57 protein-coding genes and 1 pseudogene (2 of these 58 only partly in view) are annotated in these 57,671 nt (G+C 40.4%); 20 read left to right on the forward strand and 38 right to left on the reverse strand.

The annotated features are described in order from the left end of the window. From RR876_RS06575 to RR876_RS06590, 4 genes are all read right to left on the reverse strand, one after another. Window positions 1-258: the 5' end (the start) of a M48 family metallopeptidase gene (locus RR876_RS06575; protein ID WP_004982314.1), read on the reverse strand. It extends 516 nt beyond the left edge of the window; 258 of the gene's 774 nt are visible here — the first part of the coding sequence; it begins with the start codon at window positions 256-258; its stop codon lies off the left edge, out of view. 186 nt (window positions 259-444) lie between these two features. Further along, window positions 445-750 (reverse strand): hypothetical protein, encoded by a 306-nt coding sequence (locus RR876_RS06580; RefSeq protein ID WP_332476901.1) that lies wholly within the window; start codon window positions 748-750, stop codon window positions 445-447. Between the two features lie 201 nt (window positions 751-951). Continuing rightward, on the reverse strand, window positions 952-2,271 hold the full coding sequence (locus RR876_RS06585; protein ID WP_004696178.1) for an adenylosuccinate synthase: 1,320 nt from the start codon (window positions 2,269-2,271) through the stop codon (window positions 952-954). A 69-nt stretch (window positions 2,272-2,340) separates the two neighbouring features. Beyond that, on the reverse strand, window positions 2,341-3,507 hold the full coding sequence (locus tag RR876_RS06590) for an ATP phosphoribosyltransferase regulatory subunit (RefSeq protein ID WP_078388960.1): 1,167 nt from the start codon (window positions 3,505-3,507) through the stop codon (window positions 2,341-2,343). A gap of 429 nt (window positions 3,508-3,936) precedes the next feature. On the opposite strand from RR876_RS06590, the gene RR876_RS06595 reads away from it, so the two are divergent. Then, window positions 3,937-4,449 (forward strand): hypothetical protein, encoded by a 513-nt coding sequence (locus tag RR876_RS06595; protein WP_332476902.1) that lies wholly within the window; start codon window positions 3,937-3,939, stop codon window positions 4,447-4,449. 88 nt (window positions 4,450-4,537) lie between these two features. Here RR876_RS06595 and RR876_RS06600 read toward each other — a convergent pair whose 3' ends face one another. After that, window positions 4,538-4,993, reverse strand: a complete 456-nt coding sequence (locus RR876_RS06600; RefSeq protein ID WP_005400579.1) for an Lrp/AsnC family transcriptional regulator — start codon at window positions 4,991-4,993, stop codon at window positions 4,538-4,540. A gap of 164 nt (window positions 4,994-5,157) precedes the next feature. Between RR876_RS06600 and RR876_RS06605 the strand changes: the two genes are divergently transcribed. Together RR876_RS06605 and RR876_RS06610 are read left to right on the forward strand one after the other, a co-directional pair. After that, on the forward strand, window positions 5,158-5,904 hold the full coding sequence (locus tag RR876_RS06605; RefSeq protein ID WP_332476903.1) for an AzlC family ABC transporter permease: 747 nt from the start codon (window positions 5,158-5,160) through the stop codon (window positions 5,902-5,904). Next, window positions 5,901-6,200, forward strand: coding sequence for an AzlD family protein (locus RR876_RS06610; protein WP_004696169.1), 300 nt, complete (start codon window positions 5,901-5,903; stop codon window positions 6,198-6,200). The genes RR876_RS06605 and RR876_RS06610 overlap by 4 nt, the downstream gene beginning before the upstream one ends. A gap of 9 nt (window positions 6,201-6,209) precedes the next feature. Here RR876_RS06610 and RR876_RS06615 read toward each other — a convergent pair whose 3' ends face one another. Both RR876_RS06615 and RR876_RS06620 read right to left on the reverse strand, forming a co-directional pair. After that, window positions 6,210-6,515 (reverse strand): hypothetical protein, encoded by a 306-nt coding sequence (locus RR876_RS06615; RefSeq protein WP_004696167.1) that lies wholly within the window; start codon window positions 6,513-6,515, stop codon window positions 6,210-6,212. Window positions 6,516-6,629: 114 nt separating this feature from the next. Next, a complete protein-coding gene (locus RR876_RS06620) occupies window positions 6,630-7,664 on the reverse strand; it encodes a type I glyceraldehyde-3-phosphate dehydrogenase (protein WP_176537984.1) in 1,035 nt (344 codons plus the stop codon). A 392-nt stretch (window positions 7,665-8,056) separates the two neighbouring features. Here RR876_RS06620 and alaS point away from each other — a divergent pair, with 392 nt between their 5' ends. The 3 genes from alaS to csrA all read left to right on the forward strand — a co-directional run bounded on the left by alaS (window position 8,057) and on the right by csrA (window position 12,625). Continuing rightward, window positions 8,057-10,750, forward strand: a complete 2,694-nt coding sequence (gene alaS, locus RR876_RS06625; protein WP_332476906.1) for an alanine--tRNA ligase — start codon at window positions 8,057-8,059, stop codon at window positions 10,748-10,750. Between the two features lie 66 nt (window positions 10,751-10,816). After that, window positions 10,817-12,097, forward strand: a complete 1,281-nt coding sequence (locus RR876_RS06630; RefSeq protein ID WP_005400573.1) for an aspartate kinase — start codon at window positions 10,817-10,819, stop codon at window positions 12,095-12,097. Between the two features lie 273 nt (window positions 12,098-12,370). Then, window positions 12,371-12,625, forward strand: a complete 255-nt coding sequence (gene csrA, locus RR876_RS06635; protein ID WP_004982340.1) for a carbon storage regulator CsrA — start codon at window positions 12,371-12,373, stop codon at window positions 12,623-12,625. 48 nt (window positions 12,626-12,673) lie between these two features. Here the strand turns inward: csrA and rnhB are convergent, their stop codons facing one another. From rnhB to RR876_RS06650, 3 genes are all read right to left on the reverse strand, one after another. Beyond that, window positions 12,674-13,261, reverse strand: coding sequence for a ribonuclease HII (rnhB, locus tag RR876_RS06640; RefSeq protein WP_332481866.1), 588 nt, complete (start codon window positions 13,259-13,261; stop codon window positions 12,674-12,676). A gap of 66 nt (window positions 13,262-13,327) precedes the next feature. Then, entirely contained in the window at window positions 13,328-13,690 is a 363-nt protein-coding gene (locus tag RR876_RS06645; RefSeq protein WP_332476907.1) for a hypothetical protein, read from the reverse strand. Window positions 13,691-13,827: 137 nt separating this feature from the next. Continuing rightward, a complete protein-coding gene (locus RR876_RS06650) occupies window positions 13,828-14,205 on the reverse strand; it encodes a hypothetical protein (protein WP_332476908.1) in 378 nt (125 codons plus the stop codon). Window positions 14,206-14,426: 221 nt separating this feature from the next. On the opposite strand from RR876_RS06650, the gene RR876_RS06655 reads away from it, so the two are divergent. Then, window positions 14,427-14,996, forward strand: coding sequence for a cytochrome b (locus RR876_RS06655; RefSeq protein ID WP_332476909.1), 570 nt, complete (start codon window positions 14,427-14,429; stop codon window positions 14,994-14,996). A gap of 26 nt (window positions 14,997-15,022) precedes the next feature. On the opposite strand, the gene RR876_RS06660 is transcribed toward RR876_RS06655, so the two are convergent. From RR876_RS06660 to RR876_RS06675, 4 genes are all read right to left on the reverse strand, one after another. Further along, on the reverse strand, window positions 15,023-15,385 hold the full coding sequence (locus tag RR876_RS06660; RefSeq protein ID WP_242759379.1) for a hypothetical protein: 363 nt from the start codon (window positions 15,383-15,385) through the stop codon (window positions 15,023-15,025). 54 nt (window positions 15,386-15,439) lie between these two features. Next, the gene (locus RR876_RS06665; protein ID WP_332476910.1) at window positions 15,440-16,441 is read right to left on the reverse strand and encodes an adenosine deaminase; all 1,002 of its coding nucleotides are present in this window, start codon (window positions 16,439-16,441) and stop codon (window positions 15,440-15,442) included. Between the two features lie 67 nt (window positions 16,442-16,508). Further along, window positions 16,509-17,831: an NCS2 family permease gene (locus RR876_RS06670; protein WP_004696144.1), complete on the reverse strand. Its 1,323-nt coding sequence runs from the start codon at window positions 17,829-17,831 to the stop codon at window positions 16,509-16,511. Between the two features lie 369 nt (window positions 17,832-18,200). Further along, the gene (locus RR876_RS06675; RefSeq protein WP_332476911.1) at window positions 18,201-18,440 is read right to left on the reverse strand and encodes a hypothetical protein; all 240 of its coding nucleotides are present in this window, start codon (window positions 18,438-18,440) and stop codon (window positions 18,201-18,203) included. 228 nt (window positions 18,441-18,668) lie between these two features. On the opposite strand from RR876_RS06675, the gene RR876_RS06680 reads away from it, so the two are divergent. Next, on the forward strand, window positions 18,669-20,096 hold the full coding sequence (locus tag RR876_RS06680; protein WP_332476912.1) for a deoxyribodipyrimidine photo-lyase: 1,428 nt from the start codon (window positions 18,669-18,671) through the stop codon (window positions 20,094-20,096). On the opposite strand, the gene RR876_RS06685 is transcribed toward RR876_RS06680, so the two are convergent. Both RR876_RS06685 and yaaA read right to left on the reverse strand, forming a co-directional pair. Beyond that, a complete protein-coding gene (locus RR876_RS06685; protein ID WP_332476913.1) occupies window positions 20,093-20,719 on the reverse strand; it encodes a metal-dependent hydrolase in 627 nt (208 codons plus the stop codon). The two genes, RR876_RS06680 and RR876_RS06685, sit on opposite strands and share 4 nt — an antisense overlap. Before the next feature lie 15 nt (window positions 20,720-20,734). Continuing rightward, window positions 20,735-21,514, reverse strand: coding sequence for a peroxide stress protein YaaA (gene yaaA / locus RR876_RS06690; protein ID WP_332476914.1), 780 nt, complete (start codon window positions 21,512-21,514; stop codon window positions 20,735-20,737). Window positions 21,515-21,640: 126 nt separating this feature from the next. Between yaaA and RR876_RS06695 the strand changes: the two genes are divergently transcribed. Together RR876_RS06695 and RR876_RS06700 are read left to right on the forward strand one after the other, a co-directional pair. Beyond that, complete coding sequence (locus RR876_RS06695) at window positions 21,641-22,270, forward strand: hydrolase (protein ID WP_010327145.1); 630 nt, start codon at window positions 21,641-21,643, stop codon at window positions 22,268-22,270. A 383-nt stretch (window positions 22,271-22,653) separates the two neighbouring features. Continuing rightward, window positions 22,654-23,094: a DUF2147 domain-containing protein gene (locus RR876_RS06700; RefSeq protein WP_279678604.1), complete on the forward strand. Its 441-nt coding sequence runs from the start codon at window positions 22,654-22,656 to the stop codon at window positions 23,092-23,094. 113 nt (window positions 23,095-23,207) lie between these two features. On the opposite strand, the gene RR876_RS06705 is transcribed toward RR876_RS06700, so the two are convergent. The 4 genes from RR876_RS06705 to pheA all read right to left on the reverse strand — a co-directional run bounded on the left by RR876_RS06705 (window position 23,208) and on the right by pheA (window position 28,203). After that, complete coding sequence (locus RR876_RS06705) at window positions 23,208-23,573, reverse strand: hypothetical protein (protein ID WP_279687332.1); 366 nt, start codon at window positions 23,571-23,573, stop codon at window positions 23,208-23,210. 108 nt (window positions 23,574-23,681) lie between these two features. Next, window positions 23,682-25,931, reverse strand: coding sequence for a bifunctional prephenate dehydrogenase/3-phosphoshikimate 1-carboxyvinyltransferase (locus tag RR876_RS06710; RefSeq protein WP_332476915.1), 2,250 nt, complete (start codon window positions 25,929-25,931; stop codon window positions 23,682-23,684). A 3-nt stretch (window positions 25,932-25,934) separates the two neighbouring features. Beyond that, window positions 25,935-27,026: a histidinol-phosphate transaminase gene (hisC, locus tag RR876_RS06715; RefSeq protein ID WP_332476916.1), complete on the reverse strand. Its 1,092-nt coding sequence runs from the start codon at window positions 27,024-27,026 to the stop codon at window positions 25,935-25,937. A gap of 67 nt (window positions 27,027-27,093) precedes the next feature. Continuing rightward, window positions 27,094-28,203 carry a prephenate dehydratase gene (pheA, locus tag RR876_RS06720; protein ID WP_004696123.1) on the reverse strand — a complete coding sequence of 370 codons (1,110 nt, stop codon included), beginning with the start codon at window positions 28,201-28,203 and terminating at the stop codon, window positions 27,094-27,096. Between the two features lie 456 nt (window positions 28,204-28,659). Between pheA and RR876_RS06725 the strand changes: the two genes are divergently transcribed. Beyond that, complete coding sequence (locus tag RR876_RS06725) at window positions 28,660-29,178, forward strand: DJ-1/PfpI family protein (RefSeq protein ID WP_062033700.1); 519 nt, start codon at window positions 28,660-28,662, stop codon at window positions 29,176-29,178. A 55-nt stretch (window positions 29,179-29,233) separates the two neighbouring features. Here RR876_RS06725 and RR876_RS06730 read toward each other — a convergent pair whose 3' ends face one another. Next, window positions 29,234-30,376, reverse strand: coding sequence for an acyl-CoA dehydrogenase family protein (locus RR876_RS06730; RefSeq protein ID WP_332476917.1), 1,143 nt, complete (start codon window positions 30,374-30,376; stop codon window positions 29,234-29,236). 142 nt (window positions 30,377-30,518) lie between these two features. Beyond that, window positions 30,519-31,862, reverse strand: a complete 1,344-nt coding sequence (locus tag RR876_RS06735) for a dicarboxylate/amino acid:cation symporter (protein WP_004696118.1) — start codon at window positions 31,860-31,862, stop codon at window positions 30,519-30,521. Window positions 31,863-32,272: 410 nt separating this feature from the next. On the opposite strand from RR876_RS06735, the gene RR876_RS06740 reads away from it, so the two are divergent. Then, window positions 32,273-33,268, forward strand: coding sequence for a glycosyl transferase family protein (locus RR876_RS06740; protein WP_332476918.1), 996 nt, complete (start codon window positions 32,273-32,275; stop codon window positions 33,266-33,268). 28 nt (window positions 33,269-33,296) lie between these two features. On the opposite strand, the gene RR876_RS06745 is transcribed toward RR876_RS06740, so the two are convergent. The 3 genes from RR876_RS06745 to RR876_RS06755 all read right to left on the reverse strand — a co-directional run bounded on the left by RR876_RS06745 (window position 33,297) and on the right by RR876_RS06755 (window position 35,038). Beyond that, window positions 33,297-33,737: a hypothetical protein gene (locus RR876_RS06745; protein WP_332476919.1), complete on the reverse strand. Its 441-nt coding sequence runs from the start codon at window positions 33,735-33,737 to the stop codon at window positions 33,297-33,299. A 92-nt stretch (window positions 33,738-33,829) separates the two neighbouring features. Further along, the gene (locus RR876_RS06750; RefSeq protein WP_004696113.1) at window positions 33,830-34,096 is read right to left on the reverse strand and encodes a DUF1315 family protein; all 267 of its coding nucleotides are present in this window, start codon (window positions 34,094-34,096) and stop codon (window positions 33,830-33,832) included. Between the two features lie 3 nt (window positions 34,097-34,099). Further along, window positions 34,100-35,038, reverse strand: coding sequence for an NAD(+) kinase (locus RR876_RS06755; RefSeq protein WP_004696112.1), 939 nt, complete (start codon window positions 35,036-35,038; stop codon window positions 34,100-34,102). 153 nt (window positions 35,039-35,191) lie between these two features. Between RR876_RS06755 and mrcB the strand changes: the two genes are divergently transcribed. Continuing rightward, window positions 35,192-37,588 (forward strand): penicillin-binding protein 1B, encoded by a 2,397-nt coding sequence (gene mrcB, locus RR876_RS06760; protein WP_332476920.1) that lies wholly within the window; start codon window positions 35,192-35,194, stop codon window positions 37,586-37,588. 21 nt (window positions 37,589-37,609) lie between these two features. Then, entirely contained in the window at window positions 37,610-38,158 is a 549-nt protein-coding gene (locus RR876_RS06765; protein WP_114392842.1) for a tetratricopeptide repeat protein, read from the forward strand. Between the two features lie 12 nt (window positions 38,159-38,170). Here the strand turns inward: RR876_RS06765 and RR876_RS06770 are convergent, their stop codons facing one another. Further along, entirely contained in the window at window positions 38,171-39,070 is a 900-nt protein-coding gene (locus tag RR876_RS06770) for an NUDIX domain-containing protein (RefSeq protein ID WP_332476921.1), read from the reverse strand. Window positions 39,071-39,220: 150 nt separating this feature from the next. On the opposite strand from RR876_RS06770, the gene RR876_RS06775 reads away from it, so the two are divergent. Beyond that, complete coding sequence (locus RR876_RS06775) at window positions 39,221-39,388, forward strand: hemin uptake protein HemP (protein WP_004696105.1); 168 nt, start codon at window positions 39,221-39,223, stop codon at window positions 39,386-39,388. Window positions 39,389-39,510: 122 nt separating this feature from the next. Here RR876_RS06775 and RR876_RS06780 read toward each other — a convergent pair whose 3' ends face one another. The 4 genes from RR876_RS06780 to RR876_RS06795 form a co-directional block, all read right to left on the reverse strand. Then, a complete protein-coding gene (locus RR876_RS06780; RefSeq protein WP_332476922.1) occupies window positions 39,511-40,848 on the reverse strand; it encodes a HAMP domain-containing sensor histidine kinase in 1,338 nt (445 codons plus the stop codon). Further along, the gene (locus RR876_RS06785) at window positions 40,848-41,507 is read right to left on the reverse strand and encodes a response regulator transcription factor (RefSeq protein ID WP_078389485.1); all 660 of its coding nucleotides are present in this window, start codon (window positions 41,505-41,507) and stop codon (window positions 40,848-40,850) included. The genes RR876_RS06780 and RR876_RS06785 overlap by 1 nt, the downstream gene beginning before the upstream one ends. 143 nt (window positions 41,508-41,650) lie before the next feature. Further along, window positions 41,651-42,013 carry a NirD/YgiW/YdeI family stress tolerance protein gene (locus tag RR876_RS06790; RefSeq protein WP_004696098.1) on the reverse strand — a complete coding sequence of 121 codons (363 nt, stop codon included), beginning with the start codon at window positions 42,011-42,013 and terminating at the stop codon, window positions 41,651-41,653. 101 nt (window positions 42,014-42,114) lie between these two features. Continuing rightward, on the reverse strand, window positions 42,115-43,872 hold the full coding sequence (locus RR876_RS06795) for a GspE/PulE family protein (protein ID WP_126037276.1): 1,758 nt from the start codon (window positions 43,870-43,872) through the stop codon (window positions 42,115-42,117). A gap of 208 nt (window positions 43,873-44,080) precedes the next feature. Between RR876_RS06795 and RR876_RS06800 the strand changes: the two genes are divergently transcribed. Both RR876_RS06800 and RR876_RS06805 read left to right on the forward strand, forming a co-directional pair. Further along, window positions 44,081-45,334, forward strand: coding sequence for an MgtC/SapB family protein (locus RR876_RS06800; RefSeq protein WP_332476923.1), 1,254 nt, complete (start codon window positions 44,081-44,083; stop codon window positions 45,332-45,334). A 126-nt stretch (window positions 45,335-45,460) separates the two neighbouring features. Further along, a complete protein-coding gene (locus RR876_RS06805; protein WP_332476924.1) occupies window positions 45,461-46,495 on the forward strand; it encodes a hypothetical protein in 1,035 nt (344 codons plus the stop codon). A gap of 49 nt (window positions 46,496-46,544) precedes the next feature. Here RR876_RS06805 and tsaA read toward each other — a convergent pair whose 3' ends face one another. Then, window positions 46,545-47,252, reverse strand: a complete 708-nt coding sequence (tsaA, locus tag RR876_RS06810; protein WP_332476925.1) for a tRNA (N6-threonylcarbamoyladenosine(37)-N6)-methyltransferase TrmO — start codon at window positions 47,250-47,252, stop codon at window positions 46,545-46,547. A gap of 102 nt (window positions 47,253-47,354) precedes the next feature. Between tsaA and RR876_RS06815 the strand changes: the two genes are divergently transcribed. Further along, window positions 47,355-48,134 carry a ferredoxin--NADP reductase gene (locus tag RR876_RS06815; RefSeq protein ID WP_004982408.1) on the forward strand — a complete coding sequence of 260 codons (780 nt, stop codon included), beginning with the start codon at window positions 47,355-47,357 and terminating at the stop codon, window positions 48,132-48,134. Between the two features lie 109 nt (window positions 48,135-48,243). After that, the gene (locus tag RR876_RS06820) at window positions 48,244-49,044 is read left to right on the forward strand and encodes a DUF2071 domain-containing protein (protein ID WP_332476926.1); all 801 of its coding nucleotides are present in this window, start codon (window positions 48,244-48,246) and stop codon (window positions 49,042-49,044) included. A 381-nt stretch (window positions 49,045-49,425) separates the two neighbouring features. Here RR876_RS06820 and RR876_RS06825 read toward each other — a convergent pair whose 3' ends face one another. Next, window positions 49,426-49,992: a TetR/AcrR family transcriptional regulator gene (locus RR876_RS06825; protein ID WP_332476927.1), complete on the reverse strand. Its 567-nt coding sequence runs from the start codon at window positions 49,990-49,992 to the stop codon at window positions 49,426-49,428. A gap of 251 nt (window positions 49,993-50,243) precedes the next feature. On the opposite strand from RR876_RS06825, the gene RR876_RS06830 reads away from it, so the two are divergent. After that, complete coding sequence (locus tag RR876_RS06830; protein WP_332476928.1) at window positions 50,244-51,086, forward strand: hypothetical protein; 843 nt, start codon at window positions 50,244-50,246, stop codon at window positions 51,084-51,086. 140 nt (window positions 51,087-51,226) lie between these two features. Here RR876_RS06830 and RR876_RS06835 read toward each other — a convergent pair whose 3' ends face one another. From RR876_RS06835 to RR876_RS06860, 6 genes and pseudogenes are all read right to left on the reverse strand, one after another. Then, complete coding sequence (locus RR876_RS06835) at window positions 51,227-52,006, reverse strand: putative type VI secretion system effector (protein ID WP_332476929.1); 780 nt, start codon at window positions 52,004-52,006, stop codon at window positions 51,227-51,229. Window positions 52,007-52,103: 97 nt separating this feature from the next. Continuing rightward, window positions 52,104-52,789, reverse strand: a pseudogene (locus RR876_RS06840) (putative type VI secretion system effector). Further along, on the reverse strand, window positions 52,782-53,537 hold the full coding sequence (locus RR876_RS06845; protein ID WP_332476930.1) for a putative type VI secretion system effector: 756 nt from the start codon (window positions 53,535-53,537) through the stop codon (window positions 52,782-52,784). The pseudogene RR876_RS06840 and the gene RR876_RS06845 overlap by 8 nt, the downstream one beginning before the upstream one ends. 2 nt (window positions 53,538-53,539) lie before the next feature. Continuing rightward, window positions 53,540-56,218, reverse strand: a complete 2,679-nt coding sequence (locus RR876_RS06850; protein ID WP_332476931.1) for a T6SS effector BTH_I2691 family protein — start codon at window positions 56,216-56,218, stop codon at window positions 53,540-53,542. 1 nt (window position 56,219) lies between these two features. Then, on the reverse strand, window positions 56,220-57,128 hold the full coding sequence (locus RR876_RS06855) for a hypothetical protein (RefSeq protein ID WP_332476932.1): 909 nt from the start codon (window positions 57,126-57,128) through the stop codon (window positions 56,220-56,222). 1 nt (window position 57,129) lies between these two features. Next, a protein-coding gene (locus RR876_RS06860) for a type VI secretion system Vgr family protein (protein WP_332637066.1) crosses the window boundary here: on the reverse strand, window positions 57,130-57,671 show its end. The gene runs 2,080 nt beyond the window's last position; 542 of the gene's 2,622 nt are visible here — the last part of the coding sequence; its start codon lies beyond the right edge, outside the window; its stop codon occupies window positions 57,130-57,132.

The following is a 57,671-nucleotide window of genomic DNA, read 5'->3' on the forward strand; positions in this document are numbered from 1 at the left end:
AAATTTCGTTCCAGTTTGGTTCATTTGATCAGCATATGGTTTCAAGCGATTGAATACACCATAAATACGCTTATACGTTGTTGATGAAGTATCTAGGGTCTTTGTGCTTCGTGCTTCATTCACTGTTTTGTTGAAGCCTTGGGTTGCTGCTGCATTTAATGTTGCAGTATCTGCACCTGCCACTTCCGCAAAAGTTGCACAACCTGAAATTGTAACCACACTCGCTGCACACAAACTCATTAATATTTTATTTTTCATTATTGCTTAACTCCATCCATCTCAAAGCATTTTACATAATGTGCTGAATTATATTGAATAGATTTAAAGTGTTAAATATCATCATCGCGTTTTATCATAGCAATTATGTAAAAATATCTTCACAATTAAGCACAATAAGCCAAATTTCCGCGCTAGAGCGATATCTACACACCACCTTAAACCTACTTACATAAACTGAATCAAAAGCCAATAAACCAAACACAGGATATTTAAACCTAAATACAGATGGCTTAAGGGTTCAATTTTTTCCTCAAGGGCCAAACTTTTACGCTTTGCAAACAGAAATGCATTTTGGAGCAATATGATCGGCACCAAGACACAAGCAATAATCACAGACAATCCAATGAGTGCACTATAAATCACGGCTGGATCGGTGGTTTGCCCTTGAATAATCATCATCGCGATTGTTGGCGCACCACCCATAGCAAAAAGTAGTGAGTAAAAAATAGTTCCCGCGATATTCTTCTGCATCCTGCCTGCTCATCTGTTTATTGTGCATTTTATTCTAACAAGCACTTATGCATTATGTCGTGCTTATTCATGCAACTTTAGTCGGGAAAATCATTCCAGCTCAGTAGCTTAAATCAATACCTGTAACGCTCATGTACAGATGTACCGCACAAATAAAAAAACCCTGTAGTAGACAGGGTTTTTTACTCAATGCTTTATCGCTTAAGCGTCAAATGGATGACGTAAAACAATCGTTTCTTCACGGTCTGGACCTGTAGAAATGATATCGATTGGACATTCGATTAATTGTTCAATGCGTTTTACATAGTTGATCGCTGCTTGTGGCAATTGATCCATTGATTTCGCACCAAAGGTAGACTCAGACCAACCTGGCATCGTTTCGTAAATTGGTTTTAAAGTTTCAAATGCAAGCGCATCAGAAGAACCAACACAACCAGAATCAGCAGCTTCGTAACCTACACAGATTTTCACTTCTTCTAAACCATCAAGAACGTCAAGTTTAGTTAAGCAAATACCTGAAAGTGAGTTTACGTCTACAGAACGACGAAGGATTTCAGCATCGAACCAACCACAACGACGTTGACGACCTGTAGAAGCGCCAAATTCAGAACCGACAGTCCCTAAGTGCTTACCAATAGCATCACCTACGTCATTTGCAGCATCATAAACCAACTCAGTTGGGAACGGACCTGCACCTACACGCGTGGTGTATGCTTTGGTAATACCCAATACATAGTCAAGATGTAATGGCCCCAAACCAGAACCTGAGCTTACGCCACCAGCAGTCGTGTTTGAAGACGTTACATACGGATATGTACCATGGTCAACATCTAGAAGTGAACCTTGAGCACCTTCAAACATGATGTTATCACCGTTTTTACGGTAATTATGCAGCTCTGTAGTGACATCAATCACAAGTGGTGCAACCACTTCACGCCATTGATCACACAGCGCAAGTACATCTTCTAATTTAACTGCTTCTACGCCGTAGAATTGCGTTAATTGGAAGTTATGGTACTCAAGAAGTTCAGTTAACTGAGCTTTAAGATGCTCGCCACCACGAACCAAGTCTGCAACACGAATTGCACGGCGTGCAACTTTGTCTTCATACGCAGGACCAATACCACGACCAGTGGTACCAATTTTCGCATTACCACGCTTGATTTCACGCGCTTGGTCAAGTGCAATATGGTTTGGCAAAATCAGTGGACAGTTCGGAGAAATACGTAGACGCTCTTTAACTGGCACGCCTTCTTTTTCAAGAATGTCCATCTCTTTGATGAGCGCTTCAGGAGAAAGCACCACACCATTACCAATTAAGCACAGTACGTTTTCACGTAAAATACCAGATGGAATGAGGTGTAATACAGTTTTCTTACCACCAACGACAAGTGTATGACCTGCGTTATGTCCGCCTTGATAACGAACGACCGCAGCCGCTTGATCTGTGAGCAGGTCGACGATTTTACCTTTACCTTCGTCGCCCCATTGGGTACCGAGTACCACAACATTCTTGCCCATAATAGCCTCATTGCATCATGCTGTTAAAATTGAAGAACTTCTCAGGTTTTAGCTTACCTGAAGAAGTGATTAAATCTGTTCTACAGTCCATTGACCTGCAACATTCACCAACTGGTGCGTTGCATATGGAAGCGTAGTTAAATCATCCTGCCCCAAAAGTTGAATCACGCTCATGCCTTGAGCACGTGTGTGTTCAATCGCTTGGATCAAATCTGTTTGAGTACCTTTGGGTGCAACCACAAGACTGTTTTGCTGAAAACGACCTGCACTGAGTGCATATAGGTCACAACTAAAGCCTGTTGCTGGGCGTGCACGCCCAAAGTGCTCACCAATTCCGTCATAGCGTCCACCTTGTGCCAATGGCGCAGCACGGTTTGGTGCATAAACGGCATACATTAAGCCCGTATGGTAGTGATACGAACGTAGCTCAACCACATCAATACCCATCTGAAGATTTGGCCAACGTGCTTGAATCTCAGATTGTGTGGTTTTTAATGCATCAAAAGCGTGCTTAAATTCAGCATCGGCAATGACTTCTGCACTTAAATGCGTTTGCAAGGCAGCTAAGTCACTCGCATAACGACCTAAAGTATAAAAGTCTGCACCAAAGTTTAAATCTTGAGTAAATTCAGCCAATTCTGGCAGAGCTTTACGTTGGTATAAATCAGAGAGTTGACGTTCAGTCGCTTTATTTAAGCCTGCAACCTTCACCATACTACGGAATAAGCCCACATGGCCTAAATCCAAATGGATGCCGTCTGCAAAACCTGTTTTTTCAAGCAGGCTGATCATCACATCAATCAGTTCCACATCGGCATCGATGCTGTCTGAACCGAATAGCTCAGCACCTAACTGCAAAGGTGTACGCGTGGTATTAAAGCCCTGTGGTTTGGTATGTAGGACTGTTCCTGCATAGCAATAGCGAGCAACGCCTTCAACTGGATGTACATGCGCATCAATACGAGCCACTTGTGGTGTCATATCGGCACGCACACCAAGCAAACGACCAGAAAGCTGATCAATCACTTTAAAAGTGGCTAAGTCTAAATCTTGATTCGATTCTGAAAGAGAAGATAACGATTCGATGTATTCAATGAATGGCGTGTACACCAACTGATAACCTCGAGTTGCGAGGAAATCTAATGCTTGACGACGCAAAGTTTCAATCACTTGCGCCTGTTCTGGTAGTACATCAGCTACACCATCAGGTAATAACCATGTCTCTGAAATGGGCATGTTGTAAACCTAAAATCTTGTCTGCGCGGAACAAATCCGCATAAAAAAATCGGGGCACACCCGATTTCTCTTAGTCTATCACGATACAATGTGCTGTGCATTAGACAATTTCGGAAAATTTAATTTATCGTTTCGATGTCATCGTTAACAACCTTATAAATTCTTACCGATTTTGAGCGAACCATTCCAAACATGGCTTTAGACAATGCCCAAGTATCAGAATAAATAATATTAACTCATCCTAGTGCTCTGCACAGATTGGAAAAATTCATATAAGACTTTGTTTTATATTTTATTTCCAATTATATCTGTGTTTGCACAAAAGACACATTCTTTTATACTTCAGCTCAATTTAACAGCAACAATAAATACAACGTCGTTATACAGATAACACTTTTAATCACATATTTTTTACTTGGGGAAAATTCGATGGAAATGCACAGCAACTTATATTACAAGCATCCAGATGCTCAAATCATGTCAAAGTTAGACCGATTATTTCAAGAACATCGCGGCGATGCGAGTCAATTTACGGCTTTAGTCTGTGACATCAACCCAGAACATGGCGCTGAACTGGCCGAAGATATTTTAAATACCGTCGATAATATCGAGTTTGACTTAGGTCCTGAATCGCTATACTCCCTCGTGGGTTATTCCATCGCACACTTTGTACATGGTTCATCAGGTGATGAATTCATGGAAGCGATTTTGTTCTTCCTGAAAGCCTTGATTCCAGACATCCATGCGCAAGCATGGGGTTGCGGTGATGATGATCCTTGGGAGTTTTGGTTCAAATTTGAAGGCGATGAACTGGTTCGTGAAGATGATGAACCCCTAAATGACCCTGAAGAAGATGAAGAAATTAAAACCAGTATTTATGCGTGGTGGCACGCAGATCTGCCTAAAGAAATTAAAGAAGGCTTTTTAAACGAAGAGTCATAACATCCTAAGCAGCATGACTAGAGCACAAGTCCTATCACTTTGAGTCATGCTGCCACATTTACGGGCAATTTAGCTATCAACTTTTGAGTTACCAAATCGGCAATTCTGTGGTTTGTTTGATATTTTGCAATGGAATTTCTGTTTTAATACTTTGTATATTGGGGATTTTATTCAAGCGATGAATTTGAAACTGTCGATAGGCATCTAAGTCTGCAACCACAATACGTAAAAAGAAATCACAATCCCCTGCCATTAAATGACACTCGACCACTTCAGGAACTTCACGAATCGATTCAACAAATTGGTTCACCGTTTGCGGATCCTGACTTTTTAGCCAAATGCGTGCAAACACGGTCAAACGCAGATTCACCTTAGCTGGATCAACCAAAGCCACATAAGCCCGAATAATCCCGTCTTCTTCTAGCTGTTTTACTCGCCTTAAACACGGTGAGGCAGACAGTCCAATGCGTTGAGCCAGCTCATTATTTTGAAGTTTTCCGTCGGTTTGTAGTACTTGCAATATCCGCTTATCTGTTTGATCCATAAATTCCTCACCCTAAAGCATAATTTTGCTCAGACTTAACTAATAACAGCATATTATTCCAAATAAGCTCGATATTAAGCTAAATAAAGCAAAAAATATCTTTGGAAAAAGCCTAAACTTATTCACCTACTGCACCAAAACCTAGCACGCATAGGCGATTTAAAATGTTCTCTCTTAGAAATACGACTCAAGAACTCAATGACTCCACCGATTACGTCGAGTTTAAGCGTGGTATTAAAACATCTATCCCCATGCTGCTGGGCATTATCCCTTTTGCTTTGGTCTTAGGAACACAAGCTACTCAAAAAGGCTTTAGCCATTTAGAAGTTCCATTATTTACTGGCCTAAACTTTGCGGGCGGTTCCGAATTTGCTGTGCTCGAAGTCTGGACAAATCCACCGAATTTTCTCGTTTTAATTTTCATTACTTTTTTAGTCAATAGCCGTCATTTACTCATGGGTGCAAGTCTCGTGCCCTATTTACGCCATTTGCCCAATCGACAGGTTTTCCCTGCCCTGTTTTTCATGTGTGATGAAAGTTGGGCCGCAGCGCTTGCCGATGCAGAACAAAAGAAAAGATTTGGGTTACAACAGGCCTTTAGCATGTCCTACTACGCAGGCATCTGTTTTGCGCTGTACTTGATGTGGGTCAGTTTTACCAGCTTAGGTGCCATTCTTGGTCCTTTGCTAGGCGATGTTCACCGTTATGGGTTTGATATGGCCTTTGCTGCAGTATTTTTGGTTTTACTGCGTGGTATGTGGAAAGGCTTTAGCACCGCACGCCCTTGGCTTATTAGTCTCATCAGTGCGGCCATTGCATATTTATATTTACCGACGGGTTGGTATGTGCCTATTGGTGCAATCTGTGGCATCGCCTCTGCCTTCTTATTTATTCAGGAGGATGAGCTATGATCCACAGCACTACACTTGTCGCAATTTTATTAGTCGCAGCAACCACTTATCTGACGCGTATATTGGGCTATGTTTTGCTGAAAAATAAAACTTTAAGCAACAAACAACGAAAGATTTTGGAAGTTGTGCCGGGCTGCGTACTTATTTCAGTAATTGCACCTTATTTTGTCAAAGACAATGTCGCAGACCTACTCGCCATTGCCATCACTTTAATTGCAGCTTCACGCTTTTCACTCTTACCAACCGTTGTGATTAGCATGCTGAGCGCAGCATTATTACGTACCGTGCTCATTTAAACTTAATTTTTAGCGTTCAGGCTGTACAGCTTTAGCGAGAATATTTACCAATTCAGCGTTTTGTAGCTCAACTTTTTGTAACTTAGACGTGGTCTGCTCGATCACTTCCTGTTGCACATGCATCTTTTTTGCAAGATCTTGCATAATTTCCAAGGTCTTTTTTAAATTTTCTTCAAGATGATGTACTTTTTCTTGCAGTTGATTTTGCTCTACGCTTGGATCGGTTTTATCTGCCTGATTTTTAAATTGAAACCAAATTAAAAATACGACAGCGACCGCCAACAGCAAAATAAATCCCCAAATTAAGATCAACATAAGCACCACTCTACATTATTTTTCATTTATAGATTCATGATAACCACAAGTCTGTATTCGGTCTATGCCTATCATCTTGTTTTCAGAGTAAAAGATGCCTAAAAATAAAGATCTTTAGGTGGTTGACGCACTAAAAGATTCACACAAATCTAATAAGCGGTTTGCATAGCCCCATTCATTGTCATACCACGCAAAGACTTTGGCTTGATGCCCCACCACCATGGTTTGCGTTAAATCAACAATGAGTGAATAGGGTGAATGATTAAAATCCGAAGACACCAAGGGTTCATCCGTCACATCCATAATTTCACGGTAGTCTGACTTCGCCGCCTGAATCAGTACTTCATTAATTTTATGGTCGGTAATTGGTGTCTGCGAAATAAAGGTCAAATCAATTGCAGCCACATTAATGGTTGGCACACGAATCGAATAACCATCAATACGATCGGCCATTTTTGGCATAACTTGTTTTAAAGCACCGAGGGCTGACGATGTGGTGGGAATAATATTTTGACCTGAAGCACGAGCACGTCTTAAATCACGATGCGCATGATCCAATACAGACTGATCTGCAGTCACTGCATGAATTTCAGTCATGAGTGCAGTATCAATTCCAAAAGCATCATCAATGATTTTAACCAAAGGCACTAAGGCCTGCGTGGTACATGACACACTGGAAATGATTTGGTCACTGGCTTTCACCTCATGGTGATTTACCCCATACACAATGGCGGCATCAACTGAGTCAAAAGGTGCCGCGCCAATAATGACCCGCTTTGCACCTGCACTGATATGCCCTGTTGCTGCTTCACGCGAGCGAAATAAACCTGTGCACTCTAGAACCACGTCTACATGGAGACTTGCCCAAGGTAAATCTTGCGGGTTTGCCTGACATAACACTTCAACTTTGAGCTGCGCTTGATCTTTAGAAAGATGTAAATAAATCCTTTCATTTTCATAACTTAAATCGACTTTTCCTGGAAAGCGCCCATGCGTGGTGTCATATTTAAATAAATGCAATAAGGTTTCTACATCTGCTACATCATTCACCGCGACGATTTCAAACTGAAAGTTCTTTGGATTTTCAAACCAAGCACGTAGTACATTACGTCCGATCCGACCAAATCCATTTATCGCCACTCGTTGCATGACTTGCCCTTATGTATAAAATGATGAAAGATAAAGCAGGCCTATATTAATGGATTTATATAGATTTGGTTAAGCTTTCTTTTTCTATGATCCATCAGTGAAGATGATGAATATGAACACTTAAGTCACAAATTGACCTACCTGACAACATCGCACTAATCACCTCACCTCAACGAAATGATATAAATATTCAACAATAACAAGCAAAATCTTAGAACTATCGAATACATAGAAATGTCATCAATTCGCCTTAAAGTGATTGGTGCAACATCCTTTTTCCGTTATAATTTGGCGTTTTAAAATTTTTAAGCCAGTATCTGAAGTCAGCGTATTTAGAATAAGACTTTCTTCAGCTACTATTAGCCAAATCGAAATTATGGAGTGACTTGGTTGTGAGTACTCGTTTTATGACATCAGCTGAAATTCGCGAAGCTTTTTTAAGCTACTTTGAATCGCAAGGGCATACACGTGTCGCGTCGAGTTCTCTAGTTCCCGCCAACGACCCTACTTTGTTGTTTACCAACGCGGGTATGAACCAATTTAAAGATTGTTTCTTAGGCCTAGAAAAACGTGATTATGTACGTGCGGTGTCTTCACAAAAGTGTGTCCGCGCAGGTGGTAAACACAACGACTTAGACAATGTCGGTTATACCGCACGTCACCATACCTTCTTTGAAATGTTAGGTAACTTCTCATTTGGCGACTACTTCAAACGTGATGCAATCAAATTTGCATGGGATTTTCTCACTGGTGAAGCTTGGTTAGCACTTCCTAAAGACAAACTCTACGCAACGGTTTACCACACTGACGACGAAGCATTTGACATCTGGAATAAAGAAATTGGTTTAGATGCATCACGCATTATCCGTATTGGCGACAACAAAGGTGGCCAGTACGCATCAGATAACTTCTGGGCAATGGGCGATACAGGTCCTTGTGGCCCATGTTCTGAAATCTTCTTTGACCATGGCGACCATATTTGGGGTGGCTTACCAGGCACACCTGAAGAAGATGGCGACCGTTTCATTGAAATTTGGAACAACGTATTCATGCAGTTTAACCGTACTGCGGATGGCGTATTACACCCTCTTCCGGCGCCTTCTGTTGATACAGGTATGGGCTTAGAGCGTATTTCTGCTGTTTTACAACACGTTAACTCAAACTACGAAATTGACCTATTTCAACACTTACTCAAAGCAGCCGCTGAAATTATTGGTTTAGATACCGCTGCACTTGAAACAGAAGCTCGCGAAAAAGGTACACCTGTTCAATATCCTGCATCACTTAAAGTGGTTGCGGATCACGCACGTTCATGCTCATTCCTGATTGCTGATGGTGTAAACCCATCCAATGAAGGCCGTGGTTATGTACTTCGCCGTATTATCCGTCGTGCAGTTCGTCATGGTAACAAACTGGGTGCAACAGGCTCATTCTTCCATAAAATGTTGCAACCTTTAATTGAGGTGATGGGTCAAGCTTACCCAGAACTTGAAGCACAGAAAGTACGTATTGAAGCGCAATTGCTGAAAGAAGAAGAGCAATTTGCTAAAACTCTAGAGCAAGGTTTGAAATTGCTTGAAGGTGAATTGGCTCAACTGAAAGGTTCTGTGATTCCAGGTGAAGTGGTGTTTAAACTGTATGATACTTACGGTTTCCCAACTGACTTAACTGCTGACATCGCACGTGAACGCGATTTAACCATTGACGAAGCAGGCTTTGATGTTGAAATGGCAGCTCAGCGTCAACGTGCACGTGATGCAGGTAAATTCGCAATTGACTACAACTCTGTTGTTAAAGTTGAAGGCGAAACTCAATTTGACGGTTACGATGCAACAGCTGGTGAAGGTCAAATTATCGCGATCTATAAAGATGGCGAACAAGTTGATGAAGTCGTTGAAGGTGACGAAGCCCTCATCGTACTGAACCAAACCCCGTTCTATGCAGAAAGCGGCGGTCAAATTGGTGACACAGGTATTTTCAAAAATGATACAGGTATTTTTGAAGTCCAAGACACCAAAAAATCGGGCGGTGCTTTTGTACACCAAGGTATCGTGACGGTAGGTAGCATTAAAGTTGCTCAAAATGTTGAAGCAACCGTCAAAGCAGATATCCGCGCTGCAACTGCACGTAACCACTCTGCAACTCACCTTTTGCATGCAGCACTACGTCAAATTTTAGGCGAACACGTCCAACAAAAAGGCTCATTGGTTGCGTCAGATATTTTACGTTTTGACTTTGCCAACGATCAGCCAGTTTCATTTGAACAACTTCAAGAAATTGAACGTTTAGTGAATGCCGAAGTGATTGCAAACAGCCCTGTTACCACTGAACTTCTCGACATCGAATCTGCTAAAGCAAAAGGTGCGATGATGTTGTTTGGTGAGAAATATGGCGATGAAGTTCGTGTACTTTCAATGGGTTCAATCATTGAAGAGAAAAACTTCTCAATCGAGCTATGCGGTGGTATTCACGTTAAACGTACAGGTGACATTGGCTTGTTTAAAATCACTTCTGAAGGTGGTGTAGCTGCGGGTGTACGTCGTATTGAAGCGGTAACAGGTACCAAAGCCATTGAAGTTACTCAAAAAGCTGACCGTGATATCAATACCATCAATGGTTTATTGAAAGCTCAAAAAGACCAAACTTTAGAAAAAGTTGAAGCCTTAGTCGACACAGCATCAAGCTTGCAAAAACAGATTGAGCAACTCAATCAAAAACTTGCCAGCTTCCAAGCCACTGAACTGCTTAGCCAAGTTCAAACGCTTGCGGGTCGTCAAACGCTGATCACGACTGTTCAAAACATGGATGCGAAATCACTTCGCAATCTACATGACGGTGTGAAATCAAAATTAGAAAATGCAGTCATCGTACTTGCTGGTGTTGAAGGTGACAAAGTTAGCCTGATCGCATCTGTAGCAAAAGACTTTACTGCTTCTATTAAAGCAGGTGACATCATCAAACATCTAGCAACTGAGCTCGGTGGTAAAGGTGGTGGCAAACCTGACTTAGCACAAGGTGGCGCGCCACTAAACGAGAAGTTTGCAACAGTGATGGCAGATTTAACTGCTTGGCTTGAAGCGAAATAAAACTTCACCTTTTGTGTAACTGACCCTGAATGATGCATTCAGGGTCATGGTTTATATGGAACAACTATGGCATTAATCGTTCAAAAATATGGCGGTACCTCTATGGGTACTCCAGAGCGCATTTTAAATGTTGCTCGTCGTGTAAAGCGTTGGCATGACCACGGCCACAAGGTTGTAGTGGTTGTATCAGCAATGAGTGGCGAAACCAATCGCCTACTTGCTTTAGCGAAAGCCATTACCGAAACCCCTGACCCACGAGAATTAGACCAAATGGTTTCTACGGGTGAACAGGTAACGATTTCAATGTTAGCAATGGCGCTCAATTCTATTGGCGTTGAAGCTAAGTCACTTACGGGTCGCCAAGTCGGTATCAAAACGGACAATGCGTTTACCAAAGCACGTATCGAGTCGATTGATACCGATACCATGACTGCGCATTTGGATGCTGGTCGTGTGATCGTGGTTGCTGGTTTCCAAGGCTTCGATGCCGATGGCAACACCACCACTCTCGGCCGTGGCGGTTCAGATACTTCGGGTGTAGCACTTGCTGCTGCATTAAAAGCAGATGAATGCCAAATTTATACAGATGTAGATGGCGTTTATACTACTGACCCACGTGTTGCACCAAAAGCAAAAAAAGTAGACCGTATTTCATTTGAAGAAATGCTGGAAATGGCATCACTTGGTTCTAAAGTTCTACAAATTCGTTCGGTTGAATTTGCAGGAAAATACCAAGTGCCTTTACGCGTATTATCAAGTTTTGATAATGACGATGATGGCGCATTCGACGAAGAATTTAAAAAGAACGTCGGAACACTAATCACCACTGAGGCGGAAGACAACATGGAACAACCAATTATCTCTGGTATCGCATTTAACCGTGACGAAGCTAAACTTACGATTCTAGGTGTTCCTGATGAACCAGGTATTGCATCTAAAATTTTATCGCCAATTGGTAATGCTAACATTGAAGTGGATATGATCATCCAAAATGTTGAAGAAGATGGTACAACTGACTTCACCTTCACGGTAAACCGCGGCGAACTTGCAAAAGCAACAAAAATTCTTCAAGAAACTGCTCAAGCCATTGGTGCACGCGAAGTTGCTACACGTGACGACATTGTTAAAGTGTCAATCGTAGGTGTTGGTATGCGTTCGCATGCAGGTGTTGCAAGTAAAATGTTTACTGCCTTGGCTGATGAAGGCATCAACATTTTGATGATCTCAACTTCAGAAATCAAAATTTCTGTGATTATTGAAGAAAACTACCTAGAACTTGCTGTACGTTCTCTACACACTGCTTTCGGTTTAGACCGTGAACATGGTGAATCAAGCGCACGTGCTTAAGCAATCTTGCGAAAAACTTGTCATTGTCTGACAGTTTTTGCAAAAGACTACAAAAATCAGGAGCCACTATAGTTTTTTCTATAGTGGCTCTGTTATATTAAGCCCGAGGCTTTCTTAAATTTAGATGAATGTTATACCTAATGTCGCTAGATATCTAAAAATTCAAGTGTCATGCGGTTGTATTAAACATTTGTTTAAATTTTTTTAAATACAAAAAATTATGTATTTTACTTTAGTACAACTGCAGGTTTAGCGTTTTGCAAGGAGATAAACATGCTGATTTTGACCCGACGCGTCGGTGAAACATTAATGATTGGGGATCAAGTAAGTGTTACTGTACTTGGTGTCAAAGGCAACCAAGTTCGTATTGGTGTCAATGCTCCCAAAGAAGTATCTGTACATCGTGAAGAGATTTATCAACGCATTCAGCATGAACGTGCAATGCATGAACATCTTCAACATCTTGATCAGGACTACCAGCCTGCATTTGAAGATGAAGGTGCACAGCAGAATAATTTCAATCGTTAAGATTGAAACATTCAGATATAAAGCGGCCCGATTGGCCGCTTTAAATTTTTATACAGTCTCTTTTTGCTCAAGCGCCTCGATCACTTTCTTTACAGGCCCAAAACTACGACGATGCTCGTCGATGACCCCATGTTCAGCAATCGCCTCAAAGTGTGCTTTGGTTGGATAACCTTTGTGTTTGGCAAAACCAAACTGAGGATATTTTCGGTCCATCTCAATCATTTGATGGTCACGTGTCACTTTGGCCAAAATACTCGCCGCTGAGATTTCAGCATGTAAAGCATCCCCTCCCACAATGGCCTCACAGCTCATGCTCAAGCCTTGTGGAATTTTATTACCATCGACTAGGACATGTTCGGGCTGTATCGTCAACTGTTCAACTGCGCGGCGCATCGCAAGCAAAGATGCTTGTAAAATATTGATCTCATCAATTTCAGCGGCACTCGCCTCAGCAATCGCCCATGCCAATGCTTTTTCCTGAATTTCGACAAAAAGTTTTTCACGTTTTTTTTCAGTCAGTTTTTTAGAATCATTCAACCCTTGTATCGGGTTATTCGGGTCTAATATTACCGCAGCCGCGACCACTGAACCCACCAAAGGGCCGCGCCCTACCTCATCTGCACCTGCAATTTGCATTTTCTACTCTCATAAAAAATGGCTGATCAACAGCCATTTTAAAAATTTAACAAAAATCTATTCGGCTTAGTTTAGCATTTCAGAGGCACATGTGGCTGTTGTTTTTGTTGCTGCTAAAGCGCTATAGGTTGCCTTTGCTTTGGGATCAATGACTGCCAAAGCCAACTGCTCCTTGGATAGTACCTTCGGTGAATTTTCACCGACACAATTACACACTTCACGTTTTTTCTTTTGTTTTTGCTCTTCAGAATACAGTTTACTCGCGACAATCCATGTTGGATTAGTTTCGATTTCATTCATGCATTTTGCATGAGATGCCATTTTAATGACAGAGATTCCATCATCATCTGAACCAGATAAAGGATTCGACACACAAGCGGAAAGTATAAGTGAGCCAAACAAACAGAGAATTAACTTATCATTTTTCATACAGATATACCCTTTGTTATAAAAGAAATAAGGCTTCAATTGTTGTTATTCAAATCAATATAAAAGATAAACACCAAAAAGTACAAAAGATTTGCAAAGAGGCGAGGCATGTCCCCGCTTCTTTGATATATCACAACTTAATTCACCGCTTCAGCCACACATGCATTGATGGTTTTCGTCACAGCATTGCTAATAATGGTCGTACGCGCCGCAGGGTCAATTGCTGCGGTTGCCACATCGACAGCCGTAATATTTTGTGGGGCTTTCTCACTTACGCAACCACAAATTTCAGTCTGAATATCGGTTTTTTGGTCAGCCGTCATAAATTTGGTTGCCGTTTTCCATGCCGGCAGGTTATTCAACTCAGTCGTACATTTTGCATTAATGGCAATTTTAAGCGCCGCTGTACCCAGTTGTTGCGTGGTGGTCGTCATATTGGTCGTTGCCATATCAGTTGTTGTACAAGCCGAAAGGATCAAAGCCAAAGGGGCAAGCACTGCAATCATTTTTTTCACGGATTTATCCATTTATAACAGTTAAAGTGCGCGTATTTTGCCGAAACTTGGCTGTTTACGGAAACACTATTTCCATGCCATTTTAATATCTTTCACTTATTGCACAATTTTAAATCAGTCATGCACCATTGGTCTGTACAGCGTTGCAGAATATCAACGCTATGTTGCATCTACTACATTTTTGACCTATCTATAGTTCTATAAAATAGCGCAACATAAAAATGGATGTGAATCTAATGAACTCGGCAAATACCCATTACACGCGTACTGCTCAAATCCTGCATTGGCTCATGGCAATTATCTTTATTGCTGCTTGGCTGATTGGTTTTTATAGCGGAAACTTCCTCAGTTATGATGCTGATGGTAGCTTTAAAGGGGATGTCATTACCTTACATAAGAACATTGCAACCACGATTATCTTTCTGGTGGTGATTCGTATCTTTTGGCGCTATACCCACCCTGCACCCAAACTTCCAGACAGTATGTCACCATTAATGCAAAAAATGGCACACCTCGGTCATTTGGCTTTATATTTCATTTTGTTGGCTTTGCCCATTACTGGCTGTTTATTTAGCTGGAGTGCTGGGCACCCTGCGCCTGTATTGTACCTTTTTGAAATTCCTCGTTTAGTACAAGACAACCCAGAGTTACTCTCGATCGTGAAACCTTTACATATCTGGATTTCATGGGCAGCTGGATTGCTGTTGGTAGGTCATATTGCAGCAGCACTAAAACACCACTTTATTGATAAAGATAATGTATTAAATAGCATGACCAAACAAGCAAAGTAATACCAAGTTGAATCAGCCTAAAAGCATCAATCTGTTGCTTTTAGGACTTCATCCACCACACATCCTTTAAGCGTATTCAACACCCCCTGTTGGACCACCTGTTTTTTGACTTGTTCATCAACCAATGCACGTAACAAAGTTGTTGCAGGAATATCCTTTAACGCATTTTCACCCACGCAACCACAGATTTGCGTTTGCAGCTGATTCTTTTTTTCTTCACCAAGCAATGCTGTGCTGACTTTCCACAGCCTTGTCGCTTCAAGCTCAACACCGCACTGATACACCACTACTGGCTTTAATAGCTTTTGAGTTAACCCTGTATCTGTTTTGAGCAAATAAACTGCAAAGAGCACAAAAATAACCACAAGCAATGCAATGATTTTTTTCATATTGACCTCACATAAAAAAGACAGAGCGAACTCTGTCTTTAAAGGAGCACTAGATTAAGCAATGGCTGCAATTTCAGCCGCCCATTTTTGCTTCTCTTCTGCCGAAATAAACGACGCCTCAAAAGAGTTTAACGCCAATTGTTTTAGCTCAACTGCTGTTAAGTCCAACGCATCTGTAATAGCAATAAAGTTATCATTCATATAACCACCAAAGTACGATGGATCATCTGAATTTACTGTCACTTGCACACCTTGTTGCAACAAACGGCGGATATTGTGCTGTGCCATATCGTCAACTACACATAACTTTAAGTTACTGAGTGGACAAACTGTTAGTGGCATTTTCTCCGCGATCAAACGCTGCATTAATACAGGATCTTCTTCGGAACGTACACCGTGGTCAATACGGTTCACTTTAAGCAAATCTAAAGCTTCCCACACATATTCTGCTGGGCCTTCTTCACCCGCATGCGCAACCACTAAAAAGCCCGCTTCACGCGCTTTAGCAAAGACACGTTCAAACTTTGAAGGAGGATGCCCCACTTCGCTTGAGTCTAAGCCTACACCAATGATTTGATCTTTATAAGGCAATGCTTGCGCTAAAGTTTCAAGGGCTGCTTCTTCACTTAAATGACGCAAGAAACACATAATCAAATGCGAACTAATGCCAAATTTTGCCTTGGCATCATCACATGCGCGTTGCAGACCATTAATCACTGTTTCAAAAGCAATACCACGGTCTGTATGCGTTTGTGGGTCAAAGAACATTTCGGTATGTACTACACGATCTTCAGCACATTTTTCAAAATACGCCCAAGCCAAGTCATAAAAGTCTTGCTCATGAATTAGTACATTTGCACCAGCATAATAGATGTCTAAAAACGATTGCAAATTGTGAAAATTATAAGCCTGTTTTACTTCTTCAACCGACTTATAAGGAATGTCTATTTGATTACGCTGTGCGATTGCAAACATGAGTTCTGGCTCAAATGTCCCTTCAATATGCACATGCAATTCAGCTTTTGGTAAAGCACGAATGAGCTCCAATTGACTCATATCTTTTCCTCTTTAAAAATAAAAAAGGGCGTAAACTGAGTTTACACCCTTATCACTATTTGATGAATTAGCCACCAAATAACGCGAATTTTAATGCCCAAAGCACAGCCACAATCCACACCATGTACGGTACAGTCGCCGCTTTACCGGTGAACAATTTAACCAATGCATAGCTAATAAAGCCCATCGCAATACCATCTGCAATTGAATAGGTAAATGGCATAAATACAATGGTTAAGAACGCAGGAACGGCTTCAGTAATATCATCCCAATCAATATGGGTAATTCCCTGAATCATTAACACGCCAACAAATAACAATGCTGGAGCTGTTGCAAAACCAGGTACAGATTGAGCTAAAGGTGCTAAAAACAAACATAAGATAAATAACACACCGACCACAACTGCGGTTAAACCTGTACGGCCACCAGCAGCAACACCCGCAGACGACTCAATATATGGTGTCGTCGAAGATGTACCTAATGCTGCACCTGCAACAATTGCGGTTGAGTCTGCAAATAATGCTTTTTTCAAACGTGGAAGCTTGCCATCTTTCAGTAAGCCTGCACGGTGTGACACGCCCACCAATGTACCTGTTGAGTCAAATAAATCGACCAAGAAGAATACAAAAATGACACCCACTAAGCTTGCAGTAAATAGACCTTCGAAGTCCATTTGCATGAATGTTGGAGCAATTGAAGGAATCTCACCAACAACACCTTTGAACTCGCTTAAGCCCATTGCTGTTGAAATTGCAGTTAAAGCCAAGATGCTGATAATAATGGCACCACGCACTTTAAAGTGATGCAGCACAACCACCATCAAGAAGCCAAATAAAGCCAAAAGAACCGTCGGTTGCTTTAAGTCGCCCAATCCAACCAAAGTCGCTGGATTGTCCACAATAACGCCTGCATTTTTTAAAGCAATCAACGCAAGGAATAAACCAATTCCGCCGCCAATCGCAAGCTTAAGCGACATTGGGATTGCATTCACAATGGCTTCACGGATCTTAAACATACTGATCGCAATGAACACCAAACCTGATACAAACACTGCAGCTAAAGCAGTCTGCCAAGGCACGCCCATACCCATACACACCGAATAGGTAAAGTAAGCGTTTAAGCCCATACCTGGTGCTAATGCAATTGGATAATTTGCAACAATACCCATGACCAAACAGCCAATTGCGGCTGCAAGACAAGTTGCTACAAAGACAGCACCATGATCCATCCCCGTTTCGGATAAAATCATTGGATTCACAATAATGATGTAACACATGGTTAAGAATGTGGTTACACCTGCAAGAAGCTCTGTACGAAAACTGGTTTTATTTTCACTCAGTTTGAACATACGCTCGAGCATATTTTCTGAAGATGGATTAGGAGTCGTCATGACCTAGCCCCTGTAAATAAACTTTTAAAACTGTATAACTGCCAAAAAATTTCGACACTCAGTACGATGAAAATCTGATTAAATTTCTGGAAGTTAAAGCAATGAATATGCCAAATTTCCTCAATTCAGGAAAAGTTTATTTAGCCATGAATGGTTCAAACGCAGGGTCGAACCATATATACCTAAACAAAAAAGCCGCATAAACCGTATGCAGCTTTCAACAAAAACGTCATTTTAGACTCAAAATCTAAAATTCAAGATATCTTGGCGCGAATTATAACACACTGATTTTTAATTGTTTTAAATTTATTTTTAATTAAAATTCAACATGATAAGTCATTTAGACATGATTTTATTCTATCTTAAACGTCAAAGTACTTTAATGGAGACCTGCTCGATTATTGCTTCAGCATCGCTTTGAAGTGGGCTATTGACTTTTTCAGGCACGGCCTTTGCCTTTGAGAAAGGACTCAACTTTTGCACTTTAGGCTCAGTACTGTTCATGAGTTGATTCAACTGTTGCTGTTTTTTCGTTTCTGTATCCTGAAAAACAGCAAACCCAAGCAAACAAACAGCAGCTACAAAAATAGGGATTAGAATTTTTTTCATGACATTCACAATATCCACAACTGCACTAGCATGATTACAAATCATAACAAATAATACAAAGGGTCACACATTTATCAGATAAAAAGCATCTTCACACTTTATAGTTTTTTCTGATTTAATTATTTCAATAACATAAGATTAAGTTAAACGAGTGAGAAAAAAATATGATCAAAGTGCTCAATTTTGTAATATTTTATATTTCAAAAAATTACAGTTGATTAACCTTTTATGAACATAATTTGGTTTAGACAAGATCTTCGCATACACGACCATGCTGCACTTTGGCATGCAAACCAACATGGACCTATGCTGGCTTTAGTGATTCTATCCCCACAACAGTGGCTATTACATCATGATGCAGCTGTAAAAATTGATTTATATGTCAGACAATTGCACGATTTAAAACAGAGTCTTGCTCAGCTGAATATTCCTTTGCTCATTCTAAATATTCCGCTGTGGCAAGATATTCAACGTCAGCTTTCATCTTTGTGTCATACACTGCAAGTACAACAGATCTTTGCAAATATCGAAATGGGCGTAAATGAGCTAAAGCGCGATGCCGAAGTTCAACAATGCTTAAATCAGCAACTCATTGAATTTACGCTCTTCCAAGATCGAACCCTCTTTCCCTTAAACAGTATTCGTAACCAATCTGGTAAGCCCTATCAAGTCTTTGGCGCTTTTAAAAAAACCTGTTATGAGCGCTTAAATATTGGCTTACCGCAGTGCTACCCTCTCCCTTCTGCACAGCAACCTATACAGCTTCCTGCCGATTTAAATACAGACATTCCACACATTGAATCACTGATTGATGTGAATACGAAGGAGTTAAATCAAATTAAAGCCTATTGGCCTGAAACGGAAATATATGCGCTTTCAGTGCTCGATGATTTTATTGATCACAAAGTTAGTGACTATCAAAAAGAGAGAGACTTTCCATTTTTAAATAGCACCAGCCAACTTTCAACTTATTTAAATCTCGGGATCTTGTCAATTCGCCAGTGTCTCAATGCCCTGTTTCGTGCCCAACACTGTCAATTCATGATCGACAACTCTGGGCAACAAACTTGGTTAGATGAACTGTTATGGCGGGAGTTTTATCAGCATATTTTATTTGATTTTCCACATGTATCTAAACATCTGCCATTTAAAGCCAACACACAGCGTATTGTTTGGCGAGATTCGCCTGAAGATTTAAACGCATGGCAACAAGGTCGTACTGGTATTCCAATTGTGGATGCAGGTATGCGGCAACTACTTGCGACAGGCTGGATGCACAATCGTGTCCGTATGATTGTTGCAATGTTCTTAACTAAAAACTTGTTGATTGATTGGCGACTGGGCGAGCAATGGTTTATGCAACATTTGGCTGATGGTGACTTAGCTGCCAATAATGGCGGATGGCAATGGTGTGCCTCCACGGGTACCGATGCTGTACCTTACTTCCGAGTTTTTAACCCTGTGAGCCAATCTCAGAAATTTGATAGCAATGGTGACTATATTCGACAGTGGCTACCAGAGCTTGCACATTTAGATGCCAAAAGCATTCATGAGCCTTATGCGAAGCAGCAGAATATGGAATTGGACTATCCCCAGCCAATCGTCGATTTAAAATCGAGTCGTATTCGTGCCATCGAAGCATTTAAAGGGCTTTAAACATTCAAAGCTTGGGCTAAGTTCTGTTTAGCTAGACGCTCATAGCACTTTTGGAAAAATGGCGTCTGGTACAGTGGCTGCGTTTCTAAAAAGTGCCTTAACACTTGTTGACGCTTCTGCACATAAAGTGAAGGCTCAACCCAAGCATATTCTTGCCGAATTTGGCGTTCATATTCAGCAAAACGCATAGGGTCACTGGCTAAAATAGCCAGATCAATATCCAATAGATAAGCCAAATCAGTGTCAGCTGTCGGTGCATGTGCTTTGGTTGCCAAAATCCATGCGTAGATCTTTGCAATTTGCTCAGCTCCAAGCACATTTTCAAGCATCCGTTGCATGTAGTCGGCGCTTTGCTGCTCATTGTCATGTGCTTGCGGGTTATAAATGACATCATGAAACCAAATGGCCAACTCAACAGACAAAGTATCGTCCAAGTGGGTTTTGATCTGATGAAAATGCTCAAAACATTCAACAATATGTTGAATGCTATGATAATGCCGCTGTACTTCACTATAGGCGTTATACAGCGAGGCATAGGCCTTTTGAGTGGTATCGTCATCCAAACTCAATTGCTTTGCGGTGAGCGCCCAATAGTCCTGAAACTGTTTTGTATACTGCACCATTGGAATGCCCTTTCGTTATGCTGCCTGTTCATCTCGTTTAAAGACCAACTCACCTTTTAATGAGCTGTCGGCATCAAAGTAATAACCATCTGTCTGGAATGATTTTAACCCTTCAATTTGATCAATTTGGTTTTCAATCATATAACGCGCCATCAAACCACGCGCTTTTTTGGCATAGAAACTAATAACTTTATATTTGCCATTTTTCTGATCTAAAAACACAGGTTTAATAATGTCTGCTTGGATTTTGCTTTCTTTCACAGATTTATAGTATTCATCCGAAGCAATATTCAGCAAAATTTTAGAACCTGCCTGTTCTAAATCTTGGTTAATTAAATTGGTAATGTGATTGCCCCAAAACTCATACAGATTATGTCCACGTGGATTAGCCAGCTTGGTTCCCATCTCTAAACGATACGGCATCATCAAGTCCAATGGTCGTAGTAAACCATATAACCCAGAGAGCATTCTTAAATGTTGCTGTGTATATTCAATGTTCGACTCTGACAAATGATAAGCATCTAAACCAGTATAGACATCGCCTTTAAAAGCAAACATGGCTTGTCGCGCATTGGCAAAGTTGAATTCTGGCTGCCAATCACGAAAACGATCAACGTTTAAGGTGGCAATTTTTTCACTGACGCTCATTAAGTTTGCAATTTCACTTGCTGACAGTTTGCGACTAACTTCGATCAATTTTTGGGAATGTTGCAGCAATCTGGGTTGTGTATACGCATCGGTGGGTAAAGCAGTTTGGTAATCTAAAGTTTTGGCAGGAGAAACAAGGGCAAGCATAGATAACCTGATTAAAAAACAATTAAACAGACTATATCAGTAGACTTATTTTATTGCCAATCTGTGTTTTTAATAAGCATAAACGGTTAAACTAGCCCATTCTCCTGTTATATGTATCGATTCTCTATGTCTGAGCAGATGTTCATTCAAGGTCCAGTTGGGCAAATTGAAGTTTTTGTAGATTATCCACAGGGTGAAGTGAAAGGATTCGCGGTAGTTACTCACCCCCATCCACTCCAAGGTGGTACGCCTCAACATAAGGTTCCTGCATTGCTTGCGCAAATGTTCTTAGAACGTGGTTGCATTGTGTACCGTCCAAGTTTCCGTGGCTCAGGTCAAAGTGTTGGTCTACACGACGAAGGTCATGGCGAAACTGATGATGTTCTTGAAGTGATTAAGCATGCTCGTGCAGCACATACAACTTTACCCTTCTATGCAGGTGGTTTTAGTTTCGGCGCGCATGTCATGGCGAAATGCTATGATGCTTTACAAGAAGAAATTCGACCAAAACAAACCATTCTATGTGGTCTACCAACGGCAACGGTCGCAGGTGTGCGCCACTATGTAACACCACAACTGAAAGGTGACATCTTATTCATCCATGGCGAAGCCGATGAAGTAACCTTACTGTCTGATATGATTACATGGGCTAAACCGCAGCGCCATTTAGTGACTGTATTACCTGGTGCAAACCATTTCTTTACAGGCTACCTAAAACAGTTACGTATTGCGATTACACGTTTCCTGTGGATTTAACGCATTACTAAGTTCAAGAAAGAAATGGCTGTCTAACATTAGATCCTTTCTTTCTTGAACTCTTTATTTTTAATTCAAGCTGATCTCTTTTTCTATTCCAACGCTTAATAAGCCATTTCAAGCAGCTTCATTAGTCGTCTGTTATATCTCTTCTGTTCCCAAAATAATTTTAAGCTTCCTTTTGAGCGCTAAACTAAATCAGCACGATCTCCATCCAATGCCTGTTTTAAAAGTTTAATCCTGCTAATGGTACTTTATGCAACAATCTACGCTTGAACTTGATATATTCTGCACATCATTATTCAAATAATAAATTATACAATCAACATCTTAGCTCGTGAGAGCTATTCATTTAAATAATTTTTAAAATATTCAGGGATTTTATGAAAACAATTCTCGGGGCAGTTTTAGTCACTATAGCCACCACATCAGCCTGTGCTCAGGACATTATAGGAACTTGGCGTTATATCGATGATAAAACTGGAGAACCCAAAGGTCTGGTGAAAATTGAAAAGCAAACCAATGGGACTTATGCTGGAACTGCACTAAAAGCAACTCCTCGTCCAGGTTATACAGCAAAAGAGTTCTGCACCAACTGCCCTGCTCCCTACACCGATAAGCCTATTATTGGTATGCAAGTGATTACCGGTTTAAAAACTGAAAATAATATTAATTATACACATGGCAAAATCATTGATCCCGTTTCAGGCAAGCTGTATAGCCTAAAAGGTAAAATTAGCCCAAATGGGAAAAAGCTATTCTTAAGAGGATATTTAGGTGTTTCTGCTGTGGGACGTAGCCAAACTTGGTTACGTGTGGAATAAGTCTTATAGCACATCCAGTTATAAGCGGGTTGACACATCAAAATATTAAACGTGTTCTGTCCTAAAAAATGCTGAATCAGGAAAAACCAATTCAGCATTTTTTATCTATTCAATTAGCCTTTCCATTCAAACTCAGTAAAACTTTTATCTGTTTTTAGTGTGGTTTCAACCGCTTGTGCCAATTGATTTAATAAGCTTCGTTCAGCAATTCGGTCTAACCAGTCTTGCTCCTCATCTGGATAAGAGGCAATTTCGCACACCAGATTTCCTTCGCTGTCATGACCTTGGCACGTAATAGACAGTGGCAAAGTATGATTATCGACACTCACAGCCACCTGATCACCACTTTGTGGCAAAGTTTCAAAACCAAATTGACCTAACTTTTGAACCAGTAGGTCTTGTACTTGCTTCTGTACTACACCACTTTCACTTACTTCCTGCTGCTGTCCATGCTGTGCTGTGAATTGTAATTTTCTCATTGATCATCCCAAAGGCTTTTTTGTTATATGGGTTTAGCATAATGGCTTAACACAAAACAGCCAAGCAAAAGCTTGGCTGTTCTCACACAAAATCTCTAAGCTTTAGTCTTATTCAGTGACTTGGATCGCTAAACCAGCTTGATTGCTTAATTGCGTAAAGGTCGGGAAACTGGTTGCAACCGTTTCAGTACCAATGATTTTAATTTCACCCGAGGTGCGTAAACCTGCCATTGAGAAACTCATTGCAATACGGTGATCGTGATGTGATTCAATTTCTCCACCGGTGAAAATCGCGCCCCACTCGCCCGAATGGCCTTTACCTTCAATGATGATGCCATCGTCAGTCGGCGTACAATCGATACCCATGGTTTTTAAACCATCCGCCATCACTTGAATACGGTCTGATTCTTTCACACGCAGCTCAGCAGCGCCCGTTAATACGGTTTGTCCTTCAGCACATGCCGCAGCAATAAACAATGCAGGGAATTCATCAATCGCCAATGGCACTTGATCTTCAGGCATATGAATACCTTTCAGTGTACGTGTGCCTTGAATACGAATGTCTGCAATCGGCTCTCCGCCTGCAATACGTTCATTTTGAACCGTAATGTCCGCACCCATTTGCTTCAAAATCTCGATCACACCTGTACGCGTTGGGTTAATGCCCACGGCTTCTAAAGTGACGTCTGAACCTTCAGTAATCGCAGCACCCACCATAAAGAAAGCAGCCGATGAAATATCTGATGGCACTTGAATCTCTGTACCGACTAACTTACCGCCACCTTGCAGTGAAATACGGTTGCCTTCTGTTTTCACATCATAACCAAATGCACGTAGCATACGTTCAGTATGGTCACGCGTAGGTTCTGGTTCGCTAACAGATGTTTCACCTGCTGCCCACAAACCTGCCAATAAAATCCCAGATTTCACCTGCGCAGATGCCATTGGCAAGTCATAGTGAATGCCTTGTAAAGCTTGGTTTCCAGTGATCGAAACAGGCGGCGTACCACGCTCACCTGTGGTTTGAATCTGTGCGCCCATTTCGCGTAACGGTTTAGCGATACGTTCCATTGGACGCTTCGACAGTGATGCATCACCCGTCATGACAGAGTCAAATTTTTGTGCAGAAAGCATGCCTGAAAGCAGTCGCATCGAAGTACCCGAGTTACCCATGTAAAGCGCACTTGCTGGCGCTTTTAGGCCATTTACGCCCACACCATGAATCGTCACTTCACCATTTTTAGGACCTTCAATGCTGACTCCCATATCACGGAAGGCTTGTAAGGTTGCTAACGCATCTTCACCTTCCAAGAAACCTGTCACATGCGTCGTTCCTTCCGCAATTGCACCAAACATGATTGAACGGTGTGACACAGATTTATCGCCTGGCACGCTAAACTTACCTTGGAAACTCTTTTTACCCGGTAATATGGTGAATTGCTGTGTCGTCACTTTATTGTTCTCCATGAAAGGTTTTTGAGCGAGCATATGGTTAAAATGCTGGCGTGCTGCTTGCGCATGTCCAAGCAAGCCCATTAAAGCATGTGAATCTTCGTCTTCAATGAGTTTACGAATCGTTGCCAGTTGGTTTTCAAAACCGTCTACGGCATTTAAAATGGCTTTTTTATTGGCAAAAAAGATGTCATGCCACATTTGCGGGTCACTTGCCGCAATTCGAGAAAAATCGCGGAATCCCCCCGCAGCATAGCGAAAAATGTCTAAATTATCTTCACGGTTTGCTAGTTGTTCAACTAAGTTAAAAGCCATCAAATGCGGAAGATGACTGGTATGCGCTAAGACTTCATCATGCTTGGCCACATCCATACAAATCACTTCTGCTTTCGCAGCTTGCCACAGTTGGATCAGTTTCTCTACGGCCCAATCAGCACTGGTCGGTAACGGTGTCAAAATCACTTTATGATTTGCAAATAAATCGACCTTACCCGCATGCACACCTGTATGTTCTGCACCCGCAATTGGATGCCCCGGTACAAAGCCAGCAGGTAATGCCTCACCGTACACGGCTTTGGCCGCGTCGACCACATTGCCTTTGGTACTGCCTACATCGGTAATAATCGTATGTTCTTGCAAATATGGTTTGATGGTTTCCAAGACTTTTTGCGTTGCACGAACGGGTAAGGCTAGAACCACCAAGTCCGCACCTTGAACCGCCTGTACAGGATCGCTATACCCCTGTTGGATTAAGCCCAAAGCTTTGGCATCCTGTAAGGTTTTTTCCGAACGTGTAGAGGCTACAATGTTTTGGGTTAAACCTTCAGCAATCATCACCCGTGCAAGACTCGAACCAATCAGTCCAAGACCAATAAATGCAACTTTTTCAAATAGTGGCACAGACATAATTTAAGCGTTCGCCTCTAAACCTAGTACGTTGGCCAAAGCCGTTAGAAATTTCGTATTTTCAGCTTCAGTTCCAATCGATACTCGTAAATGATTGGCAATGCCCACGGGACGAACAATCACCCCCTCTTTTAATAAAGCATTAAAAGTTTGTGCAGGATCGGCTTGTATATCGACCAAAATAAAGTTAGAACGAGAAGGCTCATAGTTTAGGCCTAACGCTTTAAAACCTGCTTCAAGTTGCACCATGCCAGCTTTATTGACCACACGTGATTTCTCAATGAAATCTTCATCTTTCAGTGCAGCAACTGCTGCCACCATGGCTAAATGGTTGACGTTAAACGGCTGACGTATACGATTTAAGAAATCTGTCACTTCTGCCGATGCTAAAGCAAAACCAACACGGAGTGCCGCTAAACCAAAGCACTTCGACATGGTACGGCTAACAATCAGGTTTGAATACTGTGCTAAAAACTTCAAGCTATTAAAATTTTCTGGAAAATATTCCACATAAGCTTCATCTAAAACCACGATCACATGACTTGGTACTTTTTGCATGAAGCGCTCAAATGCAGCCTCTTCAAACCAAGTTCCTGTCGGATTATTGGGATTCGCAATAAACACCAATTTGGTATTGTTTTTAATTGCTGCCGCCATCGCGTCAAGGTCATGCGAAAAACCTTGAGCAGGTACCTCAATCGCTTCGGCATTGATGGCTTGCGTGACCAAAGCATAAACTGCAAATGCGTGTTGGCTATACACCACCGAGTCTTTATCTGAAACAAATGCACGGGCAAAAATTTCAAGTAAATCGTTTGAACCATTGCCTAAAGTAATACAATCATGCGCGACACCAAACTGCGCATGAACTTGATCCTTCAAGATAAAACCACCACCGTCTGGATATCGTCCAATTTCCGCCAATTCAGCAGCAACTGCTTCTTTTACTTTGTCAGAACAACCCAAAGGGTTTTCATTTGAGGCAAGTTTAACAATATCGGTTATTCCCAATTCACGCTCTAATTCGCTGATTGGCTTACCTGGTTGATATGGTTTTAACTTCGCAATACCTTCATTGGCTGGAGCAAACGACATGTGACCTTTCCATTCTTACAAGTGGTGTACATGGTTGAGTTTGGAGTAAACCCAACCACCTTAGAGATTACAATACTGCAATCGGGTATGAACCCAATACTCGAACTTCTTTCACGAGTGGACGAATCTCTTCAATCGCCGCTTTAACATTGTCTTGTTCCACATGACCTTCTAAGTCGATGAAGAAGACATAAGCCCATTTTTCAGGCAATGCAGGACGCGTTTCGATACTGGTCAAACTAATGTTGTGCTTTGCAAATGGTGCAAGGATTTCCAATAATGCACCTGCACGATCATGTGCAGAAATCAGCAATGACGTTTTATCATTACCGCTTTGCGGGATTCTTTCACGACCAATCACCAAGAAACGTGTGGTGTTCTCAGGATTATCTTCAATATTACTGTGTAAAATTTCTAAATCATAAATACTTGCTGCAACATCAGATGCAATAGCAGCAGAATGCCATTCAGTACGAATACGACGTGCTGCTTCAGCATTTGAACTTAAAGCTACACGTTCCACACCTGGATAGTGTGCGTCTAACCATGCACGGCACTGCGCCAAAGTTTGCTGATGCGCATAAATTTGTTTAATGCTATCTTTACGCGTGTTTTCGGACACAAGAAACTGGTGATGAATACGCAATTCAACTTCACCAATCACATTTAAGTGTGAGGCTTTAAAACAATCCAAAGTATGATTGACCACACCTTCTGACGAGTTTTCTACTGGCACCAAACCATAGTGTGCACTGCCTGCTTCCACTTCACGGAACACTTCATCAATAGTCGGTAAAGGACGAACTACAGCATCATGACCAAAATGCTTCAACACCGCAGAATGTGTATACGTACCAACTGGGCCTAAAAATGCAATACTTTGCGGTGCTTCTAGGGCCAAACATGCAGACATGATTTCACGGAACAAACGTGCCATGGTCACATCAGACAAAGGGCCTTCATTACGCTCCATAACATTCCGTAAAACTTGCGCCTCACGTTCTGGACGGTAAAACATTGGATTCTCTTCAGAAGCAAATTTTGCTTTTGCAACAGCTTCCGCCAGTTTCGCTCGACGGTTAATAAGTTGTTGAATCTGTTGATCAACAGAGTCGATATCCTGACGGATTTGATTGAGGTCAAGAGAAGTCGTTGTGTTTTGATCGTCTTGGATCATTGTTATGTCGCCCTTCATATACATTGTGCAAACAGTATAACAATAGTTAGCTTTGAAATCTTGCGCAATAAGACTTTACGTGTTTCAGTGCTAAAAACATACAGTTGATTTAATCATCAAGTTTATCAATAAACTGCCCCAATAATAGACATCAATAAAACCACTGAGCCCTGCCTATTTTCTTCGTGCTGTTATGCATAGAACATCGCTCAATCAAAACTCTAAGACGATGGTATTTGGGTCTTAACTCAACGCTTTTAAAGCTGCGTCTAGGTTTTGAAAAACTTTGCTACACCTTCACAAAAATCACCATTTATCTGTATTTCAGTGCGTTAGACTTTTTTTTAAAATATGCTTTACTTAAGTTGACGTATTCATAACAAAGAGAGTATGCAGCAGTAGCGATTGCTCTATAGTCTCAATAAAACAAAACAATAATGAACCGTAGGTACTGTCATGCACAAAAAAATTGCAGTCTTGGTCACCTATGACTTTGAGGATGCCGAATATGCTGAACCCGTAGAAGCATTTCGAGCAGCTCGGCATAGTATTATTAACCTTGAAAGTCAGGCTGGCAAAATCATATATGGCAAAAAGCGTAAAGCCTTTGTCACCATCGACCAAAGTATCGATGATGCCTCCGTGCATGATTTCGATGCCTTACTCATCCCGGGCGGTTTTTCTCCAGACAACCTCTGCCAAGACGAACGCTATGTCTTATTTGTCAGGCACTTTGCAAACACGCAAAAACCCATTTTATGCAGTGCAGACGCTCCGCAAATTTTAATGCATGCAGGAGTTGTGAAAGGTAGACGCATGACGTGTATCCATCACCTTCATCAAGACTTAAAAGATGCAGGTGCAGTGCTGTATGACACAGGTGTTGTGAATGACAATAATTTATACATTTCATCACAAACCCAATATGACCTCCCCGCCTTTATACAAGAAAGTTTATTGGTACTGAACCGATAAAAAAGAGCCTACTTGAGGCTCTTTTTAGACACATGTTTATATCAACACCTAAGGCTTAGCGCCCAAGTAAGCTACGCGCGACAATTTCTTTCATAATTTCATTGGTCCCGCCGTAAATGCGTTGAATACGTGCATCGACAAAGAAACGTGAAATTGGATATTCACTCATATAGCCATAGCCACCAAAGAGCTGCAATAAATTATCTGCCACCTTCATTTGCATATCTGTTGAAAAGCTTTTCAGCGCAGCTGCGGTTTCGACATCCAGCTTGCCTTGCATATAAAGCTCAACGTTTTGATTGTAAAAAGCAGCTGTGGCTTGTTCATCAATCTTGGCTTGAGCCAAAACAAAACGTGTATTTTGAAACTGCGAAATATGTTGACCAAAGGCTTGGCGCTCTTTGACGTATTGGATGGTGACATCAATCGAACCGCGAATTGCACCTATAGCCGTTGCTGCAATTGCTGTACGCTCCCGTGGTAGCTCTTGCATCAAATAAGCAAAACCTTGACCTGCTTGTCCCAACAATTGATCTTTCGGGACTTTTACGTTGTCATAAAACAACTCAGAAGTGTCTTGTGAATGTAGCCCAATTTTGTCGAGGTTAGTGCCTTTTTTAAACCCTTCTAAGTGGGTATCGACCAACATCAGCGAAACACCCTTTGCGCGGGCTTGCGGATCAGTTTTTACCGCCAACACCACAAGGTCGGCATGCTGCCCATTTGAAATAAAGGTTTTAGAGCCATTTAAAATATAATGCTCACCTTGCAAAATGGCATTACTTCGCATGGCTTGTAAGTCTGAACCCGCACCCGGTTCCGTCATCCCAATCGCACCGACCACTTCACCTGACACCATTTTCGGTAACCAGTACTGCTTCTGTGCTTCAGTTCCGATATGCAAAATATAAGGCGCAGCAATTTCAGAGTGACAAGAAATACCTGTCGATAAAGCACTAAACCCTGCACGTGCCGACTCTTCCACCAACATCAGTGAATAATGCGTTGGAACACCATAACCGCCATATTCCTCTGGAACATCGACACATAAGAAACCATTTTCACCCAAGGCATTCCAGACTGAGCGCGGCATTAAGCCCTCTCGTTCCCACTGTTCATAGTGTGGCGCAATGTGTTCATTCATAAAACGGCGAAAGTTATCGCGAAATAGTTCTAGGTCTGCATCATAATTCAACATGCTTCTTCCTTGTAGTGACGTTATTTTATTATTCAGCTCACATGCTAGCCATTTTTAACGCAACTGTCATGAACGCATCAGGCCATTTTATATTCCAATAAAAAAGGAAGCCCTTGGGCTTCCTATTTAAGATGAACTCAAATTATGCGTGAGCATTTTCTTCAACAGCCATCAAGCGGTCTACTTCTTCTGGATTTGCAAGTGCGAAGTTTAATTTTTCTTGGTCTAACTGACCGACCCATTTCGCAACAACAATCGTTGCCAATGAGTTACCCACCAAGTTGGTTAAGGCACGTGCTTCAGACATGAAACGATCAATACCTAAGATGAGCGCAAGACCCGCTACTGGAATGTGACCAACGGCTGACAAAGTCGCTGCCATCACAATAAAGCCAGAACCTGTTACACCCGCAGCACCTTTCGATGAAATCAATAGCACGCCCAATAACGTCACTTGGTGCATGAGATCGAGCTGAGTATTGGTCGCTTGTGCAATGAAGATTGCCGCCATTGTCAGGTAGATTGAGGTACCGTCTAAGTTAAATGAATAACCTGTTGGAATAACCAAACCAACCACTGACTTTTCACAACCTGCAATTTCAAGTTTTTTCAGCATACGCGGTAAAACCGATTCTGAAGATGACGTACCCAGTACGATCAACAACTCTTCGCGAATCATACGAATCATTTTCAAAATGCTGAAGCCACAAAGACGTGAAATTGTGCCTAAAACCAAGAAAATGAAAAGTAAACAGGTAATGTAGAAACAGATAATCAACTGAGCAAGCTGCGCCAAGCTACCAATACCATATTTACCGATGGTATATGCCATTGCACCAAAAGCACCAATTGGAGCAAGTTTCATGATCATGTTTACAATGTTAAAGAACACATGCGAAATTTGATCGATGAACTTCAGTACAGGTTTACCTGCATCACCCAACTTATGTAATGCAAAACCAAACATCAAGGCAAAGAGCAGCACTTGCAGGATTTCACCTTCAGCAAATGCACCAACCACAGTGTTTGGAATAATATGCATAAAGAAGTCGACAGTCGATTGCTGCTGACCCGACTCAACAAACTTCGAGATACCAGAAGTATCTAATGTTGAAGGGTCAACGTTCATGCCCACACCTGGCTTCCAGATGTTAATGACCAGTAAACCGATCAATAGTGCAATAGTCGATACAATTTCAAAGTAAAGTAGCGCAACACCGCCTGTTTTACCCACAGACTTCATACTTTCCATACCCGCGATACCACTCACGACGGTACAGAAAATTACTGGTGCAATAATCATCTTGATCAGCTTAATAAAGCCTTGACCTAGAGGATAAAAAAGCTCGCCCCAGCCAGGTACATATTTTTCAACGCCATTGATAACTTGCGTACCACTAGGGAAAAAATGTCCTACTAAGATACCCGCAATAATCGCGACAATAACTTGAAAATATAGTGACTTATAGATTGGTTTCTTAGTCATAACGAATACTTCTGTAAATCAAAAGACTGAAAAAATCGGTATACCTATACTTCCTCATAGGTAGTTGGCTTTCTGATAAACACAAAAAAGCCCACAGTTTGGACCGCATCCAAACACCGGGTAAAAAAATCATGGTGTACAAACAACAGCACTGTGACAAAAATCACAGTTCATTCACATTTACTGCAATGGGAGAGACTAAAAACTAGCGAGTCACAATAATTGGGTAAATTTTACCTAACATTCTTTAATCAAAGTAAACTGATTTTAATCATAATGTATAAAATCTAAACAATATGCCTCATACTTTAGTCTAATGGTGAAAAATTTATTTAAAATTAAAAGTGCTGATTTTTTTGATTGTTCCACTAAAATAACACAACCCAGCCTTCACTTACTTTGGTTTTTTCATGAACAACAAAAGAAATATTTATAAAGATGCTGAGCACCCTTTTGCCCAGTTTGTTCGCATTATTGGCAAAGGGAAAAATGGGGCACGCTCACTCAGTTATGAAGAAGCTTACCAAGCCTTTGATATGATCTTGAAAAATCAAGTGTTGGATGTACAACTCGGTGCATTTCTGATGCTACTTCGGGTTAAGGAAGAATCTGTAGATGAACTGGCAGGCTTTGTTCAAGCCACACGAGATCAACTGCCATTCACGCCTTTAGAGGTCGATTTAGACTGGTCTTCTTATGCAGGCAAGCGTAAACACTATCCATGGTTTCTCTTAGCGGCACTGACTTTAGCCAAAGCAGGTTATAAAGTCGTGATGCACGGTGCATCAGGTCATACCATTAACCGTGTTTATACTGAACAGGTATTAGAATATCTCGATTTTAATATTTGCCAAACTCAAGCAGATGTGGAACAGGAATTAGCGACGCGTAATTTTGCTTATCTACCGCTGCACGCCATCTCGCCGATTTTAAGTGACTTAATTTCCCTACGAAATGTTATGGGTCTTCGTTCACCCATTCATACTCTTGCGCGCTTGATCAATCCCTTTAATGCCAAAGCGACCTTGCAAGCTATTTTCCATCCTGCCTATCGTGGTTCGCATCAGCAAGCGGCTTTTAAACTGGGTTATCAAAATAGCGCTGTCATTAAAGGTGAAGGCGGCGAATTTGAACGTAACCCAGATGCCAAAACACTGATCTGCGGTATCAAAAATGGTGAACTCTACGAACATGAGCTCCCTAAACTCACCGACAACCGAAGCCCAATTGAAGAAGAGTTAGATTTGGCTGAGTTTAAAGCAGTTTGGCTGGGTGAAAAACAGCATGAATATGGTGAAATAGCAGTGACTGAAACCATTGGCATTGCACTATATACCATGGGGGTCTGCGATACATATAGCGATGCCATGCAACAGGCCAAGCAGCTTTGGCGCACTCGTTTCTAAACTGAAGGGACAAACAAAAGCGTGAACGTTATTCGTCACGCTTTTCGATCCAGTAAAAGTCAGCCCAGTAAGGATAACGCTTTCCTGAAGAATGAATATTTCTGAGAATCAACTGATCACCAATATGAATGTCGATTTTTTGAGATTCATAAGGGCCAGATAAATAAACATCTTTTTGTTGTCCTATTAGGCTTGAACAATAGATTTGATGGCTTTTTATCTTTTTCGATGCTTCGCCTGCATAGGCGTTATGGATGTTTATTCCAATCAATAACATCGGATAACCATCATTTTTCATTGATGTGTATTGTGTGATGGGATTTTGAAAATTTTGACTCGGTAACACAGAAACATCTAATAAACATTCAATTTTTCTTGCATCACTTGGTCGCTCTGCAAATACATTGGTCGAAATTGCAGTAATAAAGAATAAACCGAGTCGAGTGAGCTTTATTATTTTTATAAGCATAATGATTGAAACAGTTTGAAGGTTACTTTTTTAAATTGAGTTGTTGAATCACCAAGCATCTGTTGCTGAGCGATTCAACGTATTTTAATCAATTAAATAAAGCGAATAGGTTTAAATTCTGGTTCAGGCACATGAGAATCACACTCCTCACCTTCTTCTTTATGCCCTTTATCTATATAACCCGTACGTTCTTTTTCAGGAGTATTCTGATGCTCCCAAGCAATAACGGCTTGCATACAAGTTTGACGTTGTTCAGCAGTCAACACAACGCCATTTGGCCATTTACCAATTTCTACAGCTGTTTTTAAACGCTCAACAATATCGGCATCTAAAATAGAAAGCATCTGTTCAATATTCATGATTTAATCCTGTTGAAAAGAGTCAAAATCTTGGTTCCAACCGAGTTTAGTACGGCATGACATATAAAAATCATAACCCGGTGGATGTAATAAATTCAGTTTAAAGGGGTGCTTACGAATATGTAAGCTATCACCCACATTGAGCGAAACACTGTGTTGACCATCGGCACTGACCATCGGCAAGACACGGTTTTCACGAATCAGAAGCTTAATTTCACTGTGTCCACCCACCACAATCGGACGTGAAGACAAGGTATGCGGATGCATCGGTACCAAAGCAATGGCATCCATCCCCGGATGCACGATTGGTCCACCACCTGACAACGAATAGGCTGTTGAACCCGTTGGCGTCGATACAATCAAACCATCACTGTGCTGACGGTAGACATATTGACCATCGATATTGAGTTCGAAGTCAATCATATGCACAGATTTACCCGAGTGTAATACCACATCGTTTAGGGCAATCGCATCATAAATCGTCTCGCCCTTTGAGCGAATTTCCATTTCCAATAAGAAACGACGATCTAACTGAAACTCACCTTTTAAAACTTGATCGAGCTTAAAAATCACTTCAGTCGGCTTGATGTCGGTTAAAAATCCCAAACGTCCTCGGTTTACACCCATTACAGGGGTATTAAATTTGACCAAGGCACGTGCAGCATGCAGAAGTGAGCCATCCCCGCCCACCACAATCACCAAATCGACCACTTCACCCAGAAGTGCGCGACTCACCGTTTGTGTGTTTTTATAAGGAACCAGTTCAGCGGTTTGCGCATCAAAAACGGGATGTAACCCTAAGCTGAGTAGATGATCATGAATAAGACATAAGGTTTCGACAACTGAAGACTTATCTGGACGTCCAATTAAGCCTATGTTTCGAAATGTTTTATGTGAAATTTGCACCTGCAACATCGCTCCGCTACGATTCCCGCCTATCATAACATTATTTATTTAAATTGATTCAAAAACTAAAGTGACTGCTGCTACACGCGGAATTGTCTCTATATTTCAGTTTGTTCACAGTTTAATTATTGCAAATTAGCGAAAAGCTTCGCATGATTAGCACAATTTCTCAGGATCTTATTCGTATTTATGAAGTCAGAACGTGGCATAGGTTTAATTGCACTGATCTTCTGCATCTTAGTCATTGCAGCATTCTTGGTGTTTAGTGTTTATTTAATAAGACTCGACTCCGTTGTACGTGACAAGTTTGAAGGCAAACGCTGGGACATTCCTGCGAAGGTATTCGCACGCCCGCTCGAAGTGTATACCAATGCCCCTGTCAGTCAGGCTGACTTCACTCAAGAGTTAAAACTTTTGGGCTATAAGTCCTCGGAAAACTATACCAAATCAGGGAACTTTGTCAGTTCTGGCAATGAGCTATATGTACACACCCGTGGCTTTGACTTCGGTGATAGTGTCGAGCCTGAACAAGTGCTTAAAGTCACCTTTGCCGATGAGCAAGTGGCTGAAGTCAGTGCAACTAAACCCTCTTCTACAGGGATTGCACGTTTAGAGCCGATGCTGATTGGCGGGATTTATCCGCAGCATAACGAAGACCGTGTCCTGATTAAACTCGACAAAGTCCCTAAGCCTTTAATTGAGGCTTTAATTGCAACAGAAGATCGTAATTTCTATAGTCACCACGGCGTTTCGATTCGTGGTACGGCACGTGCGATTGTGAGTAATGTCACGGGTGGAAAACGTCAAGGTGGTTCAACACTGACCCAACAGTTGGTGAAAAACTTCTATCTCACCCCTGAAAAAACCATTAAGCGTAAAGTCAATGAAGCATTTATGGCTTTATTGGTCGAATTTCACTATGACAAAGATGAAATTTTAGAAGCCTATCTCAATGAAGTGAACCTCGGTCAAAATGGCAACTATTCTATTAATGGTTATGGTTTGGCTTCGCAGTTTTACTTCGGGATGCCTTTGCGTGAGCTAAATATTGCGCAACAAGCTTATTTGGTAGGTTTGGTACAAGGTCCAACCTTATATAACCCTTGGCGTAACCCAGAAGCTGCGAAAAAGCGCCGTAATATTGTTTTAAACAACATGTTGGTCATGGGCTATCTAACCCAAGAACAATATGAAACTGAAACAGCTCGCCCTTTAAATGTGATTGCCAAACCGACTCTCGGCCCTTCACGTTTCCCAGATTTCTTAGACATTGTGCGTCGTCAGTTACGTACTGAATACCAAGAAGGTGATTTGACCAACCAAGGTCTACGCATCTTTACAACGCTCGATCCGATTGCCCAAACCAAAATTCAAGATGCGTTTAAATCGACTGTTGGCCGCTTAAGCCGTGGCTCAAGCCGTCTAAAAGAGCTGCAAGGTGCGGTATTGGTTGCACATCCTGAAAATGGTGAATTAGTTGCAGCTGTTGGTTCAACCCAAGACTTTACTGGTTTTAACCGTGCACTCGATGCCAAACGTCAAGTCGGCTCACTGCTTAAACCGGTGATTTACCTCAGTGCAATTCAGTCGGGACGTTACAACTGGGCCAGCCCAATTGAAGATAGCAGCATTAGTATTCAAGCCAATGGTAAAGCATGGACACCTAAGAACTATAGCGGTGGCGAACACGGCGTTGTACCAATGGTACAGGCACTGTCTAATTCATATAACTTGTCAGCAGTTCGCCTTGGTCAAGAGTTTGGTTTATCAACGTTTAGTAACCACCTAAAACGTTTTGGTGTGACCAGTAATATTCCAACCTATCCATCCATTTTCTTGGGTGCGGTAGACATGTCTCCGATGGAAATGCTCAGCATTTATGGCAACTTTGCCACAGGCGGTTTTAAGTATCCGACTAAATCCATTCGTACTGTTGTCGATCAAAATGGTCGCTTGCTGACCCGTTATGGTTTAAATGTCCAACAAACTATTGACCCTGCTTCTGCCTATGTCCTGAACTATGGTCTACAACAAGTGATGACCTCAGGTACAGGTCGTTCAGCTTATAACACTCTGCCGAACTCGCTTCAGCTTGCAGGCAAATCGGGAACCACCAATGACACTCGTGACTCATGGTTTGCAGGGTACTCGGGCAATTATGTTTCTGTGGTTTGGCTAGGTTTAGATGACAACAAACAAACAGGCTTAACAGGTTCTTCAGGTGCGTTACCAGTGTGGACCAGTGTAATGAGCCAGCTGCGTCAAAAACCAGTCAACTTACGCCAACCGGATGATGTGCAATGGCACTGGATTGATCGTGGCACGGGTTATCTTGCTGCTCAAGGTTGTGAGGGCGCAATGTATATTCCTCTCTTGCGAAACACCGTACCGCGTAAAGCAACTGCATGTGGCTTACCGCATTATCAAGTTGAACCCAGTTACAATCCTGAAACAGATGGTTACCAAGCTACACCTGAACAAGGCGACAGCATAGACAACTATATTCGTGAAAGTGAATCGAACATGCAGCGCAACTTAGAAGATGAGACGCAAGTCATTTCAAGTGGTAGCTACCAACCTGAATAAATAGGACGGATTTAAATTTTGATGTGGTTTAAACGGTTAAGTATCTTAGCAACCATCGTGACTGTGGCAGGCTGTCAAAGCCTCCCACAGCCATCTGAAAAAAAGATACCTGAAAAGCCGACACAGGCGGATAAAGAGCAGAAAACACCCTCAGGGGTCACAATTCACCCTTATGACCGCGAAGAAATTCAACGTCAAAAGATTGTAATTCCTGAACAGAAAAGCAAACAACAGTTTGATGATGGGCGACAGCTTCCTGCTTTTAAAAGTCTGATGCAAAAAACACAAACGGCCTATCGCCAAGGCCAGTGGAGTCAAGCACAAAGCTACGCCATGCAAGCACAGCGTTTAGCACCACAATCGAGTGAGACCTTTTTGTATTTGGCTTTAATTGCTAATCAACAAAAACAACCTGCAAATGCGGAATCGCTTGCACGTCGCGGCTTGAGTTATGCCCAAAGCAATGCCATGAAAAAGCAGCTTTGGAGCATTATCTTAAAAGCAGGTCAAATGCAGAAGAATCAGAAAACCATTCAACAAGCTCAAACAGCAATCAAAAGTCTGTCTTAAAAGCACGCTCCGTTAGATGGAGCGCTGCCCTGCTATACCATAAGCACCATAACTTTGTGCTTTGGCTAAATCGGCTAACTGTAAGCCGCCTAGAGCAAAAATCGGGATATGAATCTCTTCTGCAATCAAGCTCAACTGCTCCCAACCCAAAGTTTCACTGTTTGGGTGGCTTAGCGTTTCAAGTAAAGGGCTGAGTAAAAGGGCATCACAGCCAATCTCTTGCGCATGTTCAGCACTGCTACGGTCATGACAGGCCGCTATATAACGCTGTCCAACGCTCAGCTCCCCTTTACTCAATTGCATCAGTTGAGATTGTTTCAGGTGTATGGCCGCAACTGCCTGCTGTTGTAGTGGATTTAAACCTTTCCATAGTTCTATATTGACAATCACCCGTGCCAATTGCTCTACACTCAGTTCTGCAATTTTTAAAATATGTTCAGGACTGGCAAGCACTCGCCAATACAGCACTTGTTGTTCGGGCAAATCTTTCAACAGATCGATTTGATCTGAAATTTTAATCACGGGTGCAGCATAGAGTCGCTTCAAAATGGCTTGATTGGCTTTTGGAAAGTTAAGATCTTGTAATTCAGCACGCTTGAACCACGCCCATGGTGAGTGAATGTCTGCCAATAGATGCTTCGATACTACAGCATGAAATAAATGCAAATTGACAATCACATCGTCATATTCAAACTGAATACAGTCAAAAGCATGCCAATCTTGTATATTAATTCCGACTTCTTCTAACACTTCACGGCGACAGGCTTGCTCAGGCGTTTCACCTGCTTCCACCTTACCTCCAGGAAATTCATGCTTATTGCCCTGATGCTGTTCCGCCTGGCGCCAGCCCACCAACACTTTACCTTGATGTAAAAGGATGGCTATAGCAACTTGAACCAAAGGTTTTGACATAATCAGATTCCATTTCAGATGTGTAGTGTATTGAGTGATTGCATGTAACGATATTGAAGTTTTTTATATTTTCAGCGAGAAAATGTTGACAGCCTCATTCGATAATGATTATCATTTAAATCGTTCAACATATACCACGGAGTCGCCAGAATGAACGCACCATTTAGCTTATTTACTCGTAACGAAACAGCCCATTCACTACCAATGCTACACTCAAACAACTTATTTGCCCTAGGCCGTGAAATTCGCATTATGCATGCTGGAGAAGAGTATCGTCTACGACTCACTCGCAATAATCGACTCATTCTTACCAAATAAGAACTATAAAAACCCAATAACAATAATCGTGGAAACAAGCAGTATGTCAGCGCGTACTGCTTTTTAATGTCTTTAAGTTTGATCATTTATGCTGTTTTTATCACAGATCACAATCTGTACATCTAAACCTCAAGCGCATTTAACAGCAGTTCCACTTTTAAACCACCTAAGTCGGATGGACTAAATAACAACTGCCCTGCATGTAAATCGACAATTTTCTGACAAATCGATAAGCCTAAGCCTGAACCTTGTGTTTTTGTACCTAAAGCCCGATAAAAGCGTTCACCCAAACGCTGGATAACTGCTGCATCGACACCATGTCCACTATTTTCAATACTCAGTCTTAGTTGCTGTTTTTCAATCGTGAGATTGACAAAAACTTGTGCCTGCTCAGGGCTATAGCGAATGGCATTGTCGAGTAAATTGCGAAGTGCGCTAAATAAGAGCTGCTCATTGGCCAAGACACAGGCTTGCTCTGCAAGCACCACGTTAATTTTAATCTGTTTTGAGTCCGCAAACGGCTGTAAAGCTTTAATCACGTCCTGCATTAGCAGACTGAAGTCAAACTTAGTCTTCGCCAAGCCCTCCTTTTGCTCAGGGTCTAGACGCGCCAGCAATAACAAATTATCCAACACCTGTACCCCACGACTGACATCTTGCTGGATCGGTTTGAACTCACTTTCAAGTTCAGGGAACTTGCGCTTGAGCACCTGAAGTCGCATTTGTATCGCGGAGAGTGGAGAACGTAGCTCATGTGAAGCGTCCGCGGTAAAGCGCTGCTCTGCCACTAAAGCTTGGTCTAAACGCGCCAATAAAGCATTCAGCTGAGATAGCATCGGTTGCAACTCAATCAGCTCAGGTTCTGGCATAGAAATAGGTGCTAAATCATTGACCGATTTATTTGAAATTTGCTCTGAAACTTGATGTATCACCCGAAATTTACGTCGAATGGCAAAATGCATCAACAACCACTGTACACACCAGACTAAAAACAACACACCACTGAAAACTAGGATGCTTTGCCAAAAGGCATGGAAACGTTCGGACATCGACTGAGTCACTTGAACCTGCAAACTGTGATTATCCTGTGCAGTATAAATACGCCACAGTTTGTGCTCTGACCAATAAAAACCATAAGGTGCATCTGAAACCAAACTCAAATGATCCACGGTTATTTTTTCAGGCACATCTTCAGATGCTGTCAAAAGTTGCTGTGCATTATCGAGTCGATAGCGAATCTCGAATTCATCACTGAGCTCAGCCAAGGCTTTACCATTGCTGACCGTTAAATCATCTGCCAGCAACATATCGGCCATTTCATCCATGATTTCATCTTGCATAGACATAGTCTGATAAACCGACACCCCAATGAACATCAGCAACGCCAAAAGCCCCGCCAGTATCGAACTGAGGAGCGAACTTTTAACAAGCTGACGCTGTAGTGAAATTGGCTGAGCCATTATGTGTCCTGATTCATTCTGTAGCCCAAACCACGTATGGTTTTAATACAGTGGCTACCGAGTTTTTTTCTCAATTGATAAATAAAAACCTCGATCGCATTACTTTCGATTTCATCGCCCCATGCATAAAGACTTTCCTCAAGTTGTTCCCGCGTGACTACATATTCGGGCTTGAGCATCAATTTATGCAAAATTTGAAACTCTTTGGCAGTTAAATTAACAGCTTGACCATTTTGAGTCACACTTTTAGCCTGTGGATCGAGCTGAATATTGGCATAGCTCAATACCTGCGAGCTGCTATGCTGCTGTCGAAGTTGTAAGCGAATTCGAGCGGATAATTCCTCTAGGCTAAAAGGTTTGACCAAATAATCATTGGCGCCCAAGTCTAGCCCTTCGACCCGATCTCGAATACTGTCACGCGCTGTGAGAAAAATCACAGGAGTCGAGAGGTTCTTGCCACGGACTTTCAGCAAAATGTCATCGCCTGTGGCATGCGGCAAACCACGATCTAAAAGCACACAGTCATACTGATGCTGTTCAATGGCTAAAATGGCATGGTCGCCCCGTTCCACCCAATCGACACTGTAGCCATCCATTTCAAGCCAAGTTTTAATACTCTCAGCTTGAGAGGCATCATCTTCTGCCAATAATATCCGCACTGCTTAACCTGCCTAATCACTATTGTTTAGATCATGCCGTGAAATGGATCAAAATACAAAAAACACAGGGCTAAGATCCAATCGAAGCCCTGTAGTTTTTTAAGAAAGCCCTATCACATTGGATTGAGATTGAACTAGCGTATTTAGAATTTCACTTGATCTACATCAATTTCAACGCGTTTTGCTGGTTTGTAATCAATATCCACTTCACCGATAATGGTTACAGGTGTTTTAGCTGAAATCGCTTTGCCACCCCATAGTTCATCATCAATGTCGACAGTAATTGAACCCGTTTGGTCACGGAATTCATACTTCTCATCTCCAATGGCTTTGACCACATAGCCTTTTAACTGGACGTGACTGTCATCTTTTAATGTTAAGGCATGCTTAACTGTAGTTGGTGTTGAAGCAGCAACAGCCGCTTGGTTAACTGCAGTGTTTGCTACAGCTACAGTGGTTGAACCAATAACACCAGCAACCAATAACGCTTTCATCATCATATTCATATCCAGTACCTCTATTTAATTGTTCATCTATTTGATGAAGTCATTAAACCAAAACTAGATGAGCTGAATCTTAAGAAAGCTTCAAGTAAAGCATTAAAGTTTTAGTTGAGTGGGACGACACGTAACACTTCTTCTAGCGTGGTGACACCTTCTAAAACTTTACGTGCACCCGCAATTCTTAAAGGCTCAATGCCTTCTTTTTTGGCTTGTTGACGCAGTGCGGTCAAGTCACCATTGGCACCAATCAGTTGCTTGGCTTCTAAACTCACAGGCATAAACTCATAGATGCCGACTCGTCCTTTGTAGCCCGTTTGACGGCACTCGTCGCACCCGACTGCAGTAAAGACTTTTTCAGGCATTTCCATAATGTAATCAAAAGTCAGGTGCTCCCACTCTTGGCTGTTGATTTGCTTTTCAACTTTACAATGTGGACATAAACGACGTACGAGACGCTGTGCCAATACCCCTAAAATGGTTGCCGCGGTTAAGAACGGTTGTACGCCTAAATCATGCAAACGCGTTAAACTGGAAGGTGCATCATTGGTGTGCAGAGTTGACAGCACCAAATGCCCTGTGAGTGCCGCTTGAATTGCCATATTAGCCGTATCATGATCACGAATCTCACCGACCATAATAATGTCAGGGTCTTGACGCATCAGTGCGCGAACACCATCAGCAAAACCAAGATCAATACCTGTATTCACCTGCATTTGGTTAAAACTCGGTTCTAACATTTCAATCGGATCTTCAATGGTACAGACGTTCACCTGTTCCGTAGCCAATTGTTTCAAAGAAGAATAAAGCGTGGTGGTTTTACCTGAACCCGTTGGCCCTGTCACCAAAATAATGCCGTGACTATGCGAAGTCAGCGCTTGCCAATCACTGAGCAAATGCCCTTCAAAGCCTAACTGCTGAAAACTGCGCACTAAAACTTCAGGGTCAAAAATACGCATCACCAACTTTTCACCAAAAGCAGTCGGTAAAGTCGAAAGACGCAGTTCTGTTTCTTGTCCTTTCGGTGTCCGTGTTTTTAACCGTCCATCTTGTGGTTTACGTTTCTCTGCCACGTTCATTCGACCTAAAATTTTAATCCGCGAAATCACCGCGGTTAAAGTATTGGCTGGCATGTTATAAATCGTATGCAACACCCCATCAATACGGAAACGAACTTTGCCGTTGTCTTTACGTGGTTCTAAGTGAATATCACTGGCACCTTGCTCAAAAGCAAACTGTAAAACCCAGTCGACTAATTTAACAATGTGTTGATCATTGGCATCTGGATTTTGACTATCACCCAACTGTAAAAGTGCTTCAACGCCTTTATTATCACGCTCGTAACTCCCAGACTTCTGTGAATTACTAACGGCGCGACTCACTTGATAATACTCGACCATATACCGCTGTAATTGTTCAGGGCTGAGTAATACACGCTGGATTTTTTTTGGTGCAACATTGTGCTCCAAATTTGCGATCCAATCTTTCATATACGGCTGATCTGTTGCAATCAACACTTGATTGGCCTGAACTTCAACAGCCAAGATTTTATTGCGGAAGGCGAATTCTTGAGACATCACCGAAGTCAAAGCTTGCACATCGGCTTTGAGTGGATCAATCACATAAAACGGTAATTGGGTCTTTTCGGCTAACCACTGACAGAGCCGATTTAATGTCAGTCTCGACTGTGGATGCGACTGATCCACCAGATTAAAATGAGCAATCCACTGTAATGGATGCCACTTCAATTGATCGCGTTGACGATGCGAGGTTTGTACTAGATTTTTTTCTTTTTCAGTAATTCGCCCATCTTTAAAGAGTTGATCTAAGCACCAAGTGGTATCAATTTCAAAATTAAAATTCATTGTTATACGTCCCCAAACATAACTCCACTATAGCAAGATTTTCTGTATTCATTCGCACAAAGCATAAGCAAATCTCACAAATATCGAGGAGTAGTCAAGCTCATCAATATAATCACGAATTCACTTAGGATTCTTGCTCTTTTAACTTGAATCCACCTTCAGCATTCGCCTATATTTTAGCTAGGTCATTAGATTTTGTGAGATAGGCTTGGACTTCAACGCAATTTCCATCAACAGCTTGGCTTTATCTGATGTCCTTATTACTTTGGCTTCGGCATTAGGCTGTGGACTGTTGATTGGTTTAGAACGTGAACGAAGTAAACAACGTGAAAACCAACAGAGCTTTGCAGGACTACGCTCCTTTGCAATTTGTGCACTCCTCGGTGCTATTTGTTTTTTATTTGGTATCAGTATTGGCATTGTCGGTGCGTTGATCATCGGCGGCATAGTTATATTTTCAATGAAAAACCAAACAGAAGATTTGGGTTCAACCACTGAACTTGCCTTTGTCATGACCTATTTTATCGGAGCGATGTGCTTATGGAATACATCACTTGCCGCAGGTTTAGCCGTGCTCCTGACCATTATTTTAATGACCAAACATCCGATGCACAGCATTGCGGGGAAATGGATTACTGAGGCTGAATTTAAAGACGGTATCTTTCTCTTAGCGCTGATTTTAATTGCCCTGCCCTTAACGCCAAATACGTCTTTATGGGGTGCTGTGCTGAATCCCCATATTATTTTAAAATTAGTCACACTCATTCTTGCTGTTCAAGCGCTTGCACATATTGCCAAACGACTACTGAGCACTAAAAATGCCATGATTTTATCGGCAATCGCTTCAGGTTTTGTATCCAGTACAGCAACTGTTGCCAGCTTAGGCATGGAAGTACGTGCAGGTCGAGCACTCGCCAAACCCAATGCAGGTGCAGCCCTTATGTCCTGTATTGCCACTTTGTTGCAACTACTAATTATAGTGGCAAGTGTAAGTATGCTTTGGCTCAAAACCATACTGTTTCCGACCCTTGTGGCAAGTGTCCTTTTAGGAATCTGTGCCTATGTGTTGATACGATCTGCGCCTGCACTAGAACAACATCAACCCACTGATTCACGCATGTTTAGTTTAAAAGAGGCAGGTATTATTGCCCTGACTTTAACGCTCATCCAAGCGGGTGTGTATGGACTTAACCTTTGGCTGGGAGATGCTGGTTTAATCGCTGGGACTTTGCTGGCTTCTTTGTTTGAGATTCATGCAGCGATGGCAACAGTGGTCATGCAAGGGGCACCGACAGACACGGCAGCAATGTCTGCATTTATCTTAGGTTTGGCTGCACACGCTGTAGCCAAATCCGTTAATGCCGCTTTAACAGGTGGTAAACAATACTTTATTGCTTTTGCCCCGATTCAGATTTTGCATATGGCGGTTTTGATTGGGCTACTTTGGTGGACGATTTATTAATTCTATTTAAATAATTAATTTTTATAAAATTTAATTTTTTTATTTTCATCATATTAATCTATAATCAGCCCGCTTCATTTTTAAACAATAACTTTATTAATAATATATTTTTGAATCGGGATCTTTATGAAATTTAAAATATTATCGCTTGCAGTTTTTAGCGCATTAATGCTTAGCGCGTGTGGTGGCGGAAGTTCTGATAGTTCTAACAATACCAGTACTAGCAATAACTCAACATCCAGTAATTCTTCAAATAATAACTCTAATAATACAAATACAGCCCAACAATGGGAAACTGTTCGTATTGATTATTGGTATGACTCACATACTCAAGCTGTTGATTTTGGCGTGCTAAATACAAAAATTACGCTGGCTGATGGCAAAGCTTATGCTACTTTCGATGCAGATGATGATACAAATGAAATTTACTTAACTGAACAAGGCGAGTATCAAACATTCGGCCCTACCAATAGCTATGGCGCTTTAATTGGCCAAATGACCTTCATCAATAATCAAATCAAACTTCGGCCTTATTCCGCAATCGGATCTACAGGTTTAGAATTCACCACAACTGTGGCTCAGCGTAATATTGCTGGTGAAAGCGTACTTTCAACTGTAGACCCTGACCTGAATTGGAACTTGGACTATCCTCAATATAGCGTGAAGTATCCAGATGAAATCAATACAAAATTAAAAGCATACCAAGCCTTAAAATTCCCAGCGGGTTCAACCTGTTTACAGGAAACTGAATATTCAAATAATCAGGAATATTTACTCTTATCTGAAGCAGAAAGCGAATACAAACAGCGCTTTAATGAGCATGTGGAATGGTTTACCAATCAAATCGCACAAAATTATATTAAGCTCACCAAATTTAAAGATGCGCTTGCCTATCATTACAGCCACGATGGAACAGTGGAAAATGCTCACAGTGGATACGCTCAATATAAAGACGCCTACTATACAAGTTCAAAAGAGGCTGCTGGCGTAGAGTCCAATCTTGCAAATGACATTCAATCAGAGAAAGAGCGAATAAATCAAATGAATGTGTCTGCCGACGAGAAAGCAGCTCGCTTAGCTAAGGCAGATGGCTTAACTAAAGGTTGTGATTTATACAATTCAGTTGCAGCAAATTATTTAAAACAAAACCTGAAGTTTTAAATCTATTTCGAATAACTCAGTGGGTTTAAGTTTTAATCGATACAGGAGCTTATAGCTCCTGTATTTCTATACACGTTTCATTCACTTTAAATTTCACATCTAAATTTGCAAATTTCATCCCATAAATTCGCGCTTCAACATTCTGATACGCCGGTCTAGGATCTAAAGATAAAACGGCTTCAAGCTCTTGTACGGTCTGTACAGACAATTTTCCACTCATCAAAAGCTGCTGCTTCTGTTCGATCGCCCGCTCCGACCACATCACCGACTTACGTTTAGGTTCATCTTGTGCATAACCACTTTCCGCTTCTATAACTGCATCTGAGTAGTGAATATAAGGTTTGATATCCACAATTGGGGTGCCATCTAGCAAATCACTTCCTGTGACATACACTCGAACCGACTTCCCTTCTTTTTTGACGCACTTGAGCCTCACCACCGATAGACCAATCGGTGAAGGACGATACATACTGCGCGTAGCAAACACCCCTATTTTTTTATTGCCCCCTAAGCGTGGCGGACGAACTTGTGGGCGAAACTGGGTTTTTTCTGGATTTTTATTGTCATGAAACTGCCACACCAACCATAAATGACTAAATGCCTCAATTCCTTCAAAGGCCAGAACATCATTATAGGGTACTGACATTTCAATATACGATTCCACTTGAACCAAATTAGGCTGACGGGGAATACCAAACTTTTCCTTATAAGAAGAGTGCATATAGCCAATAATCGGCAAGGTTAACTCAGTCATCATCACTTTTTCTAATAAGCTCAATTAAATATATTCAGTTTATCGAGAATGATTTTAGATTAGAATAGCAACCTGTTCTAATTTGATAATTTATTGAGACCTTTAATGGCTGCTTTCAACGTCGAAAAGATTACTCACGTCCACCATTGGAATGATACTTTATTCTCTTTTAAAACGACGCGCGACACTGCTCTACGTTTTAAAAACGGTCAATTTGTGATGATCGGCCTTGAAGTAAATGGCAAACCGTTAATGCGTGCTTATTCTATTGCTAGCGCAAACTACGAAGAAGAACTTGAGTTTTTCTCAATTAAAGTTCCTGATGGCCCGTTAACCTCTATTTTACAAAAAGTTAAAGTGGGCGACGAAATTTTGGTATCTAAAAAACCAACTGGAACTTTAGTACTTGATGACTTAAACCCAGGTAAAAACTTATACCTACTTTCTTCTGGTACAGGTCTTGCACCGTTCTTGGCGACCATTCGTGACCCTGAAACCTATGAACGTTTTGAGAAAGTGATTGTGGTTCATGGTACACGTTTCATTTCTGAGTTAGCGTACCAAGACCTTATTTTAGACGAACTTCCAAACAATGAGTTCTTTGAAGAGTTAGGCATTAAAGATAAATTGGTTTACTACCCAACAGTTACTCGTGAAGACTATCCAAACCAAGGTCGTGTAACAACAGTAATTGAAACTGGTGAGATTTTTGAGAAGATCGGTTTACCACGTTTCAACCCAGAAACGGACCGTGCAATGCTTTGCGGTAGCCCTGCATTCCTCGATGACGTTGCTGCACTTCTAGACCAACACGGTTTAAAAGAATCACCACGTATGGGTGTACTCGGTGACTACGTAATTGAGCGTGCATTCGTTGAAAAATAAGACCGTATAAAGATATTAAAAAACCGAAGCTTAGGCTTCGGTTTTTTATTTACTCTACGCATAGTTTTATCTAATATTAAAAAAAATAACAAATCTAGAATTTAAACCAATGATCTTTCCAGAACTCAAATTTAAAGACTATTTGCACCCGAAACCCAAGCCTAGTGGCCTTGATGTAGAGTGCAAACTCCAGCATTTTGCCCTCATTACTTATGCTGTCGACCCAGCTCGGTTTAAAGAGATCATTCCAGCACGGTTTAAGTTAGACACGGTCCAGTACCAAGGCAAACAACATGCACTGATGTCGGTAGTCCCCTTTATCGATGTCGATTTCAGCTCTGCGGTTTATCCTTTTCCAAAATTCACGATGGGGCAAACCAATTATCGAGTCTACGTGATTGATCAGGAGACGCAGGAACGTTGTGTTTGGTTTTTAGGAACAACTTTGGACTCTTGGACGCTAATCTTTCCTCGTTATGTTTGGCAACTACCGTGGCATCCTGCACAGATTGAGTTTGATTGTCAGCAAGATGCGGAGGGTCGATATACACAATATAAAATGCGTACCCAATCGGCATGGGCCACTTCAGATGTACATTTGTCTCAGTCGGAACATGACCAATGGCATTTTGAAGGCTTCCCCAATTTAGAAAGCTATCAGGTCTTCTTGACTCATCCTTTGGCAGGATTTTACCATCGCCGCGATGGAAAACTCGGCAGCTATCGTGTGTGGCATGGTCGCTTAAATCCGAAACCTGCAACGCTGCATTACGCTCGCTTTGAACTTTTAGCAAGGCTCAATCTTGTATGCTATGAAGATCAGCTCAAGCCCTATAGTGTTCTGATTGAACCAATCAATGAGTTTACCATTTATTTACCCCCAAGGTGCTTAAATCATTTGGGTAAATAACGCAACAAATAATAAATACCCTACATATTTTAAGGAATATTAAGCATAATGAATAAATTTCAGCCAAAATAATGAGAGATTGGTTGTTTTTCTCCACAAAGTCTCTATAATTCAACAAAACAGACAAGTCTGTCTATTTTTGCTGAAATACTGAATGACCGAAAACATTCAGAGGGTACAAAAAATATAAGAAGGCACATTAAGTTGCTCATATTCATATCATGCATTATTGTCAAATAATGTGCGATATGGAACATAATCATTATCAGCAAAGCGCGATAACTTAACCGTTATCGCGCTTATTTATTTGTACTTGATTTATTTAAAATGTATTTAAGCCAGCAAGATAATGTGTATTGGATTAACCTTAAAATTTATATATTAGGCAGCCAAGAGTTCCATTTGAATTAAAGTATTCACACGCTTCCAATAATCTTCCAAATGCACTTGGTTCGGATCAATTTGCGCTTGTATAGTCATGCCATCCAAAATACTGGATAAAAAAGCCGCCAACTGTTCATCCTGCTTCACACCTAGACGATTCAAAGCCTGACATAGCTTGCCTTTTAACCACTCTTTATAATCAATTGCAGGCTGTAGCGAAGAAGGATAAATTTTTGAAATTTCTTCAACTGCCTTTTGGAACATACAACCATTAAAATCCGCGCTATGAAACCATGCATGGTACCATTCAAAAATTGCACGAATATGGGAGAGATAATCACTTGGGTCACATGCAGCAATCGTCGCTTCAAGCGACTGCTGTAAATTTTGGTTTCTTGTCACTAAGCATTCTTCAATTAATTTAGCTTTAGATGGGAAGTATTTGTAAAACGTCATTTTAGCAACGCCAGACTCGCTAATAATCCGATCCACACCGATAGAATTATAACTATGTGAGTTAAAGAGATTAAGCGCTGTGTTAATGATGTCTTCTTTTTTTGACATTTATTTTACCTGATGCACAAAACTTTAAAATTAAGCCATTAACCCAAAAGAACAGCACATGAAAACGAAATACATCGATTGAAGACGATATTATATATCAAATTTAGATCAACACCGTTTTTTTATAAAAAACAATAGCAATATTAAAATAAGTATTTGAAATATATAAATTTTAAAATAAATAAAATACTAGAAGAATCGAATCTTTTTCACTATGATAAAAATGATGACAATTAAAATTTACCTCGTATATGAATGCTCTCTCCTTCACCCAGTCTGAACATACCCGCGCAGAAGTTTTGCGCTTTATTGAACGATCATTAAGCTCAACGTCATGGGCAACCAATACTCAAGCGATCAGCCGTTTAAAGCAAACAACAGCCGAACATGTTCTATTTCAACATCCGATACTGACACGGCAGCATCAATGCCAACTCAGCCTTGAACAGCTGAAATTTATTCATCTGAATTATTTTACAGCCATTGTTAAAATTTTCACTGATGCTTTGAGTATGGCTATATACCAAGCGCTGCAACTTGAGCACGACAGCAATATCGTGGAGCAAGACCGCATTGCAGCCAAAATATATGCACGCTATTTACTATCGCTGAATCTTCTAGATGAACTGGGTTTTAATACTCACCAACTTGAGAAAAGTTCACCCTCTAAATCGCATTTGGTCTATTTTCTTCAACTGATGCAGCAGCTTGAGCTTAATGTCACCGACCAAAAACAGACCGAGCCTGAAGCATTTATAATTGCACAATTTATTCAAGAACATATTCATTCTTATGCAGACTTGCTGCTCATTTTGGCTTGCACCGAACTACAAGTGATTAAGTTTAGTGAAGCTCTCAGAACTAATCTCGCAGCGTATGATTCTTCATTTACCCAAGGCTACTATGCATGTCATGGTCTTGCAGAAACATGTGATACAACCCTTGCTAACGATGACAATCATAAAGACGACATTTGGGTGCTATTCACACAATGCTATAAACCTGAACAAGCTCTGTATTTCCAACAACTTCAAACTGAATATTTAAGTCTATGGAATAATTTTTGGAGCAAGATGAATTTGGTATTAAGCTAAACTTTAATCTAGATTTAGTTAAAAATGACATATTAAAGCTTGGAAAAATCATTCAATTCATACATGAAAAGCCACGCTGGAATAAGTATTGTAGTCAATAACATTGTGTAAAAAGTCCTCTCAACGCTTAATTTAAAGTTTCAATTGCTCTTTTTCTTATCAAAATAATCTTCTGGATAAGGGTCTTGACCTTTTAACTTATTACGATATTTAATTACACTAATCTGAACACCATCATCAGTTAAAAATTCATTATAAAAATCCTGTTCTTTTGAATATTCAAAACCTAGTTTTTCAAATATTTGCTCTGACAATGTTCCAAAATTTTCATAGGATTTACGAAACCCAAAATAGTTTATAAAACCAGAAAAAACAATTGACATAACCAATATTATTAAAATCGAAGAAATTAAATTAAAGAAAGTATTCGAGTTATATGAAAAATCAAATAAATAAAACAGCACCAACAGAAAGGAAATAACAACCCATGAAGCTAAAGAAAAATAGAATACCTGCTTTATAATAGCTTTATAACCCATTTTTACTGAACGACCCATTTCATAGATCATATACAATAAACCTGATTTAGGATCCAGAATGGCATAGACCTGATAACGCCCATCTACAGGTTTTTCACTAATTACAGCAATCAACTCATCATTTTCTTTAAAACGTGCTGTCGTAAATTGCCCTAGCAAAGAATGACCTTCTATTTCCCCCGTAAACGTGATGCCATCTTTAGCTTTACCTGCCATCACTAGGATAGGAGCACTGGTAAGTAATGAACTACTTTCAGCCAGTACACCTGCAAAAGCAGTCCCAGCAGCAATCCCCTCCACATTTTGATTTACTGGTATTTTGGATTTTGCTTTTTCCAAAGAATGGATTGGGCCTTGAACAAGCTTTAAATTTAGTTTCAAATAATTTAACTTAAATAGCCTTTTAATTTCCAATTAGTTATACATTCCGTTCTTTTTTCTCTATATAATTTTCTGGATATGGATCACTTTCAATAACTTATCTATATTCATATACAGATTCAAGCAACAAATGATCTTTTTCACTCAGGTAGCGACTTGGTAATAAAAAAACTTCTTGAGGATCTTTAAATCCATATAAAGCAAAAATCTGTTCTGACTTTTCTGAAAAATGTTTTAATGAGTTTGAGGCATTTTTAATAATAAAAAATAAAATAAAATAGCCACTCCTAAAAAAATTAATATATCAACCTGATTAAAACCTCTTGCCCAAAAATAAATTAAAGATCCTAAAAAAATTGTTATTGCGTACCAAACATTTCTACCTTTAGCTATAGAAGTCTGCTGAGCTTTAACAGAAGCTCCCATCCCAACCTGCATATGAAGCAAGCCTGTTTTAGGGCTCAATACTGAATAAAGTTCATACAAATTGTTTTCTAGCTGTCTTACAATACAAATGACATATTCATCCAGTTCAAATAAAACGCGATGAAACTGGCCGATGCAAACTTTCCCATCTATTTCCAAAACGACTGACTTAACATGTAAACGACTACGCGAAGCGAGAAATACCGTCTGTGCAGACAATAAAACGCTTTCTGCAACACCGCTTAGAATTGCAGAAGCAGCAATTTGAGTATCCCCTGATTTTCCAAATGCACTTAAAGAATCATCATAAATCTCTAATCTTTGAATGCGACCTTCAATTTTTAATAAATCATACATTCCGTTCTTTTTGCTCTATATAACTTTCTGGGTATGGATCTTTTTGAATAACTTTTCTATATTCATATACAGATTCTAAAAGAATTTTATAATCATCACTATAGTGGCGTCCAGACAATAAAAAAATTTCTTCGGGATCATCAAAGCCATATATTTTAAATATTTCCTCTGACTTTTCTGAAAAGTGTAAAAGTGAATTTATAGATCTTTTCACTATAAAATTCAAAATAAAATAAGCTACAAATATACACCCCCCCCAACTTATTAAATTTTCCCTGCTATAATCACCATCAAATATAATAATTAAAATCAAAACAAAAAGAGAAATAAAAAATATAAACTTACTGCCCTTTAAAGATGATTCTTTAGATTTCTTTTTTGCCGCTCCCATCCCAACTTGCATATGTAGTAAACCTGTTTTAGGACTCAATATAGAATAAAGCTCATATAAATTTTTCTCTAATCGCCTAGCAACACAAACTACATATTCATTTTCTTTTAATATTGTTCGATGAAATTGACCAATAAATACTTTATCATCTATTTCCATAACAACAGATTGCACATGCAATCGACTGTGTGATGCTAAAAAAACTGTCTGTGCACCAAGTGACACACTTTCAGCAATACTAGATAAAATTGCTGAAGATAAAATCTGAGAATCCCCAACATTGCTTAATGTGTTTAATGTTCCTTCATGTATTTCTAACTTCTTAATATAACCTTGAAACTTTACTAAATTATACATAATTAAACGCTCACAATAGCCTTCATAAATCCCTCATACTCCTCATCTACTGTTTTATAGAACTTCTCTCGACTATCAGATTTATGAAAAGCAGATTTTTGACACCAATCCTCCATTTCATCATCCAAGAAGCATTTCTTGAGTATAATTTCTAAGGCTACCAATGATATTGAGATAATTGTTAATCCAGCAATAACTCTAGCACTCATTAAAATAGCTGCAAATGTATTTGTAGCTATTCTTTGACTTAGAACTTTAAGAATTTCTTTAGAACTATGAGATGCAATAGTAGAAAATAATGACAATGCTTGCCCTACTGTTAAAAATATACTAATGAAAAATCTTAATCTTAAGATATTTTTCAAAAAGTCATTATTTATTTCTTTCATATTTTTACCATCTACTATTAGACCCAGTATGCCTCCTATCACCCCCATACTTCCTGCAAAAATTCTGAATCTGGCTGCAGAATTTGCTGCTGATACTCCTTTCTTTGACCAAAACTCACCTAACATATCAAATGCCACAGCAGATACCGAGAACATCGAGCCCACTAATTGTATGGATAGTTCTGGCTTGTCTTTAATATCAGATTTCCACGCATCATATTGGAAGTAAAAATTCAGTAACTCAAAAATACCTACAATGGCAAGTATTCGGTTTTTGGTAATATCTGGTTGCCCTTTAACAGCTAATGATACCGAGTTTTTAATTTCCACTGCTCTGGTATTACGGTAGGTATACGTCGTACCAGTTTGTGGTAAAGAAGCAATTGCAGCGGCTCTAAATTCTAGGTTATACATCAACCGCGTCAATGGAACCTGTTGAGCTAAATTCCCTGATCTTAGATAAAGCAATTGGGCTGTATGCCGTTGTGCACCTTGCGTCGCCATGACTGTAATTTCACTAATACTTATTGTTCTTAAACGAATATCGCCAAACTCTTTTAGAGCGGTATTCAACATCAAAGACATCCAGTAGAACATTTTCTCTGGCCATTTAAAGTCATTTGATGAGATAAACTTTTTCCCTTCAATACTACCTAACCAACTATCAAAGGCTGCATCGGCTGCGGTAAACATACCAAAACCCTGTTTACTATGATCTAGTAATTCTTTTGTTAAACTTGGACTTTCAAAAATCTTGGCATATTCATCCATCAAAATTTTATTGTTAAAACAATATGCTCTTAAGAATAAGTTTTTATCTGAAGCTTTTTTCTCACATATCCATTTATTGAGTAAATCTTTCCCTTTTTGCAATAAATTCATGCCATACATTAAGTCCATAATGACCGCATGGAAAATAAAACCATTGCTTTCTTTCGGTGTTTTACCCTGTTTCAATTCCTCACTTTGGTCAAAATAGAACAGACCTTTTAAAAGATTAGAGGAAACCAGCCAGTTATAATGATCATCTACATAACGAGCCGCGGCACTATAACTCTCTTCAGATTTTTTATCGACATCCTTGCGGAACTTATCCAGAGCATCCATATCGAGTTCTTCTCGATATTTAGCCCAAGCTTTATCACCTTTAACAATCGCTTCTTGATGTGCACTAATCTTATGTTGTTCAGCCGTTTTCTCTACATTTTTCTTAACTTGATCTAAAGTTTTCTTATCTAAGTGTGCTGTAATTCGTGGGTCATACTGTAAATGACCAAGTGCTGTATTTTTTTGTGTCTCAATTTGTTTAAATTTTGCACTTATCAAATTTTGTTTTAAAGTAGATTCGATATTATCAATCAAAGTCATGGTTTGAAGTTTATGCTCATTGCTAAAGCCATTTTTCTTTTCTTTCAGAAAGTCATCAACTCCTTTGAAACTTAAAATATTACGATCTTCATTTAATTTAGATGTGATTCCAATCGGATCATATAGGGCAACACCAATATGCTCTTTCGGCTTGTCACTAAATTTCTTGTTTATTGCTCCCCATCGAGCAGAACCATAACTATCTAATGCCATCGCTATCGTAGTTAATTGAGCACCAGAAAGACAATGTTGCTGAGTAGCTCCTTTTGCTACATCTATTTTTTGCCAATAGCCTGAAGTTGCGTACTGATCAGCATTTTTTTCAAACTGCGTTCTCATTTTTTGAGTGAGAGGTGCATGAGCATGCAGTAAATAGACCATCTGAGCTTCATCATTATTCACTGAAGGTATGGTAATTAAGGATGCATTGGCACTATGTCCTGCTTTAGTACAGTTAAAATCTGAAGCCACAATAGGTGCTTTACTACCTAAAGGAAATTCCTGATGAAATCCTTTTTTATTGGTAATGTAGGCAACCCACTCTTTCTTTCCAGACTTTCTCTTGATTAATAAATAAATATACCCAGAGTCAATCATTCGAACCGTATATTTATACTCCTTAAGTGGAACATTGGTTACATTGATACCTAATTGTGCTGGTAATGGTTTCCCCCCTACGCGGGCTACCGAGTATTTTAGAGGTAATATATTTATACCTGTAGGTCGGCAAAAGTTAGGACACGGCTTATCGGATACCTGAGTAACTGGTATTTTTTTATTCTGAGTTGTGGATGCAGCAGCTTGTTGGCTAATTTTGCTCGGATTTGGGCTGACACCTAAAGTCTTGGTTAGTTTTTTCTGTTGCTGATCAACTGTCCCAAACTTTTTTATATTATTTGCGAAAGTTAGTTTATCATTAGCCATACTAGCCCTCTTCACATTCTTGTGTAACTTGTGAATATTGATTTTCTTCTAAATAGTCCATCGCCGTTGTAAAAGAGTTTGCTTCCAATCTCTCAATCCAATAATGACTAATTATTGAAGATACTCGCGAACTTCTCATAAAATCTTTATGCAAAATAACGGAATACATCCCATAAGCGATCAGATCAGTTACATGTAAAATTCCATATTGTCTTATCGCTTGATGAAGTGACTCTAATATCTCATCCTGACGAATTAACAATTTCTCGTCATATATAAGAGATTGCTTAATCACTGTATTCGACAATTCAATTAAATCTAGTTTTGCCGACTCATCATTTGTAAATGTAAGAGGGAAAAGTGCTCTTTTTTCCTGAGTTTTCACCACATACAAACCATTGAAAAAAACAAAATGCCAGTCCCCTAAAAATGCTTCAATTCGCTCGCTTTTTTTATCAATAATTGCAGGCAAATAAACCAATACGCGTGGGTCATACCAACGAAAAATAAATTTATTCTTTGTATCCTTTGCGATAACAAGTTCTTTAAAAGTTTGAACAGCAATTTTTAGATCATCAATTTTGCCAAATCCATGAATGAAATAACCATCTTCATTTTGATCCAAATTCATACATAATGATTGAATTATGAAGTCAAGAGAATGATCCAAGTCTTTTTTAGCTTTGATTTTTATAAAGAAAAGAACCGAACGAGTATTTCGTTTAGATACAGCAATTTCTATTGGCTCTAATTCATAATCTGTTAACTCGTCAATAAACTCATTAAAAAAACCATTTAATAAAGTTTCATCACACAAAAACGTGATATGACTATTTTGTTCAAATACATCAGTAATTAATCTACTTAAATTTTCAGAAACTATTTCTTCTTTCGGCAGTAAAAACTTCATTTTAGTCTAGTATCACTTTTGCTGATCCATTTTTTGCTGCATCTGCCTGCTTCGCAGAACAGTCTGGCAAATCAATTGCTGGCACATTCACAGAAGCACTCCCCATAAACAAATGCTGCCCCGCCTTACTCTCAAACTTTCCAGCAGTGGTCGGTAATACCCCTGCACCACTAATCTCAATTTGACTACCGCCCGCAGTTAGCACGATTTTCTTATTGGCCTTAATTTCAATTTGTTCTTCCGTAGAAATAATCTGAATGCCTTTCCGCGCAATGACATCGAGTGCATCACCTTGCGCTTGGATTTCAACCTTGCCCTTGCCTGCATAGGCTCTTAGCCCGTCTTGTGCTGCAAAGAGACTTATTTTCTCACTGGCATGCGCAATCAACGATGTCTGTGTAGAAAGGTTGATACTCTCCCCTGCACTTTGGCTGATTTGACCATCGGCTGAGAGATAAAGGTCTTCATTACTGCTAACAGCTATGGAGTTTGGTGCAGAGAGAATCATGATGGCTTGTTTAAATGCATCTGCCTTGTTTTGAT

It is taken from the genome of Acinetobacter sp. (assembly GCF_036666595.1).
GTDB lineage: Bacteria > Pseudomonadota > Gammaproteobacteria > Pseudomonadales > Moraxellaceae > Acinetobacter.

Bases quoted from the DNA above. Each gene is read 5' to 3' on its own strand.
- RR876_RS06580 (WP_332476901.1), bottom strand. From the start codon at position 750: ATGCAGAAGAATATCGCGGGAACTATTTTTTACTCACTACTTTTTGCT.
- RR876_RS06585 (WP_004696178.1), bottom strand. From the start codon at position 2,271: ATGGGCAAGAATGTTGTGGTACTCGGTACCCAATGGGGCGACGAAGGT.
- RR876_RS06590 (WP_078388960.1), bottom strand. From the start codon at position 3,507: ATGCCCATTTCAGAGACATGGTTATTACCTGATGGTGTAGCTGATGTA.
- RR876_RS06595 (WP_332476902.1), top strand. From the start codon at position 3,937: ATGGAAATGCACAGCAACTTATATTACAAGCATCCAGATGCTCAAATC.
- RR876_RS06600 (WP_005400579.1), bottom strand. From the start codon at position 4,993: ATGGATCAAACAGATAAGCGGATATTGCAAGTACTACAAACCGACGGA.
- RR876_RS06605 (WP_332476903.1), top strand. From the start codon at position 5,158: ATGTTCTCTCTTAGAAATACGACTCAAGAACTCAATGACTCCACCGAT.
- RR876_RS06610 (WP_004696169.1), top strand. From the start codon at position 5,901: ATGATCCACAGCACTACACTTGTCGCAATTTTATTAGTCGCAGCAACC.
- RR876_RS06615 (WP_004696167.1), bottom strand. From the start codon at position 6,515: ATGTTGATCTTAATTTGGGGATTTATTTTGCTGTTGGCGGTCGCTGTC.
- RR876_RS06620 (WP_176537984.1), bottom strand. From the start codon at position 7,664: ATGCAACGAGTGGCGATAAATGGATTTGGTCGGATCGGACGTAATGTA.
- RR876_RS06630 (WP_005400573.1), top strand. From the start codon at position 10,817: ATGGCATTAATCGTTCAAAAATATGGCGGTACCTCTATGGGTACTCCA.
- csrA (WP_004982340.1), top strand. From the start codon at position 12,371: ATGCTGATTTTGACCCGACGCGTCGGTGAAACATTAATGATTGGGGAT.
- rnhB (WP_332481866.1), bottom strand. From the start codon at position 13,261: ATGCAAATTGCAGGTGCAGATGAGGTAGGGCGCGGCCCTTTGGTGGGT.
- RR876_RS06645 (WP_332476907.1), bottom strand. From the start codon at position 13,690: ATGAAAAATGATAAGTTAATTCTCTGTTTGTTTGGCTCACTTATACTT.
- RR876_RS06655 (WP_332476909.1), top strand. From the start codon at position 14,427: ATGGATGTGAATCTAATGAACTCGGCAAATACCCATTACACGCGTACT.
- RR876_RS06660 (WP_242759379.1), bottom strand. From the start codon at position 15,385: ATGAAAAAAATCATTGCATTGCTTGTGGTTATTTTTGTGCTCTTTGCA.
- RR876_RS06665 (WP_332476910.1), bottom strand. From the start codon at position 16,441: ATGAGTCAATTGGAGCTCATTCGTGCTTTACCAAAAGCTGAATTGCAT.
- RR876_RS06670 (WP_004696144.1), bottom strand. From the start codon at position 17,831: ATGACGACTCCTAATCCATCTTCAGAAAATATGCTCGAGCGTATGTTC.
- RR876_RS06675 (WP_332476911.1), bottom strand. From the start codon at position 18,440: ATGAAAAAAATTCTAATCCCTATTTTTGTAGCTGCTGTTTGTTTGCTT.
- RR876_RS06680 (WP_332476912.1), top strand. From the start codon at position 18,669: ATGAACATAATTTGGTTTAGACAAGATCTTCGCATACACGACCATGCT.
- RR876_RS06685 (WP_332476913.1), bottom strand. From the start codon at position 20,719: ATGGTGCAGTATACAAAACAGTTTCAGGACTATTGGGCGCTCACCGCA.
- yaaA (WP_332476914.1), bottom strand. From the start codon at position 21,514: ATGCTTGCCCTTGTTTCTCCTGCCAAAACTTTAGATTACCAAACTGCT.
- RR876_RS06695 (WP_010327145.1), top strand. From the start codon at position 21,641: ATGTCTGAGCAGATGTTCATTCAAGGTCCAGTTGGGCAAATTGAAGTT.
- RR876_RS06700 (WP_279678604.1), top strand. From the start codon at position 22,654: ATGAAAACAATTCTCGGGGCAGTTTTAGTCACTATAGCCACCACATCA.
- RR876_RS06705 (WP_279687332.1), bottom strand. From the start codon at position 23,573: ATGAGAAAATTACAATTCACAGCACAGCATGGACAGCAGCAGGAAGTA.
- RR876_RS06710 (WP_332476915.1), bottom strand. From the start codon at position 25,931: ATGTCTGTGCCACTATTTGAAAAAGTTGCATTTATTGGTCTTGGACTG.
- hisC (WP_332476916.1), bottom strand. From the start codon at position 27,026: ATGTCGTTTGCTCCAGCCAATGAAGGTATTGCGAAGTTAAAACCATAT.
- pheA (WP_004696123.1), bottom strand. From the start codon at position 28,203: ATGATCCAAGACGATCAAAACACAACGACTTCTCTTGACCTCAATCAA.
- RR876_RS06725 (WP_062033700.1), top strand. From the start codon at position 28,660: ATGCACAAAAAAATTGCAGTCTTGGTCACCTATGACTTTGAGGATGCC.
- RR876_RS06730 (WP_332476917.1), bottom strand. From the start codon at position 30,376: ATGTTGAATTATGATGCAGACCTAGAACTATTTCGCGATAACTTTCGC.
- RR876_RS06735 (WP_004696118.1), bottom strand. From the start codon at position 31,862: ATGACTAAGAAACCAATCTATAAGTCACTATATTTTCAAGTTATTGTC.
- RR876_RS06740 (WP_332476918.1), top strand. From the start codon at position 32,273: ATGAACAACAAAAGAAATATTTATAAAGATGCTGAGCACCCTTTTGCC.
- RR876_RS06745 (WP_332476919.1), bottom strand. From the start codon at position 33,737: ATGCTTATAAAAATAATAAAGCTCACTCGACTCGGTTTATTCTTTATT.
- RR876_RS06750 (WP_004696113.1), bottom strand. From the start codon at position 34,096: ATGAATATTGAACAGATGCTTTCTATTTTAGATGCCGATATTGTTGAG.
- RR876_RS06755 (WP_004696112.1), bottom strand. From the start codon at position 35,038: ATGATAGGCGGGAATCGTAGCGGAGCGATGTTGCAGGTGCAAATTTCA.
- mrcB (WP_332476920.1), top strand. From the start codon at position 35,192: ATGAAGTCAGAACGTGGCATAGGTTTAATTGCACTGATCTTCTGCATC.
- RR876_RS06765 (WP_114392842.1), top strand. From the start codon at position 37,610: ATGTGGTTTAAACGGTTAAGTATCTTAGCAACCATCGTGACTGTGGCA.
- RR876_RS06770 (WP_332476921.1), bottom strand. From the start codon at position 39,070: ATGTCAAAACCTTTGGTTCAAGTTGCTATAGCCATCCTTTTACATCAA.
- RR876_RS06775 (WP_004696105.1), top strand. From the start codon at position 39,221: ATGAACGCACCATTTAGCTTATTTACTCGTAACGAAACAGCCCATTCA.
- RR876_RS06780 (WP_332476922.1), bottom strand. From the start codon at position 40,848: ATGGCTCAGCCAATTTCACTACAGCGTCAGCTTGTTAAAAGTTCGCTC.
- RR876_RS06790 (WP_004696098.1), bottom strand. From the start codon at position 42,013: ATGAATATGATGATGAAAGCGTTATTGGTTGCTGGTGTTATTGGTTCA.
- RR876_RS06795 (WP_126037276.1), bottom strand. From the start codon at position 43,872: ATGAATTTTAATTTTGAAATTGATACCACTTGGTGCTTAGATCAACTC.
- RR876_RS06805 (WP_332476924.1), top strand. From the start codon at position 45,461: ATGAAATTTAAAATATTATCGCTTGCAGTTTTTAGCGCATTAATGCTT.
- tsaA (WP_332476925.1), bottom strand. From the start codon at position 47,252: ATGATGACTGAGTTAACCTTGCCGATTATTGGCTATATGCACTCTTCT.
- RR876_RS06815 (WP_004982408.1), top strand. From the start codon at position 47,355: ATGGCTGCTTTCAACGTCGAAAAGATTACTCACGTCCACCATTGGAAT.
- RR876_RS06820 (WP_332476926.1), top strand. From the start codon at position 48,244: ATGATCTTTCCAGAACTCAAATTTAAAGACTATTTGCACCCGAAACCC.
- RR876_RS06825 (WP_332476927.1), bottom strand. From the start codon at position 49,992: ATGTCAAAAAAAGAAGACATCATTAACACAGCGCTTAATCTCTTTAAC.
- RR876_RS06830 (WP_332476928.1), top strand. From the start codon at position 50,244: ATGAATGCTCTCTCCTTCACCCAGTCTGAACATACCCGCGCAGAAGTT.
- RR876_RS06845 (WP_332476930.1), bottom strand. From the start codon at position 53,537: ATGTATAATTTAGTAAAGTTTCAAGGTTATATTAAGAAGTTAGAAATA.
- RR876_RS06850 (WP_332476931.1), bottom strand. From the start codon at position 56,218: ATGGCTAATGATAAACTAACTTTCGCAAATAATATAAAAAAGTTTGGG.
- RR876_RS06855 (WP_332476932.1), bottom strand. From the start codon at position 57,128: ATGAAGTTTTTACTGCCGAAAGAAGAAATAGTTTCTGAAAATTTAAGT.